General features: G+C 71.7%; 53 protein-coding genes, 4 tRNA genes and 3 pseudogenes (2 of these 60 running past the window's edge). 23 read left to right on the forward strand and 37 right to left on the reverse strand.

Translation table 11 applies throughout. From position 1 onward, the window contains the following. Nucleotides 1–111, reverse strand: the 5' portion of a protein-coding gene (locus E6W39_RS21030; RefSeq protein WP_141634846.1) for a rhodanese-like domain-containing protein. Its footprint begins 1128 nt before the window's first position; 111 of the gene's 1239 nt are visible here — the first part of the coding sequence; the start codon lies at nucleotides 109–111; the stop codon falls past the left edge of the window. A gap of 345 nt (nucleotides 112–456) precedes the next feature. Between E6W39_RS21030 and E6W39_RS21035 the strand changes: the two genes are divergently transcribed. Continuing rightward, entirely contained in the window at nucleotides 457–3114 is a 2658-nt protein-coding gene (locus E6W39_RS21035; protein WP_141634847.1) for a SpoIIE family protein phosphatase, read from the forward strand. Nucleotides 3115–3203: 89 nt separating this feature from the next. Here the strand turns inward: E6W39_RS21035 and E6W39_RS21040 are convergent, their stop codons facing one another. Then, a complete protein-coding gene (locus E6W39_RS21040; RefSeq protein ID WP_228718265.1) occupies nucleotides 3204–3956 on the reverse strand; it encodes a hypothetical protein in 753 nt (250 codons plus the stop codon). 273 nt (nucleotides 3957–4229) lie between these two features. Continuing rightward, nucleotides 4230–6068, reverse strand: a complete 1839-nt coding sequence (locus E6W39_RS21045) for a phosphatidylglycerol lysyltransferase domain-containing protein (protein WP_181799374.1) — start codon at nucleotides 6066–6068, stop codon at nucleotides 4230–4232. Between the two features lie 184 nt (nucleotides 6069–6252). Between E6W39_RS21045 and E6W39_RS21050 the strand changes: the two genes are divergently transcribed. Beyond that, nucleotides 6253–6915 (forward strand): response regulator, encoded by a 663-nt coding sequence (locus E6W39_RS21050; RefSeq protein ID WP_141634848.1) that lies wholly within the window; start codon nucleotides 6253–6255, stop codon nucleotides 6913–6915. A 211-nt stretch (nucleotides 6916–7126) separates the two neighbouring features. Further along, entirely contained in the window at nucleotides 7127–7474 is a 348-nt protein-coding gene (locus E6W39_RS21055; RefSeq protein ID WP_141634849.1) for a chaplin, read from the forward strand. A gap of 36 nt (nucleotides 7475–7510) precedes the next feature. On the opposite strand, the gene E6W39_RS21060 is transcribed toward E6W39_RS21055, so the two are convergent. Then, a complete protein-coding gene (locus E6W39_RS21060; RefSeq protein ID WP_228718266.1) occupies nucleotides 7511–8326 on the reverse strand; it encodes a hypothetical protein in 816 nt (271 codons plus the stop codon). Nucleotides 8327–8599: 273 nt separating this feature from the next. On the opposite strand from E6W39_RS21060, the pseudogene E6W39_RS21065 reads away from it, so the two are divergent. Continuing rightward, nucleotides 8600–9711: pseudogene (locus tag E6W39_RS21065) on the forward strand (MFS transporter). 45 nt (nucleotides 9712–9756) lie between these two features. On the opposite strand, the gene E6W39_RS21070 reads toward E6W39_RS21065, so the two are convergent. Then, nucleotides 9757–10458 carry an alpha/beta fold hydrolase gene (locus E6W39_RS21070; protein ID WP_141634851.1) on the reverse strand — a complete coding sequence of 234 codons (702 nt, stop codon included), beginning with the start codon at nucleotides 10456–10458 and terminating at the stop codon, nucleotides 9757–9759. A gap of 160 nt (nucleotides 10459–10618) precedes the next feature. Between E6W39_RS21070 and E6W39_RS21075 the strand changes: the two genes are divergently transcribed. After that, on the forward strand, nucleotides 10619–10993 hold the full coding sequence (locus E6W39_RS21075) for a hypothetical protein (RefSeq protein WP_101380647.1): 375 nt from the start codon (nucleotides 10619–10621) through the stop codon (nucleotides 10991–10993). A gap of 30 nt (nucleotides 10994–11023) precedes the next feature. On the opposite strand, the gene crcB is transcribed toward E6W39_RS21075, so the two are convergent. Genes crcB through E6W39_RS21095 form a run of 4 tightly spaced genes read right to left on the reverse strand, consistent with a single transcriptional unit; the run spans nucleotide 11024 to nucleotide 12821 of the window. Beyond that, nucleotides 11024–11398, reverse strand: coding sequence for a fluoride efflux transporter CrcB (gene crcB / locus E6W39_RS21080; RefSeq protein WP_141634852.1), 375 nt, complete (start codon nucleotides 11396–11398; stop codon nucleotides 11024–11026). Continuing rightward, on the reverse strand, nucleotides 11395–11736 hold the full coding sequence (locus tag E6W39_RS21085) for a DUF190 domain-containing protein (RefSeq protein ID WP_141634853.1): 342 nt from the start codon (nucleotides 11734–11736) through the stop codon (nucleotides 11395–11397). Before E6W39_RS21085 ends, crcB begins: the two co-directional genes overlap by 4 nt. After that, a complete protein-coding gene (locus E6W39_RS21090; protein ID WP_181799376.1) occupies nucleotides 11733–12158 on the reverse strand; it encodes a fluoride efflux transporter FluC in 426 nt (141 codons plus the stop codon). The genes E6W39_RS21085 and E6W39_RS21090 overlap by 4 nt, the downstream gene beginning before the upstream one ends. A 3-nt stretch (nucleotides 12159–12161) precedes the next feature. Beyond that, nucleotides 12162–12821: an MOSC domain-containing protein gene (locus E6W39_RS21095; RefSeq protein WP_141637868.1), complete on the reverse strand. Its 660-nt coding sequence runs from the start codon at nucleotides 12819–12821 to the stop codon at nucleotides 12162–12164. A gap of 94 nt (nucleotides 12822–12915) precedes the next feature. Between E6W39_RS21095 and E6W39_RS21100 the strand changes: the two genes are divergently transcribed. Next, nucleotides 12916–13452 (forward strand): potassium channel family protein, encoded by a 537-nt coding sequence (locus tag E6W39_RS21100; protein WP_228718267.1) that lies wholly within the window; start codon nucleotides 12916–12918, stop codon nucleotides 13450–13452. Nucleotides 13453–13483: 31 nt separating this feature from the next. Beyond that, a complete protein-coding gene (locus tag E6W39_RS21105) occupies nucleotides 13484–13678 on the forward strand; it encodes a hypothetical protein (protein ID WP_141634854.1) in 195 nt (64 codons plus the stop codon). Nucleotides 13679–13749: 71 nt separating this feature from the next. On the opposite strand, the gene E6W39_RS21110 is transcribed toward E6W39_RS21105, so the two are convergent. Then, nucleotides 13750–13833: transfer RNA gene (locus E6W39_RS21110), tRNA-Leu, on the reverse strand. A gap of 169 nt (nucleotides 13834–14002) precedes the next feature. Beyond that, nucleotides 14003–14086, reverse strand: a tRNA-Leu gene (locus E6W39_RS21115). Between the two features lie 428 nt (nucleotides 14087–14514). On the opposite strand from E6W39_RS21115, the pseudogene E6W39_RS21120 reads away from it, so the two are divergent. The 5 genes and pseudogenes from E6W39_RS21120 (at nucleotide 14515) to pknB (ending at nucleotide 21798) form a co-directional block, all read left to right on the forward strand. Further along, nucleotides 14515–15377: pseudogene (locus tag E6W39_RS21120) on the forward strand (FhaA domain-containing protein). Between the two features lie 11 nt (nucleotides 15378–15388). After that, nucleotides 15389–15940, forward strand: coding sequence for an FHA domain-containing protein FhaB/FipA (locus tag E6W39_RS21125; protein WP_141634855.1), 552 nt, complete (start codon nucleotides 15389–15391; stop codon nucleotides 15938–15940). A gap of 252 nt (nucleotides 15941–16192) precedes the next feature. Then, entirely contained in the window at nucleotides 16193–17875 is a 1683-nt protein-coding gene (locus tag E6W39_RS21130; RefSeq protein WP_141634856.1) for a PP2C family protein-serine/threonine phosphatase, read from the forward strand. Between the two features lie 109 nt (nucleotides 17876–17984). Beyond that, entirely contained in the window at nucleotides 17985–19445 is a 1461-nt protein-coding gene (locus tag E6W39_RS21135) for a peptidoglycan D,D-transpeptidase FtsI family protein (protein ID WP_141634857.1), read from the forward strand. A 274-nt stretch (nucleotides 19446–19719) separates the two neighbouring features. Next, a complete protein-coding gene (gene pknB / locus E6W39_RS21140; protein ID WP_141634858.1) occupies nucleotides 19720–21798 on the forward strand; it encodes a Stk1 family PASTA domain-containing Ser/Thr kinase in 2079 nt (692 codons plus the stop codon). 120 nt (nucleotides 21799–21918) lie between these two features. Here pknB and E6W39_RS40510 read toward each other — a convergent pair whose 3' ends face one another. The 6 genes and pseudogenes from E6W39_RS40510 to E6W39_RS21165 all read right to left on the reverse strand — a co-directional run bounded on the left by E6W39_RS40510 (nucleotide 21919) and on the right by E6W39_RS21165 (nucleotide 26351). Then, the gene (locus E6W39_RS40510; RefSeq protein ID WP_220140246.1) at nucleotides 21919–22569 is read right to left on the reverse strand and encodes a BRO-N domain-containing protein; all 651 of its coding nucleotides are present in this window, start codon (nucleotides 22567–22569) and stop codon (nucleotides 21919–21921) included. A gap of 251 nt (nucleotides 22570–22820) precedes the next feature. Further along, a pseudogene (locus tag E6W39_RS21150) lies at nucleotides 22821–23536 on the reverse strand (class E sortase). A gap of 36 nt (nucleotides 23537–23572) precedes the next feature. Beyond that, entirely contained in the window at nucleotides 23573–24619 is a 1047-nt protein-coding gene (locus E6W39_RS21155) for a class E sortase (protein WP_141634859.1), read from the reverse strand. A gap of 4 nt (nucleotides 24620–24623) precedes the next feature. Beyond that, a complete protein-coding gene (locus E6W39_RS21160) occupies nucleotides 24624–25286 on the reverse strand; it encodes an aminodeoxychorismate/anthranilate synthase component II (protein ID WP_141634860.1) in 663 nt (220 codons plus the stop codon). 79 nt (nucleotides 25287–25365) lie between these two features. Beyond that, on the reverse strand, nucleotides 25366–25539 hold the full coding sequence (locus tag E6W39_RS39550) for a hypothetical protein (protein ID WP_181799377.1): 174 nt from the start codon (nucleotides 25537–25539) through the stop codon (nucleotides 25366–25368). A 98-nt stretch (nucleotides 25540–25637) separates the two neighbouring features. After that, nucleotides 25638–26351, reverse strand: coding sequence for a DUF881 domain-containing protein (locus tag E6W39_RS21165; RefSeq protein ID WP_228718704.1), 714 nt, complete (start codon nucleotides 26349–26351; stop codon nucleotides 25638–25640). Nucleotides 26352–26589: 238 nt separating this feature from the next. Here E6W39_RS21165 and crgA point away from each other — a divergent pair, with 238 nt between their 5' ends. Further along, nucleotides 26590–26841 (forward strand): cell division protein CrgA, encoded by a 252-nt coding sequence (gene crgA, locus E6W39_RS21170; protein WP_101380663.1) that lies wholly within the window; start codon nucleotides 26590–26592, stop codon nucleotides 26839–26841. Nucleotides 26842–27117: 276 nt separating this feature from the next. On the opposite strand, the gene E6W39_RS21175 is transcribed toward crgA, so the two are convergent. Both E6W39_RS21175 and E6W39_RS21180 read right to left on the reverse strand, forming a co-directional pair. Beyond that, nucleotides 27118–28029 carry a rhomboid family intramembrane serine protease gene (locus E6W39_RS21175; protein ID WP_141634861.1) on the reverse strand — a complete coding sequence of 304 codons (912 nt, stop codon included), beginning with the start codon at nucleotides 28027–28029 and terminating at the stop codon, nucleotides 27118–27120. A gap of 102 nt (nucleotides 28030–28131) precedes the next feature. Beyond that, on the reverse strand, nucleotides 28132–28656 hold the full coding sequence (locus tag E6W39_RS21180) for a peptidylprolyl isomerase (RefSeq protein ID WP_141634862.1): 525 nt from the start codon (nucleotides 28654–28656) through the stop codon (nucleotides 28132–28134). A 152-nt stretch (nucleotides 28657–28808) separates the two neighbouring features. On the opposite strand from E6W39_RS21180, the gene E6W39_RS21185 reads away from it, so the two are divergent. Then, nucleotides 28809–29570: a DUF5324 family protein gene (locus E6W39_RS21185; protein ID WP_228718705.1), complete on the forward strand. Its 762-nt coding sequence runs from the start codon at nucleotides 28809–28811 to the stop codon at nucleotides 29568–29570. A 78-nt stretch (nucleotides 29571–29648) separates the two neighbouring features. Here the strand turns inward: E6W39_RS21185 and E6W39_RS21190 are convergent. The 13 genes from E6W39_RS21190 to dnaA all read right to left on the reverse strand — a co-directional run bounded on the left by E6W39_RS21190 (nucleotide 29649) and on the right by dnaA (nucleotide 45435). Next, nucleotides 29649–29721: transfer RNA gene (locus E6W39_RS21190), tRNA-Ala, on the reverse strand. A gap of 171 nt (nucleotides 29722–29892) precedes the next feature. Beyond that, nucleotides 29893–30021, reverse strand: a complete 129-nt coding sequence (locus E6W39_RS40515) for a DLW-39 family protein (RefSeq protein WP_211786189.1) — start codon at nucleotides 30019–30021, stop codon at nucleotides 29893–29895. Nucleotides 30022–30232: 211 nt separating this feature from the next. Beyond that, a complete protein-coding gene (locus tag E6W39_RS21195; RefSeq protein WP_220140247.1) occupies nucleotides 30233–30859 on the reverse strand; it encodes a protein phosphatase 2C domain-containing protein in 627 nt (208 codons plus the stop codon). Between the two features lie 223 nt (nucleotides 30860–31082). After that, nucleotides 31083–31156, reverse strand: a tRNA-Ile gene (locus tag E6W39_RS21200). 16 nt (nucleotides 31157–31172) lie between these two features. Further along, nucleotides 31173–32573 (reverse strand): SAM-dependent methyltransferase, encoded by a 1401-nt coding sequence (locus E6W39_RS21205; RefSeq protein WP_141634864.1) that lies wholly within the window; start codon nucleotides 32571–32573, stop codon nucleotides 31173–31175. Nucleotides 32574–32878: 305 nt separating this feature from the next. Beyond that, the gene (locus E6W39_RS21210; RefSeq protein ID WP_141634865.1) at nucleotides 32879–33505 is read right to left on the reverse strand and encodes a DUF3566 domain-containing protein; all 627 of its coding nucleotides are present in this window, start codon (nucleotides 33503–33505) and stop codon (nucleotides 32879–32881) included. A 247-nt stretch (nucleotides 33506–33752) separates the two neighbouring features. Continuing rightward, nucleotides 33753–36293, reverse strand: coding sequence for a DNA gyrase subunit A (gene gyrA / locus E6W39_RS21215; protein WP_141637871.1), 2541 nt, complete (start codon nucleotides 36291–36293; stop codon nucleotides 33753–33755). Between the two features lie 122 nt (nucleotides 36294–36415). Continuing rightward, nucleotides 36416–38464 carry a DNA topoisomerase (ATP-hydrolyzing) subunit B gene (gene gyrB / locus E6W39_RS21220; RefSeq protein WP_141634866.1) on the reverse strand — a complete coding sequence of 683 codons (2049 nt, stop codon included), beginning with the start codon at nucleotides 38462–38464 and terminating at the stop codon, nucleotides 36416–36418. Nucleotides 38465–38725: 261 nt separating this feature from the next. Next, nucleotides 38726–39238: a DUF721 domain-containing protein gene (locus E6W39_RS21225; RefSeq protein WP_101380670.1), complete on the reverse strand. Its 513-nt coding sequence runs from the start codon at nucleotides 39236–39238 to the stop codon at nucleotides 38726–38728. Between the two features lie 74 nt (nucleotides 39239–39312). Further along, nucleotides 39313–40449 carry a DNA replication/repair protein RecF gene (gene recF, locus E6W39_RS21230; protein ID WP_141634867.1) on the reverse strand — a complete coding sequence of 379 codons (1137 nt, stop codon included), beginning with the start codon at nucleotides 40447–40449 and terminating at the stop codon, nucleotides 39313–39315. A 40-nt stretch (nucleotides 40450–40489) separates the two neighbouring features. Beyond that, a complete protein-coding gene (gnd, locus tag E6W39_RS21235; RefSeq protein WP_141634868.1) occupies nucleotides 40490–41365 on the reverse strand; it encodes a phosphogluconate dehydrogenase (NAD(+)-dependent, decarboxylating) in 876 nt (291 codons plus the stop codon). 132 nt (nucleotides 41366–41497) lie between these two features. Then, nucleotides 41498–42628 (reverse strand): DNA polymerase III subunit beta, encoded by a 1131-nt coding sequence (dnaN, locus tag E6W39_RS21240; protein ID WP_101380673.1) that lies wholly within the window; start codon nucleotides 42626–42628, stop codon nucleotides 41498–41500. Between the two features lie 920 nt (nucleotides 42629–43548). Continuing rightward, nucleotides 43549–45435 carry a chromosomal replication initiator protein DnaA gene (gene dnaA, locus E6W39_RS21245; protein ID WP_141634869.1) on the reverse strand — a complete coding sequence of 629 codons (1887 nt, stop codon included), beginning with the start codon at nucleotides 45433–45435 and terminating at the stop codon, nucleotides 43549–43551. A 375-nt stretch (nucleotides 45436–45810) separates the two neighbouring features. Here dnaA and rpmH point away from each other — a divergent pair, with 375 nt between their 5' ends. From rpmH to E6W39_RS21290, 9 genes are all read left to right on the forward strand, one after another. Beyond that, nucleotides 45811–45948, forward strand: coding sequence for a 50S ribosomal protein L34 (gene rpmH / locus E6W39_RS21250; RefSeq protein WP_006348049.1), 138 nt, complete (start codon nucleotides 45811–45813; stop codon nucleotides 45946–45948). 19 nt (nucleotides 45949–45967) lie between these two features. After that, a complete protein-coding gene (gene rnpA, locus E6W39_RS21255) occupies nucleotides 45968–46399 on the forward strand; it encodes a ribonuclease P protein component (protein ID WP_141634870.1) in 432 nt (143 codons plus the stop codon). Further along, nucleotides 46396–46716, forward strand: a complete 321-nt coding sequence (gene yidD, locus E6W39_RS21260; protein WP_101380676.1) for a membrane protein insertion efficiency factor YidD — start codon at nucleotides 46396–46398, stop codon at nucleotides 46714–46716. The genes rnpA and yidD overlap by 4 nt, the downstream gene beginning before the upstream one ends. A gap of 3 nt (nucleotides 46717–46719) precedes the next feature. Further along, nucleotides 46720–47922: a membrane protein insertase YidC gene (gene yidC / locus E6W39_RS21265; protein ID WP_141634871.1), complete on the forward strand. Its 1203-nt coding sequence runs from the start codon at nucleotides 46720–46722 to the stop codon at nucleotides 47920–47922. 83 nt (nucleotides 47923–48005) lie between these two features. Then, nucleotides 48006–48539: a Jag family protein gene (locus E6W39_RS21270; RefSeq protein ID WP_141634872.1), complete on the forward strand. Its 534-nt coding sequence runs from the start codon at nucleotides 48006–48008 to the stop codon at nucleotides 48537–48539. Nucleotides 48540–48679: 140 nt separating this feature from the next. Then, entirely contained in the window at nucleotides 48680–49450 is a 771-nt protein-coding gene (gene rsmG / locus E6W39_RS21275) for a 16S rRNA (guanine(527)-N(7))-methyltransferase RsmG (protein WP_141634873.1), read from the forward strand. A 286-nt stretch (nucleotides 49451–49736) separates the two neighbouring features. Next, nucleotides 49737–50678, forward strand: coding sequence for a ParA family protein (locus E6W39_RS21280; RefSeq protein ID WP_228718269.1), 942 nt, complete (start codon nucleotides 49737–49739; stop codon nucleotides 50676–50678). Beyond that, a complete protein-coding gene (locus E6W39_RS21285) occupies nucleotides 50675–51757 on the forward strand; it encodes a ParB/RepB/Spo0J family partition protein (protein ID WP_141634875.1) in 1083 nt (360 codons plus the stop codon). The genes E6W39_RS21280 and E6W39_RS21285 overlap by 4 nt, the downstream gene beginning before the upstream one ends. 165 nt (nucleotides 51758–51922) lie before the next feature. Next, entirely contained in the window at nucleotides 51923–52537 is a 615-nt protein-coding gene (locus E6W39_RS21290) for a GNAT family N-acetyltransferase (RefSeq protein WP_141634876.1), read from the forward strand. Between the two features lie 219 nt (nucleotides 52538–52756). Here E6W39_RS21290 and trxA read toward each other — a convergent pair whose 3' ends face one another. From trxA to E6W39_RS21315, 5 genes are all read right to left on the reverse strand, one after another. Beyond that, nucleotides 52757–53083 carry a thioredoxin gene (trxA, locus tag E6W39_RS21295; RefSeq protein ID WP_101380682.1) on the reverse strand — a complete coding sequence of 109 codons (327 nt, stop codon included), beginning with the start codon at nucleotides 53081–53083 and terminating at the stop codon, nucleotides 52757–52759. An 85-nt stretch (nucleotides 53084–53168) separates the two neighbouring features. After that, complete coding sequence (gene trxB, locus E6W39_RS21300) at nucleotides 53169–54143, reverse strand: thioredoxin-disulfide reductase (protein ID WP_141634877.1); 975 nt, start codon at nucleotides 54141–54143, stop codon at nucleotides 53169–53171. Between the two features lie 127 nt (nucleotides 54144–54270). Further along, nucleotides 54271–55146: a cupin domain-containing protein gene (locus tag E6W39_RS21305; RefSeq protein WP_141634878.1), complete on the reverse strand. Its 876-nt coding sequence runs from the start codon at nucleotides 55144–55146 to the stop codon at nucleotides 54271–54273. Then, nucleotides 55143–55937: an RNA polymerase sigma factor SigM gene (gene sigM / locus E6W39_RS21310; protein ID WP_141634879.1), complete on the reverse strand. Its 795-nt coding sequence runs from the start codon at nucleotides 55935–55937 to the stop codon at nucleotides 55143–55145. Before sigM ends, E6W39_RS21305 begins: the two co-directional genes overlap by 4 nt. Nucleotides 55938–55972: 35 nt before the next feature. Further along, nucleotides 55973–56331, reverse strand: the 3' end of a protein-coding gene (locus E6W39_RS21315; RefSeq protein WP_141634880.1) for a protein kinase family protein. 2023 nt of this gene lie beyond the right edge of the window; only the last 359 of its 2382 coding nucleotides appear in the window; its start codon lies beyond the right edge, outside the window — the gene reads right to left on this strand; the stop codon is at nucleotides 55973–55975.

A 56331-nucleotide genomic window follows, 5' to 3' on the forward strand; every position in this document is an offset into this window, starting at 1 on the left:
CCGCAGCGTGGCCACGTCCACGTCCAGGGTCAGCCAGGCCAGCTCGGTGGCCGCGACCCGCTCCTCCAGGAGCGCCAACTCGGGGTCGAACCACTGCACGGGAGTGCTCATGCGCCCACCCCGCAAAGCCCGACGAGGGCAGCCGCCCACGCGCACCCCTCGGCGATTACGTCGCTCTGCTCGCTCACGTCGCCTCGCTCATCCACCCGGCCGAGCCTACCCGGGGGCGCGCGGGGCGCCGAGTACAGCGATTTCAGGTCAGGAATTGATGGACAGACCGTGCGAGACGGCGCACGCTGGGTGACACGCAACTGATACTGAGCAATCTGGCGGTTTCGGTACCGGTCTCCGGTCCGTCCGTGCTTCGCTGGGAGCGGCAACAGCGACGCGGAGACCTGACAGCCGCACAGGTGGCGGCCCCAGCGCGGCCGGACAGGCGGGAGCGATAGCAACCCCATGGCGGATGACCCGAACTCCACAGTGGACACCCCCAGCGAACTCATCGGTGCCGTTGGCGCGTTGACGCCGACCACCGCGGAGCCGAGCGCGGCCGGGCAGCAGCCGGCCGGTGTGGTGGCCATGGTGCGGCTGGCGGCCGTGCTGATCGACCCGGACGGCCGGATCGCGCTCTGGACCCGGGCGGCCGAGGAGCTCTTCGGCCACCGCACCGGGGCGGTGCAGGGCCGGCCGGCCCGCGGCCTGCTGCCGGCCGTGGAGCCACGGATCGCCAGCGGGCCGCCGCTGCCGGCCGCCCGGCGCTGCGACGCCTTCGACACCCTGGACGACCTGACCAGGAGCGGCGCCTGGGCCGGCCTGATGCCGGTGACCGACCGGGAGGACCGGGCCCGCTCGGTGCTCTGGTGGGCCTATCCGCTGGTCGAGCCGGACGGCCGCAGCCTGCTGGTGCTGGCCGCCGACGCCCGGCCGCTGCGGGCCCGCGGGCCACGGATCGCGATCGGCCGGAAACTGATGCCCTACGCCGCCGCCGAGGCCGGGCAGGGCGCCTTCCACTGGATCTCGGCCACCCTGGGCCCGGCCACGCCGGGCGGTGCGGGGCCGCTCGCCCCGCTGCTGCCGCGGATCAGCCCGACCCGGCAGCGGCTGCTGCTGCGCCAGGTGGCCGCCGCCGGGGTGCCGGCCCTCTGGGTGGACGCCGGCACCCGGCTGCCGGTGGTCCCCTACGAGCCGCAGACCGCCGGGGTGGCGGCGCTGGCCGCCGGGCTGGGCCGGCGCTATCCGACCGCCCAGCAGCGGGTCAGCGCGGCGGGCGGCTCGCCTGCCCTGCGGGTGGTCCCGGACCCGGCCGGCGAGCCCTGCCCCGACCCGGCCTCGCCGGTGCCGGCCCCGCGCGGTGGTGCGGCCTCGACCGGCGCCAACGGCCACGCCCGGGACGGCGCCGAGCAGCTGTCCCAGCTGCTGACCAACGGGCAGGCGGGGGAGCAGCTGACCCTGCTGAACGAGGTCGGCTCCAAGGTCGGCACCACCCTGGAGCTGGACACCACCGCCCGCGAGCTCTGCCAGGTGCTGGTGCCCCGGGTCGCCGACTTCGCCTGCGTGGACCTGCTGGACCGGCTGATCTCGGACGCCGAACTGCCCGAGGAGCAGCCGGACGACGACACCATGCTGCGCCGGGTGGCCCGCAGCTTCCACCGGGCCGGCGACGAGTGGGGGCACGTGCTGGACGAGGGCGCGCTGCTGGCGATGCCGCGCTCCACCCCTCCCGGGATGGCGCTGCAGCGCAACCAGGCGGTGCTGGTCCCGGTGGTCGACGCGGACATCGCGGTGGACTACGCGGCGGCGCTGGGCGGCGGCCCCGGCCTGGTCCCGGTGGTCTCCGGGCGCTCGATGCTGGTGCTGCCGCTGTCCGCGCGCGGCACCGTGCTGGGCATCCTCAAGCTGCTGCGGCTGCCGGACCGGGCGCCGTTCGACGAGTCGGACGCCGCCACCCTGCTGGAGCTGGCCGCCCGGGCCGCGCTGTCGCTGGACAACGCCCGGCTGCACCGGGCCGAGTCCAAGGTGGCCACCACCCTGCAGCGCTCGATGATCCCGAGCCGGCCGCCGCAGATCCCCGGCGTGCAGATCGCCCACCGCTACATGCCGGGCGACCGCCGGGCAGAGGTGGGCGGCGACTGGTTCGACGCGATCCAGCTGCCCGGCAGCCGGGTGGCGCTGGTGGTCGGCGACGTGATGGGGCACGGGCTGCACTCGGCCGCCGCGATGGGCCGGTTCCGCACCGCGATGCAGACCCTGGCCGCGCTCGACCTGCCGCCCGGGCAGCTGCTGCGCCACCTGGACAACCTGGCCCAGAAGATCGGCGACGACCACCTGGCCACCTGCCTCTACGCGGTCTACGACCCGATCAACCGCACCTGCGAGCTGGCCAGCGCCGGCCATGTGCCGCCGGTGCTGGTGCACCCGGACGGCACCGGTGAGCTGCTGGAGATCCCGGCCGGCGCGCCGATCGGGGTCGGCGGGGTGCCGTTCGTGGCCAAGAAGATCGACGTCAGCGACGGCTCGATGCTGGTGATGTGCACCGACGGGCTGGTCGAGGTGCGCGGTGGCGACATAGGAGCCGGGCTGGCCGCGCTCTGCGGCAACCTGATCGATCCGCGGCGCAGTCCGGAGGAGGCCTGCGACACCGTGCTGGACCGGCTGCACAGCGACGACCGCAAGGACGACGTGGCGCTGCTGGTGGCCCGGTTCGACGGGGTGGCGGAGACCGAGGTGGCGACCTGGACGCTGGCCGTGGACACCGCCGAGGTGGGCCGGGCCCGCCTGCTGGTCCGCGAGCGGCTCGCCGCCTGGGGGCTGAGCGCGCTCGGCGACACCACCGAGCTGCTGGTCAGCGAGCTGGTGACGAACGCGGTCCGGGTGGCCAGGGACTATGTGCAGCTGCAGCTGATCCGGGTGGACAAGCTGCTGGTGGAGGTCAGCGACGACAACTACAACCTGCCCTCGCTGGTGCCGGCCGAGTCGATGGACGAGAACGGGCGCGGCCTCAACCTGGTGAGCCAGCTGGCCGAGCGCTGGGGCACGGCCCGCAAGGCGGTGGGCAAGGTGGTCTGGTTCGAGCAGTCGCTGCCGCGCGGCTACCAGGCGCTGCCGCGCGACTGACCGGCCGGCGGCCGGTCCGGTTCAGCGGGGCGCCGGCCGAGCGGGTCACTGCCGCCGGCCGGCGATCGGTCGGCCGGCGGCGGCCGAGTTCAGGCGGTCCGCTGCTTGGCGAACAGGTGGGCCGCACCCACCCCGTCCAGCACCCGGGACCAGTAGCCGCCGAACAGCTTGCCGACGGCGAGCAGCAGCACCGCGGTGCAGAGCGCCACGATGTGCTCCATCCCGGCCAGGTTGGGGATCGCGATCACCTCGACGGCCATCACCACGAACACCCCGACCGCGGTGACCCGGGCCCGGGTCTTCCACGCCACGCAGAGGATGAGCGCCACCACGGCGGCCGACGGGCCGGTGTCCCGCACGTGCGCGAGCGCGGGCGACAGGCCCGGCAGGTGGTCGCGGCCGAGCGCGACCCCGATCCGGGCGAACAGGGTGCCGGCCAGCGTGCAGGCGTAGGCGATCACCAGGGTGGCCCGGCGGCCCAGCACGATCTCGGCGATCCCGAAGACCACCAGCACCTGGACCAGCGCGCCCCAGACCGGCAGATCGAGCGCCGGCACGAAGAGCGACAGCGGAGTGCGCAGCAGCGAGAGGTCCAGTGGCTGCCCGGCCTTGACCCCGCCGAGCTGGTTCACCACCCGCTGGCCGTGCGGCAGCTGCTGGGCGATGTCGAACAGCAGGATGAGCAGCGTCGCACCGACCGCCAGTGGCACGGCGGCGAGCCGCTTGGTGCGCACCGACTCCCAGACGGTGCCGAAGAGGGTTCCCCACTCGGCAACAACGGCGCGTCGGATCAGCCCCGACCGCCCCTGCCGCACGTCCCCCGCGTGGGCCTTCTGATTCACGACAGCCTCTCTGTTCCGTTCACGAATTGCGGTTCCCGATCAAGCCCGATCCCGAGCCAGTTCCGCTCACTTGGAGTCGTTCTCAAGCCTAGGCAGTTCCAACAACGACCGAATCGCCCTCCATACCGATTCGAGCGTCATCCTCAGGTGGGATGGCACACATTCAAAGGTCGGGGGCTGCCCTAATCGGGGACGCACCAAACCACGGGCTCCCCTAAGGGCTCCCCCTCAGGGACCACTCGTCGCGGTCCCCCTCCGCCCCCCGGCGGAGGGCTACCCCTTCCCGTCGCCTTCCGCCGCGGGCGCCGGCGGCGGCGCCGACGGGACGGCGGGCCGCCGATGCCGGCGACGGAAGAGCGCTGGGAGGCTCGGTGCGGTGATGAAGCCCTCCGCACGGGCGTTGGCGATGCCGATCCGGGGCAGCTCGCTGCTCTTCTCGAAGAGCAGATAGCGCGGCTCCCAGATCGGCCGGTACTTGGCATTCGCCCGGTACAGCGACTCGATCTGCCACCAGCGGGAGAAGAAGCCGAGAATCGAGCGCCACAACCGCAGCACCGGACCCGCACCGAGTCGGGAGCCGCGCTCGAATACCGAGCGGAACATCGCGAAGTTCAGCGAAACCCGCTCCAGCTGGAGTTCCTTGCGGCCCTTCTCCAGCAGTTCGATCACCATGAACTCGACCAGGCCGTTCTCGGACTCCCGGTCCCGGCGCATCAGGTCGAGCGACAGGCCCTTCTCGCCCCACGGCACGAAGCTCAGCAGGGCCCGCAGCTCCCCGTCCCCGTCATGGCACTCCAGCATCACGCAGCGCCCGTCGGCCGGATCGCCGAGCCGGCCCAGCGCCATCGAGAAGCCGCGCTCGGTCTGGCCGTCCCGCCAGTGGTCGGCCCGGTTCAGCAACTCGACCATCTCCTGCTCGGGGATGTCCTCGTGCCGCCGGATCCGCACCGTGTAGCCGGCCCGCTTGACCCGGTTGTAAGCCTGGCGGACCACCCGCATCGCGCGGCCCTCCATGGAGAACTCGTCGAGCTCCACGATCGCCTCGTCGCCCAGCTCCAGGGCGTCCAGGCCGTGCCGGGCGTAGATCATCCCGGCCTCCTCGGAGGCACCGGTGACGGCCGGCGCCCAGGCGTGCTCCCGGGCCTCGGCCAGCCAGAGCTCGATCGCGCCCGGCCAGGCCTCCGGGTCGCCGATCGGATCGCCGGAGGCCAGCGAGACCCCGCCGACCACCCGGTAGGTGACCGCGGCCTTGCCGGACGGCGAGAAGATCACCGCCTTGTCGCGCCGGGTGGCGAAGTACCCCAGCGAGTCCCGCTCGCCCTGCTTGGCCAGCAGCTCGCGCAGCCGGGTCTCGTCCTCCGGGGTGAGCAGCTCCTTGCCGCGCGGGCTGCGGAACGCCACGTAGAGCACCAGCAGGAAGAGCACCGCGCCCATCGCGTTGATGAAGGTGTTGACCCAGTTCGGCACGTCGATCACGTCCATCACCCGGTCCGACGGGGTCACCGTGATCATGCGGGCGATCGCATAGCCGAACCGGTCGCCGAAGCCGGCGCCGGAGAGCGAGTTGTTGGCGTCCACCAGCAGCGAGCCGACCAGCCCGCCGAGCAGCAGGCCGGCGACGAAGGTGGCGGCCGCCATCCACGGGTTGGACCGGTCGCCCTTGGAGGTGAACTCCTTGCGCCCGACCACCAGGCAGAGCATGAACAGGCCGGTCAGCACGGCGGAGAAGTAGTTGAAGACGTGCCGGTTGTAGTGGTCCGCGCCGGGCACGCCCAGCGCCAGCGCATAGGTCAGGAAGGTCAGCCCGCCGAGCCCGAAGTTGAAGATCCAGGCGGCCCGCTTGCGCCGCCGCATCGCCACCGCCAGGAACAGCGACAGCACGGCGGCGGCCAGGCCGGCGGTCATCAGGTACGGGGTGAAGAACTGCCCCTCGGAGTGGTGCCGCACGGTCTGGCGGAACGGCACGGCGACCACCGCCACCAGGTTGAGCAGCGCGATCAGCCGCAGGTACCAGACGGTGCCGGCGGCGGCGAGCGGCCGCAGCCGGGCCGACAGACTCCGGCGGGGCGCGGCCGAAGCAGCCGGGGCCGGCTGCTTGGTGGGGGAGGACACGGGATCAATTCCAAACGATCAGGTCCAGGGGCGCATCCGCACCTGGTGGCACGTCATCAATCGTGGCTCAACCGCCCTACCGAGCGCGTGCTGCGGCCAGTGGATTCGCCCCCCGCCGATCGGCGGGGGTGGCAACCGCCATTGGCCCTAGGCTCGTCCCCGTGGGAAGGACAGAGGAGGAGCAGTGGAACCGATCCGCGTGCTGATCGTCGACGACGAGCTGCTGGTCCGCTCGGGCCTTGGCATGATCGTCGGTTCGGCGCCCGACCTGGAGCTGGTCGGCACCTGCTCCGGCGGCGAGGCCGAGGAGTGCGCACGCCGGCTGAAGCCACAGGTGGTGCTGCTGGACGTCCGGATGCCCGATCTGGACGGCCTCGCGGTGCTGCGGCTGCTGCGCGCCCTGCCCGACCCGCCGGCCGTCTCGATGCTCACCACCTTCGACACCGACGAGTACATCGGCACCGCGCTGCGCGGCGGAGCGGCCGGCTTCCTGCTCAAGGACACCGCGCCCGACCAGCTGGTGCACGCCGTCCGGGTGCTGGCGGCCGGCGGCTCGATGCTGTCGCCCGCGGTGACCCGCACGGTGATCGGCGGCTACGTGGAGGGCGGCGGGCCGGACGCCGATGCGCTCGCCCTGGTCCGCACCCTGACCGGGCGCGAGCTGGACGTGCTGGCACTGCTCGGCGAGGGGCTGGCCAACGCCGAGATCGCCGACCGGCTGCTGCTGGGCACCGGCACCGTCAAGGACCACATCAGCGCGATCCTCGGCAAGCTCGGGGCCGCGAACCGGGTGCAGGCCGCCGTGATCGCCCACCGCGCCGGACTGGTCCGCCCGGCCCGGCCCTGACCGGCCACCGGGCCCGTGCCACCGGTCGGCGCCTTCGCCGGCCGGTGGCGCGGCTGCGCCGTGCGGGTGACTTGGATGCCCCTAGTGGGCGGTGTGGCGCGCCAAACAGGACTCCAAGACGAAGAGTGACCAGGGGAACACTTTCGGCCAACTCCGGTCGCTGGTGCTCTACCTATGACTCGTTCGATCCGCAAGGAATTGGAGAACACCCATGAAGGACTTCCGCAGGGCTCTGGTGCTGAGCTGCGCCGCAGGCGCGCTCGTGCTCGGTGGCGCCGGAGCCGCCGCGGCCGACGCTGGCGCGGAGGGCGCCGCGATCGGATCGCCCGGCGTGCTGTCCGGCAACAACGTCCAGATCCCGATCCACATCCCGATCAACATCTGTGGCAACTCGATCGGCGTGATCAGCCTGCTCAGCCCGTCGTTCGGGAACACCTGCATCAACGGGGACATCGGGCGCGACCACGACGAGCACGGTCGCGACCACGACCACGGGCGTGACCACGACCACGACCACGACCACGACCACGACCACGGTCACGGCGACGACGACGACTGACCGACCCCGTGCGCAGGCATCGGCCGGTCCCGCCACTCAGGCGGGGCCGGCCGTTCGCCGTCCGCGCCGCAGCTGGCCCAGCGTCCACCCCCGGCCCGCCGGATCCAGCTCCCGGGTGGCTGCCGTGAACAGTTCGGCGGCCCGCCGGTAGGAGAGCCGCCCGCGCCCGGTCAGCGGGCAGCGGTCGGCCGCCGGCACCGTCGCAGGGGCCCGGCGGTCCGTCAGCAGCAGCGGCCCGCCGGCCCGGCTGACCAGCAGCAGCGGCAGCAGCCGGGCGGTGCCGGCACCCCAGCTCAGATCGGCCGCCCGACCCCGGCCGCGCCGCCCGGACCGGTCGATGTCGTCCACGTCCAGCGCCAGGATCCGCCCCAGCGGCACCCCCGACTCATGGACCAGATGCCAGCAGACCTGGTCCCGCAACGGCGCCGGCAGCGCCAGCACCGCCCGCACCTGCGCCTCGGTGAGCGGGGCCCTCTCCACCGCCCGCTCGACCGCCGCCTGGCCGGCCAGCGGGTCGGTGGCCAGCCAGCCCTGGGCCCGCCACCAGCCGATCGCGCCGCGCAGCGCCGACAGCTCCCGGTTCACGGTGCGCGGCTCGGCGGCGCGCGCCGCCACCGCCGACCGCAGCCGCCGCGCCGCCCGGGGATCGTCCAGCAGGGCCAGCGGCAGCACGGGCGGGGCCGCCCGGCGCCGCCCCTCGCCGACCGGCGGGGTGCGGCCGGCCAGTGCCCAGGCCCAGGTCGCCAGCGCGATCCGGTACACCCGCCGGGAGCCCTCGGAGAGCCGAGCAGCCGTCAGATAGTGCTCCACCGCAACCGAGTACTCCACCGGTTCCCGCAGTAAATCATTCACTGGAAATCCCCTCTTCTCCCAGCTCAGCGCCGATTTACTGCGCCATTTGAAGCATAGTCAGAAATTGATGCCGAATAACTCAGTTTTCGGTCGCGAAACCCTTGTGCGCCGGCATTTGCGCGCGGCACGCTGCTGCCCATGACCACCGCGCTGAAGGAGCGCCGCGGGCCCGGACGGGCCCGCGGGGTGCGCTCCGCCATGTCCTTATTGAGGCGGGAACGGAACTTCCGCTGGTTCCTGCCCGGCTATGCCACCTCGCTGTTCGGCTCGGCGATGGCCCCGGTCGCGCTGGCCTTCGCGCTGCTGCCGGGCCCCGGCGGGGCCGACACCCTCGGCTGGGTGCTGACCGCCCGGATCGTGCCGGTGGTGCTGATGCTGCTGGTCGGCGGCGCGGCGGCGGACCGGCTGGGCAGCCGCCGGGTGATGCTGGTCGCCGACGCGGTGCGCGTCGTCTCGCAGAGCGCCTTCGCCACCGCCCTGATCACCGGGTACCGACCGCTCGGGCTGCTGCTCGCGCTGGCCGCGCTGGGCGGGGTCGGCGAGGCGGTGTTCACCCCGCGCTGAACGCCCTGATCCCGCGGATCGCCGCCGACGAGCACCTGCCCCAGGCCAACGCACTGATCACGCTGGCCCGTTCCACCAGCAACGTGGCCGGCCCGGCCCTGGCCGGTGTGCTGACCGCCTGGGCTGGTCCGGGCGTGGTTCTGGCGGCGGACGCGGGCAGCTTCGCGGTCAGCCTGCTGGCGCTCAGCCGGGTAGCGGTCACCGTGCCGCCAGCCCGGCGGCGGCCCAGTCTGCTCGCCGAACTGCGCGAGGGTTGGAGCGAGTTCCGCTCACGCAGCTGGATGTGGGTGACCTGTCTGCAGGCCTGCTTCTTCAATCTGCTGCTCTGGGCGCCGTTCCTGGTGCTCGGGCCGGCCAGCGCCGATCAGCACCTGGGCGGGGCCCGGGCCTGGGGGCTGGTGATGGCCTGCTTCGGCGGCGGGTCGGTGGCCGGGTCACTGCTGCTGCTCGGCCGCGACCCGCGCCACCCGGTGCGGACCTCCAGCATCGTGACGGTCGGCTATGCGCTGCCCGTGGCCGCGCTAGCGTTCCGGAGCGGCCTGCCCTGGGTCTGCGCGGCCGCCCTGCTGGGCGGGCTGGCCTCGGCGGTCTCCAGCAGCCTCATGGCACTGGCCTGGCAGCGGCTGATCCCGGACCACCTGCAGGCCCGGGTGAGCGCTTACGGCTACCTGGGTGCCTTCGCGCTCGGCCCGGTGGGGCTGGCGCTGGCCGGGCCGGCCGCCGGGCTGCTGGGCACCGGCACGGTGCTGGCGGTGGGCGCGGGCAGCCAGCTGGTGGGGACCGTGGCGGCCCTGAGCGTGCGTTCGGTCCGCGCCAACTAGCCGCACGGCCGAGGGCTGGTTGGCAGCAGGCTCCGCCGGGCGGGCCTAGGGGCGGCTGCGCGGCAGCGGGATGGCCAGCCCCGTCTGGTCCGCCCCGCGCGCCGCCAGCGCCTCGGCCACCGGCCCGGGCAGCGGCCGCAACCCGAGCAGCGCGGCCACCAGGCCGGCCGCGCCGCGGTGCCAGTCCCGGTGGCGGCGCAGCATCGCGTGGTCGCCGCCGGCCACCCCGATCCCGGCCACCGCCGCCCCGGCCGCCCGGGCCCGCGCGGCGAAGGCCAGGGTGGCGGCCGGGTCGGTCACCCGGTCCAGGTCGCCGTGCAGGGTGACCAGGGTGCGGCCGGCCAGCTGCTCGCAGGGGTCGTCCGGCGGGCACCACGGGGCCAGCGCGACCACCCCGGTGACCGCCCGGTGCCCGGCCGCCCGCAGCGCGGCCCGACCGCCCATCGAATGCCCGAGCAGCACCACCGGCACCGGCCCGCACTCGGCGGCCACCGCGTCCAGTGCGGCCAGCACGTCCTGGGCGGCGTCGGCCCGGTCCCCGTTCCAGCCCCGGTGGCGGTAGCGCACCAGGCCGACCGCCACCGCTCCGCCCGCGGTGGCCCGGCGCAGCGGACGCAGGAACGGCGCCATCCGCACCGCCGCCGGCTGCCAGGGACGGGCCGGCGCCAGATCGGCCTCCCGACCGCCGTGCAGCACCAGCACCACCGCGCGCGCCCCGGCCGACCGGACCTTCCACCGCAGCCTCATCACCCGGCTCCTCCTGCCATCAGTCGACCCTGCACGGACGATCTCCGGCAGGCCCGGACAACTATCAGTCAATACCGATCAGTCGCCCGGCATGCACCCGCCATCTCCCTACCCTCGTGATCAACAGCACGATCACCTCACCCGCACCTGGAGGTACCCGATGGCCGGAGTCGAGACGGCGCTCAAGGAGGCCCTGACCATCGACGGCGCCCTGGGCGCGGCCCTGGTCGACATGGGCAGCGGCATGGCCCTGGGCACCCTGGGCCACTCCGCCGACCTGGACCTCACCCTGGCCGCGGCCGGCAGCACCGACCTGGTCCGGGCCACCCTGCGGGCCAACGAGCTGCAGGGCCGCACCGGCGAGGCGATGGAGGACATCCTCACCACGCTGACCCACCAGTACCACCTGATCCGCCCGCTCACCGGAGCGGGCGGCGAGGGCCTCTTCCTCTACCTGGTGCTGGACCGCTCCCGCGCCAACCTGGCGATGGCACGCCATCACATCCGGCGCGTGGAGAGCGGGCTGACCGTCTGACCGAACCAGTCGAGTGGACCGGGCGGGCCGTCAGAACAGCAGCCCGGCCAGCCCGGCGCCCGCGTACACCGCCGCCATCCCCACCACCAGCGAGACCGCGACATTGGCCGCCGCCCAACCCCGGGCGCCGGTCTCCAGCAGCCGCAGCGTCTCGTAGCTGAACGTCGAGTAGGTGGTCAGCGCCCCGCAGAACCCGGTGCCGACCAGCAGCTGCAGCTGCCCGGACGCCGCCCCGGAAGCCACCGCCCCGGTCACCAGCCCCAGCACCAGGGAGCCGAGCGCGTTCACCGCCAGGGTGCCCCACGGAAAGTCCGAGCCGTACCGCGCCTGCACCGCGCGGTCCGTCAGGAACCGCAGCGGCGCGCCCACCACGGCACCCACCGCCACCAGTACCGCCCCGTTCACCCGTCGGCCTCCGGCCCGCCGTACACGTCCACCTCTTCCACCGTCACCAGCCCCCGGCCGCCCAGCAGTTCGTCCAGCTGGGGCAGGAACGCCCGGACCCGTTCGGCCCGGTCCACGATCACCACCGCCACCGGCAGCCCGTCACTGATCGAGAGCAGCCCGGCCGAGTGCACCGCCCGCCCGGCGCCGTAGCCCTCCACCCCGTGGAAGACCGAGGCGCCGGCCAGCCCGGCCGCGCGGGCCCGCCGCACGATCTCACCGGCCAGCGGCCGATGGTGCCAGAGGTCGGTGTCCCCGACCAGTGCGGTCAGCCGCAGTGCCGGCCCGCCCCACCTCATCGCGCACCCCCGCGCCGGGCCAGCCACCAGCGGGTGCCGGCCGCGCCCGCCGCCACCGCCGCCATCGCGGCCAGCAGGGTGCCCGTCAGATAGCCGACCGCGAGCAGCGGATGATGGCCGACCAGCAGCCGGCGCACGTCCACGCAGTAGGTGGAGAAGGTGGTGAAGCCGCCCAGCACGCCGGTGCCGAAGAACGGCCGGACCAGCCGGTGGGCCGGCCGCCCCTCGGTGATCGCCACCAGGAAGACCCCGATCACCAGGCAGCCCACCACGTTGATCAGCAGCGTGGTCCAGGGGAAGGCCGCACCCGGCGTCGGCCACAGCAGCCCCAGTCCGTACCGCGCCTCGGCGCCGAGCACACCGCCGACCGCGACCACCGCCACCGCCTGGTACTGCGCCACCGCCGCGATTCGCTCCGCCATCGCTCAGTCCGCCTTCGCCCCGGCCCGCCGCCGGGCCTTGTCCCGCAGCTTCTCCGGCAGCTCGGCCACCGGGAGCAGCCGGGACAGCAGCGCGGGCTCCAGGGTCACCGCCCGGAAGACGGTGGCCACGTCCAGCCCGTGCTGCGGCCGGCGCACCACCCGCACCGCGTCCCCGGCGGCCACCGGCCCTGCCTCGACCACCCGCAGATAGGCACCCGGCCGGGCCCGCTCGGAGAACCGCTTCACCCAGCCCTGCTCGCCCAGCCAGCCCTGGAAGGTGCGGCACGGGATCCGCGGCGCCGAGACCTCCAGCAGCAGCGCGTCCCCGATCCTCCAGCGCTCGCCGATCAGCGCGCCGCTGACGTCCAGGCCCTCGGTGGTCAGGTTCTCGCCGAACACCCCGGGCGGCAGCTCCCGCTCCAGCTCCAGCGCCCAGTCGGCCAGGTCCTCGGCCGCATAGGCGTACACCGCCTGATCGGGGCCGCCGTGATGGCGCGGATCACAGATCGTGTCACCGGTCACACCGCTGCCCTGCGCCGGTGCCGCGACCGCCACCGGACCGGTCACCGGGCGCTTGTCGATCCCGGTCACCCCGGGCGCGGAGAACTCGGTCGGCCGCGCGGTCCCGATGTTGACGGAGCGGATGACGGGCTGCGGTTCCATACCCCTCACGCTACCCGGCCGACCGGAACCGTCCCAGGCCCGGACGGCGCAGCAGACCGGGCCGCCGGACCCGACTCGGACCAAGGTGGAGAGCATGGCCCCGCCGCACCGCCGCTCCCCGTTGCTGGCCTTCCTGGTCCTGGTGGTCTGCCCCACCGCCCTGCTGACCGTCTACTTCACGGTGCCCCTGGGCTCCTTCGGCCCGGAGCACCCGGTGCTGAGCTGGACCGTCTTCCTGGTGTTCCTGACCGCCCTGGCCGCCCTGCTGGTCCACCAGATCGCCCTCATCATGCGGGAGAGCGACCAGGGCCTGCCGGGCCTGGCCATCCTGGCCGTCTCCATCCTGACCCTGGTGGCCTTCTCCGCCGCCTACTTCGTGCTGGCCCGCCGGCCCGGGGAGTTCTCCGGGCTGCAGACCCGGCTGGACGCGCTCTACTTCACTGTGGTCACCATGGCGACCGTCGGCTACGGCGACATCGTCGCAACCGGTCAGTCGTCCCGGGTGGTGGTGGTCGTGCAGATCGTCTACACGCTGGTCTTCCTGGCGGCCGGCTTCACCGCGCTCGGCCAGCGGGCCCGCCGCCGGATCGGCAGCGGCCGCCATGCCGACGACAGATCCGGCCACGGTTGAGGAATCCGCACCCCCGGCACATGCTGGTCAGGTGACCGCGATGTTCGAAGAGGAGCTCCGCGCGCAGCTGGCCGCGGCCCGCGAGGATCTGGCCAAGGCCGCCGACGACGGCGACCTCGACGGTGTGCAGGCCTGCGAGGGCCGGATCGCCGGGCTGCTCCGACTGGCCGCCAGCCACGGGATCAGCCTGCCGCACACCCCGTCCGAGGAACGCGGCAATTCCTGATCCTTTCCCGCACCGCCCCGCACACGCAGGCAGGCCCGGTTCGGATTTCTCCGAACCGAGCCTGCCGGTTGTGCGCGAGGGGGGAGTTGAACCCCCACGCCCTTTCGGGCACTGGAACCTGAATCCAGCGCGTCTGCCTATTCCGCCACCCGCGCATCTGGGTGTTGTGGAAGATGCTAGCCGATTCGCCGGGGTGCAGTCGACGCCGGCCCGGCCGGCGAGGCCGGATCGCCCCGGCGGGCCGCCGACACGGGATCAAGCTGCCGCCGCCCGGACATACAAGAAGCCCCGGTTCGGATTTCTCCGAACCGGGGCTTCCGGTTGTGCGCGAGGGGGGAGTTGAACCCCCACGCCCTTTCGGGCACTGGAACCTGAATCCAGCGCGTCTGCCTATTCCGCCACCCGCGCATCTGGGTGTTGTCGAAGATGCTAGCCGATCGCCCGGGTGAGGTCGAATCGGTTTGGACCCGCTTCTTTCCCACTCGGCCGGTTTCAGCTCCCTCTCGGGCGCCCCTTCCGACGTGGAAAACATTAGCACGGCCCCGGCCGAACCTACGAATCCATCCCTGGGCCCCCGCCTGCACAGCTCCGCGGACCCCGCCACCGGAGCGGCCGCGGGGCGCCGGAGACGAACGGGTGAGCCGCGGATGACCACCCCCGGCCAGGGGTACCTGTCCCTGCACGCCCCATGGCCGATGTGGGTCATCCCACGCCCCGCCACCACATGGCCGGGGAACCGTACAGATGGCCGCGGCGTGGATACGATCAGTACGGAAGTACCGCAATCGGGCCCCGGGCCCGAAGGAAGCCCGAGAGCCCTTGGAAGGGGGTGCCCCGTGGGAGTGATGAAGAAGTTCGAGCAGCGACTTGAGGGTCTCGTGAACGGCACCTTCGCCAAGGTGTTCAAGTCCGAGGTCCAGCCCGTGGAGATCGCCGGTGCGCTGCAGCGCGAGTGCGACAACAACGCCACCATCTGGAACCGGGAACGCACGGTCGTGCCCAACGACTTCATCGTCGAGCTCAGCCCGCACGACCACGAGCGGCTCAGCCCGTACGCGGGGCAGCTCGGGCAGGAGCTCGCCGGGATGGTGCTGGAGTACGCCGAGGCGCAGCGCTACAGCTTCCTCGGCCCGCTGCAGGTGAACCTGGAGCGCGCCGACGACCTCGACACCGGCCTCTACCGGGTGCGCAGCCGCACCCTCGCCAGCGATGCCCCGGAGCCGCCGGCCGCCGCCTACCAGCCCCCGCCCCGCAGCCCGGCTACGGCTCGCCGGAGCCGGCCGGCGCGGGCTGGGCGCAGAGCAGCCAGCCGACGTACGCGGGCTCGGCGCCGCTGGCCCCGAGCGCTCCCCCCGCCGCGCCGGCCGCGCCCGCGGGTGGCAACGTCCGCCCGTTCCCCGGCTCGGGCACCGGCGTCGGCACCCGGCGCTGGATCGAGATCAACGGCACCCGGCACCAGATCACCGGCAACGCCTGCGTGCTCGGCCGCTCCACCGAGGCGGACGTGCGGATCGACGACCCCGGAGTCTCCCGCAAGCACGCCGAGATCCGCCCCGGAAACCCGGCCATGGTCCTCGACCTCGGGTCGACCAACGGCATCGTGGTGGACGGGCAGCACACCCAGCGCGCTACGCTCCGCGACGGCTCGCGGATCGTCGTGGGCTCCACGACGATCATCTACCGACAGGTCGAAGGGTAGGGCGAGCAGCGGTGTCCGAACTCACTCTGACAGTCATGCGGCTGGGTTTCCTGGCTGTGCTGTGGCTGTTCGTGATCGTTGCGGTGCAGGTGATCCGCAGCGATCTGTTCGGCGCCAAGGGCACCAGCCGGATCGGCCGCCGCACCGCCGGCGCGGCCGCACCCGCGGTCGCCGCGAGCAGTGCACCGGCCCGCCCGCAGCCCGGCCCCCGCGAGAGCGCCGGCCCGGCCGCCGGGCCGCAGTCCGGTGGCCGCCGGGCCGCCCGGGTCGCCCCCACCCAGCTGGTGGTGGTCGAGGGCGGGCTGGCCGGAACCACCGTCGCGCTCCAGGGCCAGGTCATCACGCTCGGTCGCGCCCACGACTCCACCATCGTCCTCGATGACGACTACGCCTCCTCGCGTCATGCCAGGATCTACCCGGACCAGACTGGGCAGTGGACCGTGGAGGATCTAGGCTCCACCAACGGCACGTATCTGGACCGTCAGCGGCTGACACAGCCGATGCCGCTGCAGATCGGCGTGCCGATCCGTATCGGCAGGACCGTCATCGAACTGCGGAAGTAGTAGCGCATGAGGGACAGCACCCCGTCCATGAGCAGCCGGGAAGGCAGCGCGGCCGCTGCCGCTGCCCTGTGCGAGGAACAGAGGGGAGCGGGCGCCGCATGAGCGAGCGGAGCGAGCTCATCGTTGAACGGCGCGCGTGGGCGAATGCCTCCACCGAGCTTTGCGAGGTGGGCGCATGAGCGAGCGGAGCGAGCTCATCGTTGAACGGCGCGCGTGGGCGAATGCCTCCACCGAGCTTTGCGAGGTGGGCGCATGAGCCTGGTGCTGAGGTTCGCCGCCGGGTCCCACAAGGGACTGATCCGGGAGGGGAACGAGGACTCCGGCTACGCCGGACCCCGACTGCTGGCAGTGGCGGACGGGATGGGCGGTGCGGCGGCCGGCGAAGTCGCCTCCTCCGAGGTGCTGAGCTCGATCATCACGCTGGACGAGGCCGACCCCCAGGCCGACCTGCTGACCCTGCTGAACGACGCGGTGCAGAACGCCAACGACCGGCTGCGCCTGATGGTCGAGCAGGACCCGCAGCTCGAAGGCATGGGCTGCACCCTGACCGCGCTGCTGTGGACCGGCGAGCGGATGGGCCTGGTGCACGTCGGCGACTCCCGCGCCTACCTGCTGCGGGACGGCTCACTGACCCAGATCACCCAGGACCACACCTGGGTGCAGCGGCTGGTGGACGAGGGCCGGATCACCGCCGAGGAGGCCGAGACGCATCCGCAGCGCTCGCTGCTGATGCGCGCGCTGGACGGCCGCGGCCAGGTCGAGCCCGACCTGGCGATCCGCGAGGTCCGGGCCGGCGACCGCTACCTGATCTGCTCCGACGGCCTGTCCGGCCCGGTCAGCCACCAGACCCTGGAAGAGACGCTGGGGAGCTTCTACGCCCCCGAGCCGACCATCCAGGAGCTGATCCAGCTGGCGCTGCGCGGCGGCGGCCCCGACAACATCACCTGCATCGTGGCCGACGTCCTCGACGTGGGCCCGAACGACACCCACAGCGGCCAGTTCACCACCACCCCCGTGGTGGTCGGCGCGGTCGCCGAGGGCCCGCACGGCACCGCCGTGGACAACCAGATCATCGACACCCCGGCCGGCCGCGCCGCCGGGCTGGGCCGCCAGCAGGCGCCGCAGGGCACCTTCGGCCCGGCCGACGGCTACGAGCAGGCGCAGGGCGGCTTCGGCCCCGCCGAGGGCTACGACGGCGAGGGCTACGGCCCGGCCGACCCCTCGGGTGCGCAGGGCGGCTACCCGGGCGCCCCCGACGGCGGCTACGGCCAGGGCTACCCCCAGGAGCCGCAGCCCGCCGACGCCGAGCAGCCGCCGCGCAAGCGCCGCTGGTTCCGCCGCTCGGCGGTCACCGTGGTGGCGCTCGCCCTCGTCGGCGGTGCCGCCTACGGCGGCTACTCCTGGACCCAGGACAAGTACTACCTGGGCATCAGCGACGGCCACGTCACGGTCTACCAGGGCATCAACGAGAACATCGCCGGCATCAGCCTGTCCAAGGTCCACAACACCACGGACGTCCAGACCCGGCTGCTCCCGGTCCAGACGCAGGACGCGCTCAAGAAGACCATCACGGCCGGCAGCCTCGACGACGCCAACGCCAGGGTGAGCGCCTACGCCCACCAGGCCGACGTCTGCTCCAAGGCGGCCCAGCACCCGCAGCAGCCCACCGGCAGCAGCCAGGGCCAGCCGGTCACGGCGGCCTCCTACGGGACGGCGCCCAGGGTCGGCGCCTCCCCGGCCGCGCCCGACCCGAGCGCCGCAGCCGGCCAAGGGGGCAGCGGCGCCGGCCAGCCGACCGCCTCGCCGAGCACGACGGCCGCCCCGAGCAGCCCGGCACCCAGCGCCCCGGCCGGCGCCTCGAGCAGCCCGAGCAGCCAGCAGTCGCCGAGCACGGACGACGCGCAGCTGGCCGGCCAGTGCCCGCAGCCGTCCTGACCCACCGCTGACCGGCAGGCCCGGGCCTGCCGGTCAGCACCCGTGCGTCCGTGCGGTTGAATGGCATGCGCCGCCTGCCCAGGTGTCGTCGAAGGAGGGGACCCGTCTCATGAACAAGCCCATCCGACGGGTTGCCGTCTTCTGCATGGTGCTGGTCTTCGCGCTGCTGCTGCGCGCCAACTGGATCCAGGCCGTGGTCGCCGACAGCTACGCCACCAACCCCCACAACGAGCGCAACCTGTACGACCAGTACGCCCACCCGCGCGGCAACATCATCGTGGGCGGCCCGGGCGGCCAGCCGATCACCACGTCCAACTTCGTCAACGGCTACCGGTACAAGTACCAGACCGGTTTCACCGACGGCCCGCTCTACGCGCCGATCACCGGCTACTCCGTGATCGGCGACTCCAGCGGCCTGGAGAACCTGGAGAACGGGATCCTCGGCGGCACCGACGACCGGCTGGCCCTCGGCAACGCGATGGACGCGCTCACCGGCAAGCAGCAGCAGGGCGGCAACGTGATCACCACGATCAACCCGACCGTGCAGAAGGCCGCCTTCCAGGCGATGGGCGACAAGAAGGGCGCCGCCGTCGCGATCGACCCGCGCACCGGCGCCATCCTGGCCATGGTGAGCACGCCGTCCTACGACCCCAACAGCCTCATCAGCGACACCACCAGCAAGACCTGGAACGCGCTCAACAGCGACCCCAACCAGCCGATGCTCAACCGGGCGCTGAGGGAGACCTATCCGCCCGGCTCCACCTTCAAGCTGGTGACCGCCGCCACCGCCTTCGAGACCGGCAAGTACAACAGCCCGGACGACCAGACCGACACCCCGGACGTCTACACCCTGCCGGGCACCAACACGGTGCTGCGCAACGACAGCGACAGCGAAGCCTGCGGCCAGGCGACCCTCAAGTACGCCCTCGAGATCTCCTGCAACACCGTCTACGGCAAGCTCGGCGCCGACCTCGGTGAGGAGAAGCTGCTCGCCCAGGCCCAGAAGTTCGGCTTCAACAACACCGTGGACACCCCGATCCGGTCGGTGGCCAGCAACTTCCCGACCGACTCCACCCCGGACGGCACCGCCCAGGACGCGATCGGCCAGCACAACACCGCCGCCACCCCGCTGCAGATGGCCATGGTCGCCTCCGCGATCGCCGACAACGGCAAGCTGATGCAGCCCTACCTGGTCGACGAGGAGCGCTCGGCGAGCGGCACCACCGTCTCCAAGCACACCGAGAAGGAGATGGACCAGGCGGTCAGCCCGGCCACCGCCCAGAAGCTGCAGCAGATGATGGTCGACGTGGTGCAGAACGGCACCGGCAAGAACGCCCAGATCCCCGGCGTCGAGGTCGGCGGCAAGACCGGCACCGCCCAGCACGGCGTGGACAACAAGGGCAAGCCGTTCGCCTGGTTCGTCTCCTACGCCAAGGTCGGCAACGACATCCCGGTCGCGGTCGCGGTGGTCGTCGAGGACGGCGCCGCGCAGAGCGACGAGATCAGCGGCGGCAGCCTGGCCGCCCCGATCGCCAAGCAGATCATGCAGGCGGCCATCGGCAAGCAGTGAGGGATCGGCCTCACCTCGGGGCGATTCGCCTCCGACACCAGTAGGCTCCGATACCGGTCTGGTCTCAGCTGGCGGGCGTGTCGAGTTGTCACCACGGCGACCGGTAGCGTATCCGCCAGCAGCGGGTCTGCCCGCTGCTCGATCGCGGCCTCGCCGCGGCGGTTGGGACCGGCGTCACAGAACCACGTGTGACGAGGGCAGCGTCACTACAGAAACACGTGCGGGGACACCTACGTCATATCCTCACCGGACGGTGAGGGAGAGGGTCGGAACTATGGAAGAGCCTCGTCGCCTCGGCGGCAGGTACGAGCTCGGCGGCGTCCTCGGACGCGGCGGCATGGCCGAGGTCTACCTCGCCCATGACACCCGGCTCGGCCGCTCCGTCGCAGTGAAGACGCTCCGGGCCGACATGGCGCGGGACCCCTCGTTCCAGGCCCGCTTCCGCCGCGAAGCCCAGTCCGCCGCCTCCCTCAACCACCCCGCCATCGTCGCCGTCTACGACACCGGCGAGGACTACATCGACGGCATCTCCATCCCGTACATCGTGATGGAGTACGTCGAGGGCTCCACGCTGCGCGAACTGCTGCACTCCGGGCGCCGGTTGCTGCCGGAGCGCGCGCTGGAGATGACCATCGGCATCCTGCAGGCGCTGGAGTACTCGCACCGCGCCGGCATCGTGCACCGGGACATCAAGCCGGCCAACGTGATGCTCACCCGCCAGGGCAACGTCAAGGTGATGGACTTCGGCATCGCCCGTGCGATGGGTGACGCCGGCATGACCATGACCCAGACCTCGGCCGTGATCGGCACCGCCCAGTACCTCTCGCCCGAGCAGGCCAAGGGCGAGACCGTGGACGCCCGCTCCGACCTCTACTCCACCGGCTGCCTGCTCTACGAGCTGCTCACGCTGCGCCCGCCGTTCGTCGGCGACTCCCCGGTGGCGGTCGCCTACCAGCACGTCCGGGAGGAGGCCGCGCCGCCGTCCAGCTACGACCCCGAGGTCCGGTCGGAGATCGACGCGATCGTGCTCAAGGCGCTCGCCAAGGAGCGCGACTACCGGTACCAGAGCGCCGACGAGATGCGCGACGACATCGAGCGCTTCCTCGACGGCCTCCCGGTCGCGGCCGCCCAGCAGGCCGCCGCGTACGGCATGGGCGGCTACGGCTACGACCAGAACGGCTACCCGGCGCAGCACGACCCGTACGGCCAGACCAGCATGATGCCGCAGGCCGGCGGCGGCGCCGCGCCCACCACCATGCTCCCGCCGGTCGGCCAGGGCGGCTACGACCAGAACGGCTACCCCGAGGAGGGGTACGGCGACGGCAGCGACGACGCTCCGCGCAGCCGGCGCCGCGACGACCAGCCGAAGAAGAGCAACACCTCCTGGATCATCCTGGCGGTCGCCGCCGTGCTGGTCCTGGTCGGCTCGTTCTTCGTCGCCTCGGCCATGTTCAAGGGCAACGGCGGCAACAAGCAGGTCAACGCGCCGACCCTGACCGGCAAGGGCTTCGACGCCGCCGTCACCGCCGCGCACAACGTCAGCGACAAGATCACCGTCACCAAGGGCGACCCGATGGCCTGCCCCGGCGGTGTGCCCAAGGACCAGATCTGCCAGCAGAGCCCGGCGGCCGGCACCCAGATGCCCGAGAACGGGACCATCACCGTCCAGCTCTCCACCGGCCCCACCCAGACCGCGGTCCCCAACGAGGTGAACCAGCCCTCGACCGCCGCCACCCAGGCGCTGCAGACCGCCGGCTTCCAGGTCGGCCAGCCGGTCTACCAGAACAGCGACACCGTCGCGCAGGACACGGTGATCTCGCAGGACCCGCCGGCCGGCACCCAGGCGGCCCCGGGCGCCACGGTCACCCTGACCATCTCGCAGGGCACCGGCAAGTCCGCCGTGCCCAACGTGGTCGGCCAGCCGGTCGACCAGGCGACCGCCGCACTGGTGGCCGCGGGCTTCCAGGCGGACTCCAGCAAGACCACCCCGAGCACCAACGCCAGCCAGGTGGTCGGCACGGTGGCCTCGCAGAGCCCCGCCAAGGCGGCCAAGGGCGCGACCATCACGCTGACCCTCTACGGGGCACCGGCCAAGGTCACCGTGCCGATCCTGGTCGGCAAGACCTACAAGGACGCGTTCGCGGCGCTCGGCCAGCTGCACCTGGCGTCGACGGTGGTCAACGGCCCGGCGGACGACAATGCGATCATCACCTCCGCCAACCCCGGCTCCGGCTCACAGGTCGACCCGTCCCAGGTCATCCAGCTCACCACCAGGCCGGGCGACACGACGCCGCCCGGCAAAGGGGGCGCCACCACCGGGATCCCCGGGCTCCCCGGCATCGGGGGCAACTAAGCGCCCGAGGTAGTAGCGCCTGACAACGCAAGTGGGGCTGTGGACAACTCGTCAGTTGTCCACAGCCCCACGGCTTTTCCCCAGCGAACCGCCCCTGTCGCGTTATCCACAGACGGACCGTCAGAACCGGCGCCGGCGACCGTGCCCCGGCGCGCCGGACAGGGTGCAGAGCAGCTCCACCCGCCCGCCCAGCGTCCACATCGCCCCCGACACCTCGGACAGCCGCACACTCATCGCCGCCAGCAGCTCCGCATCCCGGCGCACCCGCAGGGAGAGCTCGGCATGGCGCTGCTCCAGAGCGGCGACCTGGTCGAGGAGGGTCTCCCGCACGGCCAGCAGTTCCTGGATGCGCTGCTCGAGCACCTTCGTGGTCCGCTCGGCGATGTCGGCGACCATGGCCTCAACCCACTGCGGCTGAGGGGCCGCCTCGGCCTCGGGCGCATAGCGGCCGGTGCGGCGGATCGCGGGGATGACCTCATGGGTGAGCCAGCGCCTGAAGGCACGGGCCTGCGGCTTGCGGGAGCGCAGGACCAACGAGTAGAGGCCGGGCTCGTTGATGATGGAGAGACGCTGGGGGCCGCCGCTGGTGTAGATGGTTTCTACACCAGTCTCGTCGTCATCGAGGTTCTTCAGGGCGTCGCGCGAGTTCCGGATCTCCAGCACCGCGCAGACATCTGCCGCAACCCACCAGGGCTCACCGTCGACCTTCACCACCCGGACTTCCTGGCCCTCGAAGTCGAACGGGATGACCGGGTTTTCCATGTTCGTCATACCAAGCCAAACGATTCGCCCAAACGGCTGGTATCGCGCTCCCCAGGCGCACCACCCCGGCGCACGGGAGCGCGCCAACGGGTCCTCACACTATGAGGACCCGTTGCCGTCGGCCTCTCCAGCCTGTGGACAACCCAACTGGCAAGGGTGTAACCAATAGTTACACCCTTTGACCGCCCCTCACCGCAGCTCCGACGGTGTCCACTCCGCCGAAAAGGGTGTCGGTTTAACCGACACCCTTTGACCGCCCCTCACCGCAGCTCCCCCGGCGGCGTCCGGTTCGCGTCCACCGCGTCCACCCGGACCAAACTCCCCCACACCGCCATCCGGTACTCCGAGGTGTACACCGGGGTGCAGGTGGTCAGGGTGATGTACCGCCCGGGCTTGGTGTAGCCCGCCTTCGCCGGGACCGGGGCGACGATGTCGATGTCGTCCTTGGTGGTCCGGCCGAGCACCGCGTCCACCCGGTAGACGTACCAGCGGTCGCGGGTCTCCACCACGATCGGGTCGCCCTTGGAGACCGCGTCCAGGTCGTGGAACTCGGCGCCGTGGCCGTCGCGGTGGGCGGCCAGTGCGAAGTTGCCGGAGGGGGCCCAGGGCATCGCCGCGGCGAAGGGCTGGGTGTAGACACCGGCGACGCCCTGGTTGAGCACCGGGGGTCGGTGCCGAGCCTGATCAGCGCCGAGTAGCCGTGGCCCATCGCGGGCACGTGCAGGAACCCGATGCCCCGGGGGTCGAGGGCGGGTGGCACCGCGTCACCCGGTGCCGCCCAGGACTTCCGCAACTCCTGGCCGGCCTGGTCGGCCTGACGCTCCGCCAGTACGTCGGTCCACCAGAGCGAGTCGGCGACGAACAGCGCCAGCACCAGCCCGAAGGTGGCCAGCAGCTCGCCGGTGGCTCCGAGGACCCGGGCGGCCGGGGAGTGGCGGCGCGGCAGCCTCGTGCTTCCGTTCGGCTGCTGCGCCATGCGGCCTCCGCTCCCAGCGGGTGGGAAAGCCTCGGGTCAGGGGTTGGTGAGGGCCGGCGGCTCTCCCTGACTCCTCGGTCGGTCATCGACCATCTTGCCAAAGACGATCAGCCGACCCCTGGCACTGAACTCGGGTGTACAGGTGGTCATCGTGATGTACCGCCCCGATTGGGTGAACGGCGAGCCCTTGGGGATCGGCTGCAGCACCGAGACGTTGGTCGGCGAGGTCTCCGGGAGGCCGCCCTGGACCTCGTAGGTGTAGTAGTCGGTGCCGGTCTCCACCACGATCTTGTCGCCGGGGGAGAGCTCGGCGAGCTTGCGGAACGGCTGGCCGTGCGTGGTGCGGTGGCCGGCCACGGCGAAGTTGCCGCTCTGGTCCCAGGGCATCGAGGTGCCGGTGTAGTGGCCGACCAGGCCGTGGTCGAGCACCTTGGTGGTGTCGGTGCCCTCGGCGATCGGATCGGTGAGGCCGATCTTGGGCACGTGGATGATCGCGAAGCCCTTGCCCGGGGCGAAGGCCGGGGCCGGCGCGGCGGACTGGCCGGGGCTGGGCGGCGGCGCGGTGGGGTGGTTGAACTGCTGTTCGAGCTGATTGCGGGTGCCGTCGGCGATCGCGTTGGCCTGCACGTTGGTCCACCACAGCTGGTAGGCGACGAAGAGCAGCATCACCAGCCCCGCGGTGATGAACAGCTCGCCGACCAGCCGGGCCGCGATCACCCGTTTGCGCTCCTTGGGCCGGGCCACCGGACCGCTCCGCCCGGTGGCCCGCCGCCGCCCGGTGCCCGAGCTCATCCCCACCCGGCCCTGGGCGCGCCGCCCCTCGTTCCGGGTGCCCTGCTGCGCCGCCCGGTCGGCCGGCTGGCCGGGCACGGTGACGGCCCGCAGTTGCAGCGTCTGGTCGGCCAGCCACGGGTACTCCGGTGCCGGGTAGTCCGGCTGCTCGACCACTGGGGCGGCCACCGGTTCGGCGGGCTGGTAGACCCCCCAGCCGTCGGACTCGCCCTGGTACGCCTCGGTCGGCGGATCCTGCTGCCGACCGCCGTGCCACTCGTCTTGACGCCCCCCCGGGCGCACGGCCGTCATCGCCTCAGCCCCGGCCGATCACCGGGGCGAGTCCGACCGAGCGGCCGACCGCGTCCGGGTCGCCGCATTCGGCCAGCCAGTTGGCCAGCATTCGATGTCCCCCCTCGGTGAGCACCGACTCGGGGTGGAACTGCACCCCCTCCACGAGCAGTTCCCGGTGCCTCAGCCCCATGATGACACCGCTCCCGGTCCGCGCGGTGACCACCAGCTCGGCCGGCACCGTGGCCGGCTCGACGGCCAGCGAGTGGTAGCGGGTGGCGGTCATCGGCGAGGGCAGGCCGGCGAAGACGCCGCCGTCCTCGTGCTCGACCAGCGAGGTCTTGCCGTGCAGCAGCTCGGGTGCCCGGTCGACCACCGCGCCGTAGGCCACCGCGATCGACTGCAGGCCCAGGCAGACGCCGAACAGCGGCAGCCCGGTGGCCGCGCAGTGCCGCACCATCTCGATGCAGACCCCGGCCTCCTCGGGCGCGCCGGGGCCGGGGGAGAGCAGCACCCCGTCGTAGCCCTGATCGCCGTCGCGGCGCACCGCCCGAGCCACCGTCAGTTCGTCGTTGCGCACCACCTCGCAGGTGGCGCCCAGCTGGTAGAGGTACTGGACCAGGTTGAAGACGAAGCTGTCGTAGTTGTCCACGACGAGGATGCGCGGGGCGGTGACGGTCGAGGCCATGGCTGCTGACTCCGATGAGGTGCGGGCGGGAACTGCTGGCGGAGGGGCGGGGTGCCCGGCCCGGGAGGCCGGGGGACGGTCAGCCTTGGCCACCGCCGTTGTTCACCGTGACGTCGTTGAAGGGGAGCAGCGGTTCCGCCCACGGGAAGACGTACTGGAAGAGCAGGTAGACCACGCCGAGGACGAGCAGCAGCGAGATGACCGTGCGGACCAGGGTGTTCCCCGGCAGGTGCCGCCAGATCCAGCCGTACATGGTGCTCCCTACAGTCGGGCCGTGGGGACCAGAGTAGACCGCGGGCCACGGCCGCCGGCCGGACACGGAGCTTTTCCCACGGCCCGCCCCGGCGCGTGCTACTGCCCGCCGGCGGCGTGCAGGTCGGTGCTGCCGGTGTAGCCGGGCAGGGTGAGGTCGCCGCCCTCCTGCACCTTCCAGCCCAGGCCGTAGGCCGCGACGTACTGCAGGTAGTTGCGGATCGAGGGGTCGGCGTCGACCGCGGCGCGCAGGTCGGCGGTCCTGCCGACCGCCCGGATGACGTACGGCGGCGAGTAGACCCGGCCCTGCAGCAGCAGCGTGTTGCCGACGCAGCGGACCGCGCTGGTGGCGATCAACCGCTGGTCCATCACCTGCACTCCTTCGGCGCCGCCCCGCCACAGCGCGTTGACCACGGCCTGGATGTCCTGCTGATGGATCACCAGGTCGTTGACGCCGGGCTCGGGGACGCCGGGGATCCGGGCGGTGGCGTTCGGCGGGGCGTCGTTCAGGGTGACGGTGAGGCCGGGGCCCTGCAGCTGGTCGAGGCCGGCCAGCCGGCGCTGCTGGGCGAGCTGGTCGGCGTCGGCCGGGTTGGTGACCTGCTGCCTGGTCAGCGCGTCGGCGCGCTGCTGGAGCTCGGACAGGTCGGCCTGGGTCTGCCGGTTCTGGTCGCTGCGCTGCTGTATCAGATCGCCCAGGCGCAGCAGCGAGTTGTCCGAGCGCAGGTCGATGCCGTGGGCGGCGTGCGCGCTCACGTAGAACAGGACACCCGCGAGGGCGAAGACGCCGCAGGTCAGGGCACGACCGACAATTCGGGTGGAGTTTCGGCGGCCGAGGCCCTCCGTCGGGTCCTGCTCCCCGGAATTCTCGGAATTCGGCACCGTACCCTTATCTCCTTCTGACCCGGCGAGCCACTACGCTAACGGACGCCGGTGGCATCTGCGGAGTACCTCTCGGACTCCTCTCGTACCGACCCGGCCCCCGCATTCGCCGCCCCGCCCCCCGCTGCACCCTGCGCGGTCTCACAGCGCATCGACAGGAGAGCCCCTCGTGCCGAAGTCTCGACTCCGCAAGAAGTCCGACTACACCCCGCCGACCACGGCGACCGCCGTCAAGATCAGCTCGGGTCGCACCTGGGTGGCGCCGGTGATGCTGGCGCTGTTCCTCATCGGGCTGGCCTGGATCGTCACTTACTACGTGACCAGTGCGAGCTACCCGGTGCGGGCTTGGGGCAACTGGAACATCCTGGTGGGCTTCGGCTTCATCGCCGGGGGCTTCGGCGTCTCCACCCAGTGGAAGTAACGCCCGCGTCCTGACCCCCGCCCGCTGATCAACGGGCCGTGGACCGCTTCGCCGCCGTCTGGTGGAGCGGTCCCTCGTGCTGTCCGCGTCCGGCGGCCCGTCGGTCATACCGTCCGCTTGTCCACACGGTTATCCACAGTGGGGAAAAGTCGACCGGTCCTGTGGATAACTCTGTGCGATTCCCAGGGCGCCTGACAATGCCGCAGCGGGACGCGCGTAGATCCGACCGGCACACACCGTGCGCGAATCACTGCGCACTGTGGACAACTGTGCGGGTCAGCCGTTGAGCCGGGCCGTCTCCACCAGGACCGCGGCGACGATCGCGGCCAGCATCAGCACCACGGTGGCGGCCTGCACCAGGTTGCGGTTGGCCCGCGGCGCGTGCATCAGGCCGATCCCGGTGATCAGGCCGGCGACCAGCCCGCCGATGTGCGCCCGCCAGTCGATGCCGGGCACCGAGAAGGTGATCACCAGGTTGAAGACGATCAGCGCCACCACCGGGCCGATCGGCTGGCGAGCCGCCCGAAACAGCACCGCGGTGGCGCCGAACAGCCCGAAGATCGCTCCGGAGGCGCCCAGCGAGGCGGCGTTGCCCCCGGCCACCAGGTAGACCAGGGCGCTGCCGGCCAGCCCGCTGACCAGGTAGAGCGCCAGGAACCGCAGCCGGCCCAGCACCCGCTCCAGATTGGGTCCGACCCACCACAGCGCCAGCATGTTGGAGGCCACGTGCAGCGGCTGCTGGTGCAGGAAGGTGGCGGTCAGCAGCCGGTACCACTCATGGGGCCCGGCGGCCACGCCGTACTTGGCACCGCCCGGCGCCACGTAGCTGACCAGGTCCCACTGGTTGACCAGCGACTTGTCGAGGTAGGCGGCGACCACGAAGACCGCCAGGTTGATCCCGATCAGGATCTTGGTGACCAGCCTGCCGTCCCCGGTGAGCTTGCCGCCGAACCGGGTGGTGGGCACCCGCTGGGGGTGCTGCGCCTGCGGGTGGGACGAGGTGCCGTTCACGCAGTCCGGGCAGTGGAAGCCGACCGACGCGTCGATCATGCACTGCGGGCAGATCGGCCGACCGCAGCGCGAGCAGCTGACCCCGGTCTCCTGATCGGGGTGCCGGTAGCAGCGCGGCAGCTGGTGCCCGCCGACTCCGGTGGGTGCGGCCGGACCGGTCGGGTCGCCCTGGGTCATCGCGTCTCTCTCTGCCTGGCATGACGAGTCCCGGCGCCCACCACCGCGTGGTGACCACCGGGACCGTCAAGGCTACTGCCGCACCGGCGACGCCGACAGGCGTCAGCGGCGGGTGATCTCCACCGACTCGATCACCACGTCCTGGGCCGGACGGTCGTTGCGGCCGGTCTTCACACCGGCGATCGCGGCGACGACCTTCTGGCTGGCCTCGTCCTCGACCTCGCCGAAGATGGTGTGCTTGCCGGTCAGCCAGGTGGTGGGAGCCACCGTGATGAAGAACTGCGAGCCGTTGGTGCCCGGGCCGGCGTTGGCCATGGCCAGCAGGAACGGCTTGGTGAAGGCCAGGTCGGGGTGGAACTCGTCACCGAACTTGTAGCCCGGGCCGCCGATGCCCTGACCCAGCGGGTCGCCGCCCTGGATCATGAAGCCTTCGATGATCCGGTGGAACACCGTGCCGTCGTAGAGCTTGGCGTTGGTCTTCTGGCCGGTGCGCGGGTCGGTCCACTCGCGCGTGCCCTCGGCCAGCTCGACGAAGTTCGCCACGGTCTTGGGGGCGTGGTTCGGGAAGAGCTTGACCACGATGTCGCCGTGGTTCGTCTTGAGGGTCGCGAACAGTTCCTCGGCCACGAGGATGCCTTCCTTCTCTTGGTCACTGACCTCTGCATCATGGCAGACGGCCCAGCCCGCCATGCAAAGGGGCAAAAGGGGATGCATGATCTCGAATCAGGTGGATAAGTGCCTGGTACGACGCCCTAGGAGGTGGATCTTCCGTGACCCGAATGCCCGCCCTGCCCTGCTTCGACGGCGCACGTGAGACGGCTGGCCGAACCCTCGAAACGCTGGCGCCCTATGCGGCGACCGCCCGGGATACCGCGGCCCACTACACGGACGGAGCGCGGCAGCGGCTGGGCCCGGCTCTGGAGGCGCTGGGGCCACGACTGGAGGCGGCCGTCGGCCAGGCCAAGGCGGGTGGGCTGCAGGCGGCCCAGTCGGCCCGGGCCGGCCTCGCCCCGCGAGTCGAGCAGGCCTTCGCCGCGCTGCCCCCCAAGACCCAGGAGAACGCCGTCAAGGCCGTCCACCGGGCCCAGGAGGCCGCGCTGCACGCCCGGCACTCGGCCGAGCACGCCCGGGCCGCCGCGCTGCCCGTGGTGCAGGAGGCCCAGGCCCGCGGCGCGGCCGCACTGACCGCCCTGCAGGGCAACGCCGTGCCGGCGCGGCACTGCGGCCCTGGCCGCCGCCGAGCGGCCGCCAGGGCCCGGCGGGCCGCCGACCGGGCCGACCGCGGCCGCGGGGCGCTGGCCGCGGTGGGGCTCCTGGCGATCGGCAGCGGCGTGCTGCTCTGGGTCTGGTACCGCCGGCGCAGCGAGCCGGAGTGGCTGATCGAGCCGCCCGAGGTGCAGCACCCGCTGAACCCGGTGCACCCGGCCTCGGGCGCCACCGCCACCGGCCGGGGCGGCTCGGAGAGCCGCGAGCGGCCCGGTGAGCGGCCCGACGAGGAGAACGAGGAGAACGACCAGCAGGACGGCAACGAACCCCTCTGACGGGCCGTCGGACGGCACCCGGCCCGCAGAACGCCGATGGCCGACCTGGTGGAACCAGGTCGGCCATCGGCGTGACTGTGGAGCTTAGGAGACTCGAACTCCTGACATCTGCCTTGCAAAGGCAGCGCTCTACCAACTGAGCTAAAGCCCCAGGACGGCGCCTGTGGCGCCATCGGAGAACAGCGTACCGGGTCAGCCGGACTGGAGGCACCTCCCAGCGGCTGGGCTGGGGCCGTGCACGGGTGTCCGGTTCCCGGGTGGGCAGGGCAGCGGCGGGGAGGTCCTGGGTGGACCTCCCGCGTTCCGCCGCGGCGGCCTGAGGTCAGCGACCGGCCGGGATCGGGTCGGTGGCCTCGGTCCACAGGTCCTGCTCGGCACGGTCGGCCTGGACCTGACGGTAGACAAAGAAGCCGCCGAGGGCGACCAGGGCGACCAGGAGGAGCTTCTTCACCGCGGGACCTCGTCCTTCTCAGCAGTTGGGGGCTCGCCCGCCAAGGCCCCGGCCGGGCGACCGAGGCGGCAAGCCTCTGATGTGCGGGTGTGGTTGGCGACCGAAATCGACCGAACCGCCCTGCGGCCGATGATACACACCCGTGTCCTGTTCGAGACCGGCTATCGGTCGCCCAACCTGGGGCGGTGCCCATGGTTTGACGTCGCGGTGCTCAGGACGGCCGGTCGCCCGGTCCGGGCCGGCCGAAGACCACGGTGGCGTCGTCGTGCCGCTTGCCCGGGAACCGGCCCGGCGGGTCGGCCTGCTCGGCGGCCCGCACGGCCGCCAGCACTGCGTTCGGGCCCTGCGTGTCCAGGGTCTCCAGCAGCGTGTCCCAGCCCCAGCCGTACCGCTCCACCAGCCGCGACACGCCGTCGGTGAGCACCGCGAAACGCCGCAGCCCGGCCAGCGGGCGGGAGCCGGTGAGCGCTTGGTCGGCGGCCTCGGGGCGGGTGCTCGCCACCCAGAAGCCGCCGGCCGCGTTGCGCAGCCGGGAGACGCTGGCCCGGTCGTAGGCCGGCAGCCGCTCCACCCGGTCGTCCAGCACCACCTGCGGCTCGCCGCCGATCGGCTGCAGCACGACCGGGGAGTCGGCCAGCACCAGATGGTCGAACCGCCCGCTCCCCCAGCGCACCATCGCCACGGTGGCCGACGGGCTGTCCGGGTTGCCCAGCTCACAGGTGCCGGCGTGCAGGGCGCAGACGGCCTCGATCCCGGCCCGCAGCACCTCGCGCAGCTCCGCATCCGGCCGCTCCACCAGGAGCCGGGCCAGCTGGGCCCCAGCCGCCCGGTCAGCCACGCCACGTCATGCCGGCACCCGGTGGGCGCCCCGCTCGCGGTGGCCCCGTCCAGCACCACCACGAAATGGGATCCGACGAGTACGAAGTCTTCATTGGCCCGATCATCACCCGGGGCCGCCTCGCACAGGCTGCTGAGCCGCATTGCCACTCCCGTTCGCCGGGTAGCTGCGCCAAAAACGAAACGCCCGCTCACCGAGATCGGTAAGCGGGCGTTTCCGCAGGTGGGCCTAACAGGACTTGAACCTGTGGCCTCTTCCTTATCAGGGAAGCGCTCTAACCGTCTGAGCTATAGGCCCTTGCCGCACTGAAAGATTAGCGGACCGATGGCCGATCTCCCAAATCGATGCCCTGACCCTCCTTCGGTCCCCCGATCGCAGGCCCCGGCTCGGGGATGCCGGCCTCGGTCGACTGGCGGCGCAGCCACTGCTCGCGGGTGGCCGGGAGGCCGCTGGCACCGCTGACGGCGGTGCGCACGGCCAGGACCTGGTTGATCCCGATCCGGTTCTCCTCGAAGGCCAGCGCGGACGCCGCCATGTAGAGCCGCCAGACCCGGGCCCGGCCGCGGCCGGCCAGCCGGACCGCCTGCGCCCAGTCGGCCTCCAGGTTGGCCACCCACTCGCGCAGCGTCAGGGCGTAGTGCTCGCGCAGCGATTCGACGTCGCGCACCTCGAAGCCGGCCTCCTCCAGCGCCGAGACGGTGCTGCCGACCGGGGAGAGCTCGCCGTCCGGGAAGACGTAGCGGTTGATGAAGGGGCTGGTGGTGTGCGGCACCCCGGGGCGGTCGGGGCGGCGGGCGATCTGGTGGTTGAGCAGCCGGCCGCCGGGGACCAGCAGGTCGTACAGGCCCTCCGCGTAGACCCGGTACTGGGCGCTGCCGACGTGCTCGGCCATGCCGACCGAGGAGATCGCGTCGTAGGGGCCGTCGGGGATCTCGCGGTAGTCCTGCAGCCGGATCTCCACCCGGTCCGCCAGCCCGGCCGCGGCCACCCGCTCCCGGGCCAGCGCCACCTGCTCGGCGGAGATGGAGACGCCGACCGCGCTGACCCCGTAGTGCTCGGCCGCGTGCAGCACCAGGGAGCCCCAGCCGCAGCCGACGTCGAGCAGCCGCATGCCGGGCCGCAGGCCGAGCTTGCGGCAGATCAGGTCGAGCTTGGCGAACTGGGCGTCCTCCAGGCTCTTGCCCTCCGGGGTCCAGTAGGCGCACGAGTAGACCATCGACGGGCCGAGCACCAGGCGGTAGAACTCGTTGCCCACGTCGTAGTGGTGGCTGATCGCGGCCCGGTCCCGGGTGCGGCTGTGCAGCCGGCCCTGCTGGCGGGCCTCCTCGGGGGGCAGCGCGGGATTCGGGCCGAGCGCGCCCGCCTTGGCCAGCACGGCCAGCGCCCGGCGCCCGGCCGGGCCGGTCAGGTCGCCCCCGCCCAGGTGCAGATCGCGCACCTCGGGCCGCTCGGTGAAGTGCGCCGCCTCGGCCAGCACCGCGTAGATGTCCTCGCCGGGGCCGAGCTCCAGGTCGCCGGAGACGTAGGCCCGGGCCAGGCCGAGCTCGCCGGGGGACCAGAGCAGCCGGCGCAGTGCCCGCCGGTTGCGCAGCACCAGCAGCGGGGCGTCGGCCGCCCCTGCGGTGCTGCCGTCCCAGGCCTGCAGTCGGAACGGCAGCCGGGACCCGAGCAGGCCCTCCACTGCCTCGACGAGCTGCGATGCGATCTGAGCCATCGTGTGGAACCTCCGCGCAACCGTGGGGACAGCTGAACGCCGAGCAGTTGCCCCCGAACCCGTACCGGTAGCCGTGCAGGCAGCCGCACCAGCCAACCCGGAGCGACACCGAGGAGTCCCGGCGGCACGCCGGGCCCCGGACGGCTGTCACCCGAATGGCGAAGCGGGCCCCTTCGATAAAACCGCCGAAGGGGCCCGCCTATGCCGGATTTCGCGAAACTCGTTCGTGAACCGGTGCGTACTGAGTGAGGTTGTGACGATATGTCAGGCTGACGTCAGGTCAGCCCGGCTCTGCCGGGTTCGGGTCACTCCTCCTCGGCCAGCGTCAGCTCGACGCCGCCGGTGAAGCCGGCCGCCGAGTTGTAGATGAACGCGGCGAGGGTGGAGAGCGCGGTCAGCAGCACCACGTCGATCACGGCGATCAGCACGGTCCAGGTGAGCACCTGGCCGAAGCCGACGTAGTCCATGATGTTGACGCCGCCGGTGCCGGTGCTGCCCGAGCCGGTGACCTCCTTGAGGGTCTTGCCGATCGAGTCGAAGACGCCCAGGGTGTCCAGCGTGGTCCAGAGCACGATGGCGGCCACGATCATGATGATGCCGAGCGCCAGCGACAGCAGGAAGCTGACCTTCATCACCGACCAGGGGTCGGCCTTGAGCACCCGCAGCCGCGCCTTGCGGACCCGGCCGGAGCCGGCCGGAGCCGGTGCCGCGGCGGCCGGACGGCGGGCCGCCTGGCCCGACTGGCCACCGCCGGAGCCACCCGAGCCACCCGGGGCGCGGTTGCCGCGCGCCGAGGCCGGCTCCCCCTTGGTGTAGGTGGTCGGCTGGGAGTACCCGCCGGCGCCGGGAGCCGGCTGGGCCGGCGGTGCGGGCACCGTCGGCTTGCCGGAGGCACCACCGCTGTAGCCGCCGGTGGAGCCCACCGCGGACATCACAGAGGTGGACGGCGTCGGTTGCTCGGCCGACGGCTGCGGAACACCTCCGTACGGCGCACCGCCCGGCACGGCACCTCCCGCAGCACCCGTGGTCCCACTCACTCTGGTTCCTCCCGCAGTTCCTGCCCGGGACGCGGCCACGTCCCGGTCGACACTCCACTGTGCGGCATCAAGCTGAGAAGCCCGAAACCGGGGCAGCCGGTACCCCCGTCGAACGGCGGGGGTACCGGCTGCCCCACCACCGTCAGGCCTGGTCAGCCGCCTCGGACGAGGCGGCTGCGGCGTCCGCCACACTGTCGGTGTCCGCGCCGTCGATCGGCTCGGCCGTACCGTCGGCGACCTCGTCGTCCTCGGCCTCCGCGTTGCGGGCCATGCCCACCACCGCGTCGCGCTTTCCGAGGTTGATCAGTTGGACGCCCATGGTGTCACGTCCGGTTTCACGAACGCCCGAAACCCTGGTCCGGATCACACCGCCGGAGAGGGTGATCGCCATGATCTCGTCGGTCTCCTCGACCACCAGCGCGCCGACCAGCGAGCCGCGGCCCTCGACGATCTTCGCCGCCTTGGTGCCGAAGCCGCCGCGGCCCTGGATCCGGTACTCGTCCACCGAGGTCCGCTTGGCGTAGCCGCCGTCGGTCGCGGTGAAAACGAAGGTGCCGGGGCGGACCACGTTCATCGACAGCAGCTCGTCGTCCTCGCGGAACGCCATGCCCTTGACGCCGGAGGTGGCCCGGCTCATCGGGCGCAGCGCCTCGTCGGTGGCGGTGAACCGGATCGACTGGGCCTTCTTGGAGACCAGCAGCAGGTCGTCCTCGGCGGAGACCAGCTCGGCGCCGATCAGCTCGTCGTCCCGGCCGTTCTCGTCGGTGCGCAGGTTGATCGCGATCAGACCGCCGGAGCGCGGCGAGTCGTAGTCCTTCAGCGCGGACTTCTTGACCAGGCCCTCGCGGGTGGCCAGCACCAGGTAGGGCTTGTCCTCGTAGGTGCGGATCGCCATCACCTGGGTGATGTGCTCCTCCGGCTGGAAGGCCAGCAGGTTGGCCACGTGCTGGCCGCGGGCGTCCCGGCCGGCGTCCGGCAGCTCGTAGCCCTTGGCCCGGTAGACCCGGCCCTTGTTGGTGAAGAACAGGATCCAGTTGTGGGTCGTGGTCACGAAGAAGTGGTCCACGATGTCGTCCTGCTTCAGCTGGGCACCGCGCACGCCCTTGCCGCCGCGCTTCTGCGAGCGGTACAGGTCGGAGCGGGTCCGCTTGACGTAGCCGCCACGGGTGATCGTGACGACGATGTCCTCCTCCGCGATCAGGTCCTCGATCGACAGGTCGCCGTCCGAGGGGATCAGGGTGGAGCGCCGCTCGTCGCCGTACTTCTCGACGATCGCGGTCAGCTCATCGGAGATGATCTCCCGCTGCCGGGCGGGGGAGGCCAGGATCGCGTTGTACTCGTCGATCTTGCGCTGCAGCTCGTCGTGCTCGTCGGTGATCCGCTGCCGCTCCAGGGCGGCCAGGCGGCGCAGCTGCATCTCCAGGATCGCGTTGGCCTGCAGCTCGTCGATGGTGAGCAGGTTCATCAGGCCGCTGCGGGCGGCGTCCGCCGACTCCGAGGCGCGGATCAGCGCGATGACCTCGTCGATCATGTCCAGCGCCTTGAGCAGCGCGCGCAGGATGTGCGCCCGCTCCTCGGCCTTGCGCAGCCGGAACCGGGTGCGCCGGACGATCACGTCGACCTGGTGGTTGACCCAGTGCCGGATGAAGGCGTCCAGCGAGAGGGTGCGCGGCACCCCGTCGACCAGGGCCAGCATGTTGGCGCCGAAGTTGGTCTGCAGGTCGGTGTGCTTGTAGAGGTTGTTCAGCACGACCTTGGCGACCGCGTCGCGCTTGAGCACGATCACCAGGCGCTGGCCGGTCCGCGAGGAGGACTCGTCGCGGACGTCCGCGATGCCGGCGATCCGGCCGTCCTTCACCAGGTCGGCGATCTTCAGCGCCAGGTTGTCCGGGTTCACCTGGAACGGCAGCTCGGTGATCACCAGGCACTGGCGGCCCTGGATCTCCTCGACCTCGACCACGGCACGCATGGTGATCGAGCCGCGTCCGGTGCGGTACGCCTCCTCGATCCCGCGGCGGCCGACGATCAGCGCACCGGTCGGGAAGTCCGGCGCCTTGATCCGCTCGATCAGCGCCTCGAGCAGCTCCTCGTTGGAGGCCTCGGGGTGCTCCAGCGCCCAGAGCGCACCGGAGGCGACCTCGCGCAGGTTGTGCGGCGGGATGTTGGTGGCCATGCCGACCGCGATGCCGGTGGCACCGTTGACCAGCAGGTTGGGGAAGCGCGAGGGCAGGACGGTCGGCTCCTGCGAGCGGCCGTCGTAGTTGGCGGCGAAGTCGACGGTCTCCTCGTCGATGTCGCGCATCATCTCCATCGACAGCGGCGCCATCTTGCACTCGGTGTAGCGCATCGCCGCGGCCGGGTCGTTGCCCGGCGAGCCGAAGTTGCCGTTGCCGTCCACCAGCGGCATCCGCAGCGACCACGGCTGCGCCAGGCGCACCACGGTGTCGTAGATGGAGGTGTCGCCGTGCGGGTGGTAGTTGCCCATCACGTCGCCGACCACGCGGGCGCACTTGTAGTAGCCCTTCTCGGGCCGGTAGCCGCCGTCGTACATCGCGTACAGCACCCGGCGGTGCACCGGCTTGAGGCCGTCGCGGACCTCGGGCAGCGCACGGGAGACGATCACGCTCATCGCGTAGTCGAGGTAGGAGCGCTGCATCTCGGTCTCGAGCTCGATCGGCTCGATCCGGCTGACGAAGGTGTCGGTGGAGCCGGTCTGCGGCTGCTCGCCGTCGGGACGGTTGTCGTCGACCACTGGTGGTCAGTTTCCTTTCACGCGTGACTGGGGTGTGCGGAGCAGACTGCTCGTCACACGTCCAGGAAGCGGACGTCCTTGGCGTTGCGCTGGATGAACGAGCGGCGGGCCTCGACGTCCTCACCCATCAGGACCGAGAAGAGGTCGTCGGCGCGGGCCGCGTCCTCCAGGGTGACCTGCATCAGCAGGCGGTGCGCGGCGTCCATGGTGGTGACCCGCAGCTCCTCGGCGTTCATCTCGCCCAGACCCTTGAAGCGCTGGATCGCGTCGTCCTTGGGGAGCCGGCGGCCGGCCGCCACGCCCGCCTCGATCACGGCGTCGCGCTCGCGGTCGGAGTAGACGTACTCGAAGTCGTCCTTGCCCCACTTGATCTTGTACAGCGGCGGCATCGCCAGGTAGACGTAGCCGGCCTCGACCAGCGGCCGCATGAAGCGGAACAGCAGGGTCAGCAGCAGGGTCCGGATGTGCTGTCCGTCGACGTCGGCGTCGGCCATCAGGACGATCTTGTGATAGCGCAGCTTGGACTCGTCGTAGTCCTCCTGGATGCCGCAGCCGAAGGCCGAGATCAGCGCCTGGACCTCGGTGTTCTGCAGCACCTTGTCGATCCGGGCCTTCTCGACGTTCAGGATCTTGCCGCGGATCGGCAGGATGGCCTGCACCCGCGGGTCGCGGCCCTGCTTGGCCGAGCCGCCGGCCGAGTCACCCTCGACGATGAAGATCTCGCACTCGGCCGGGTCCTTGGACTGGCAGTCGCTCAGCTTGCCGGGCAGCGAGGCGCTCTCCAGCAGGCCCTTGCGGCGGGTCAGGTCGCGCGCCTTGCGGGCCGCCATCCGGGCCGTGGCCGCGGTGATCGACTTGCGGATGATGTCCGCGGCCTCGTTCGGGTTGCGGTCCAGCCAGTCGTTGAGCTGCTCGTGCACCACCCGCTGGACGAAGGTCTTCGCCTCGGTGTTGCCCAGCTTGTCCTTGGTCTGGCCCTCGAACTGCGGCTCGCCGAGCTTGACCGAGATGACCGCGGTCAGGCCCTCGCGGATGTCCTCGCCGGAGAGGTTCTCGTCCTTCTCGCGGAGCAGCTTCTTCTCCCGCGCGTAGCGGTTGACCAGGCCGGTCAGCGCCGCCCGGAAGCCCTCCTCGTGGGTACCGCCGCCGTGCGTGTGGATGGTGTTGACGAAGGAGTAGACGCCCTCGGTGTAGGAGGCGTTCCACTGCATGGCGACCTCGACCGAGATCGTCTTGTCCTTGTCCTCCGCCTCGAAGTCGATCACCGAGGGGTGCACGACGTCGCCCTTGCGGGAGTTGAGGTCCTTCACGAAGTCGGCGATGCCGCCCTCGTAGTGGTAGGTCACCGCGACCGGGTTGCCCTCGTCGTCGATGTGCTCCGGGCGCTCGTCGGTCAGCCGGATGGTCAGGCCCTTGTTGAGGAAGGCCATCTCCTTGAACCGGCGCGACAGCGTCTCGAAGGAGTAGACGGTGGTCTCGAAGATGTCGCCGTCGGCCCAGAAGGTGACGCTGGTGCCGGTCCGGTCGGTGGCCTCGTGCTTGACCAGCGCCGCGGTCGGGGCGCCCATCTTGTAGTCCTGGGTCCACCGGTGGCCGTCGGTGTGGATCTCCACCGCGAGGCGGGTGGAGAGCGCGTTGACCACCGAGACGCCGACGCCGTGCAGACCGCCGGAGACGGCGTAGCCGCCGCCGCCGAACTTGCCGCCGGCGTGCAGCACGGTGAGCACCACCTCGACGGCCGGCTTGTCCTGGCCGGGCACGATGCCGACCGGGATGCCGCGGCCGTTGTCGACGACCCGGATGCCGCCGTCGGCCAGGATGGTCACGTCGATGGTGTCGGCGTGGCCGGCCATGGCCTCGTCGACGGCGTTGTCCACGACCTCCTGGACCAGGTGGTGGAGGCCGCGCTCACCGGTCGAACCGATGTACATACCGGGCCGCTTGCGGACCGCGTCGAGGCCCTCCAGCACCTGGATCGCGCTGGCGTCGTACGACGACCCCTTTTCGGCAGGGGTGGTCGCCGGGTCGGTGGGGACGGGGGACTGGCTGGACTCGCCGGAATCGGCCACGAAGCGCCCTCTCTGGCACAGCGCGGGCCGCATCCCCGACCCGGTTCGGGCGGGCGTGCGACCACGGCGTTTCGACTCAGTTACCGCAAGATGCAGTGTTTGGGCTTCAGTCTACCGGTACGACTGACATAGATGGGCGTTTGGCAGGCCTTGAAGGCGGATTTGGCGCCCCGAATCCCCTCCGCACATGTCCCGATACTCGCCCGGGGGCTGAGCGGCTTCACACGGGCCGCCAGCGGTTCCGGAAGTGTGCGCTCCGTCAAGATCCGCCTCCGCGGCACCGCGCCGGACGACTCAGCCCCAGGTGTCGCGCGGACCGGTGCTGCCCGGCGCGCGCAGCCGGCCGTACCGCCGCTGCGGCACCGACGGACCCAGCACCCGGATCACCCGGACCGTGCCGTGCCCCAGCTCGTGGTTCAGCCGCGCCACCAACTGCCGTGCCAGCAAACGCAACTGAGTGGCCCACGCGGTGGAGTCACAACGCACCGTCAGCACCGCGTCGGCCTCGTCGAAGTGCTCGGGGGCGCAGTGCGCGGCGATGTCCGGGCCGACGATCTGCGGCCAGCGGCCCATCACCCCGGCCACCGCGGCCGGCGCCTCCCAGCCACGCTCCGTGATCAAACGATTGAGCGCGGCCCCCAGCGGCACCGGGTCGCGGCCGTCCGCCCGGGCCCCGCTGCGCAGCCCGTGCCGCTTCGCCTCGCGCTTCTCGCGCACCTGCTCGCCGCGCTGCCTGGCCTGCTCCTTGGCCGCCCGCAACGCGACCCGGGCCAGGTCGACACCGGAGAGCTCTGGTTCGTCGCTCATCGGCGGTGCGCTCCTTCTTCCCCAGGCTGTGGACAGACCAGGGTACGGCTTCGCGCCCCTCGCCGGTGGATCCGTCAGGGGTGGATCCGGCTGACCTCGCCGCCCGACACCGCGTACCGCGCGCCGGCCAGCGCCTTGGGCACGTCCTCCGGCACCGCCGCGGTGACCAGCACCTGCTCGCCGCCGGCCACCAGCTCGGCCAGCTGGTCGCGTCGTCTGGCGTCCAGCTCGGCGAAGACGTCGTCCAGGATCAGCACCGGCTCGCCGCCGTCGGCCCGCAGCAGCTCGTAGGAGGCCAGCCGCAGCGCCAGCGCGAACGACCAGGACTCGCCGTGGCTGGCGTAGCCCTTGGCCGGCAGGGTGCCGAGCAGCAGGCCCAGCTCGTCCCGGTGCGGCCCGACCAGGGTCAGCCCGCGCTCGGTCTCCTGCTTGCGCGCCGCCCGCAGCGCCTCCAGCAGCCGCTGCTCCGCCTCCTCGCGGCTGCCCGGCAGGGCGCCCTCGAAGGCCGAGGCCCGGTACTCCAGCGCGGTCGGCCCGCCGCCCGGCGCCAGCCGGTCGTAGGCCTGCGCCACCAGCGGCTGCAGGGCGGCCACCAGCTGCAGCCGAAAGGCCGTCAGCTCGGCCCCGGCGCGGGCCAGATGGCCGTCCCAGACCTCCAGGGTGGACAGGTCGGCGCCCTTGCCGCCGCCGGCCCGGCGGGCCATCGCGGCGGTCTTCAGCAGCGCGTTGCGCTGCTTGAGCACCCGCTCGTAGTCGGACCGCACGCCGGCCAGCCGGGGCGCCCGGGCGGTCAGCAGCTCGTCCAGGAACCGCCGCCGCTCCCCCGGGTCGCCCTTGACCAGCGCCAGGTCCTCGGGGGCGAACAGCACGGTGCGCAGCAGGCCCAGCACATCGCGCGGGCGGACGTTGTCGGAGCGGTTGATCCGGGCCCGGTTGGCCTTGCCCGGGGTGATCTCCAGTTCGATCAGGGTGGTCCGGCCGCGGTCCTCGACCGAGCCGCGCACCACCGCCCGCTCGGCGCCCTGGCGGACCAGCGGGGCGTCGGTCGCCACTCGGTGGCTGCCCAGCGTCGCCAGGTAGCCGATCGCCTCCACCAGGTTGGTCTTGCCCTGGCCGTTGGGCCCCACGAACGCGGTCACGCCCGGGTCGAGGGGCACCTCGGCCCGGGCGTAGGAGCGGAAATCGGCGAGCGACAGATGCGCGACATGCATGGGGAGGTACTGCGCCCGCCTTCTGTCTACAGCCTGTGGATTACTTGCTCTCGACCGCGTGGCCGCCGAACTCGTTGCGCAGCGCGGCGATCATCTTCATCTGCGGGGAGTCGTCCTGGCGGGAGGCGAACCGGGCGAACAGCGAGGCGGTGATCGCCGGCAGCGGCACGGCGTGGTCGATCGCGGCCTCCACCGTCCAGCGGCCCTCGCCGGAGTCGGCCGCGTAGCCGCGCAGCTTGTCCAGGTGCTCGTCCTTGTCCAGGGCGTCGACCGCCAGGTCGAGCAGCCAGGAGCGGATCACCGTGCCCTCCTTCCAGGAGCGGAAGATCTCCCGGACGTCGGTCACGCTGTCCACGGCCTCCAGCAGCTCCCAGCCCTCGGCGTAGGCCTGCATCATGGCGTACTCGATGCCGTTGTGGACCATCTTGGCGAAGTGGCCGGCGCCCGCCTTGCCGGCGTGCACCGCACCGTACTCGCCCTCGGGCTTGAGCGCGTCGAAGATCGGCTGGACCCGAGCGATGTGCTCGGCCTCGCCGCCGTACATCAGCGCGTAGCCGTTCTGCAGGCCCCAAACGCCGCCGGAGACGCCGCAGTCGACGAAGCCGATGCCCTTCTCGGCCAGCAGCGCGGCGTGCTTCTCGTCATCGGTCCAGCGCGAGTTGCCGCCGTCCACCACGATGTCGCCCGGCGAGAGCAGCTCCGAAAGCTCCTCGATGGTCTGCTGGGTCGGCGCGCCGGCCGGCACCATCACCCAGACCACACGCGGGCCCTGGAGCTTGGTGACCAGCTCCGGGAGGCTGGCGACGTCGGCGAGGTCGGGGTTGCGGTCGTAGCCGATGACGGTGTGGCCGGCGCGGCGGATGCGCTCGCGCATGTTGCCGCCCATCTTGCCGAGACCGATGAGGCCGAGCTCCATGACTTGTCCTTACCTGAAGTTCGTGCAATCCGGCGGCGCCGTTGCCGCGCCTCAGAGCCTACGCCGCGCCGGTGTCCACAGGAGTTCGGGCCGATTGTGGACACCGGCGCTTCGTCACATCGGACGGAGGGATCAGCCGGACAGCCGGACCGGCATGATCAGGTACTGGTAGGCCTCGTCGGCCTCCGCGTCCACGGCGGGCTTGCCGGAGAGCAGGGCCGGCTTGGTGGAGGTGGTGAAGGAGAGCTGGGCGTAGGCCGCGTCGACCGCCTTGAGGCCCTCCTCCAGGTAGCCCGGGTTGAAGGCGATCGAGATGTCGTCGCCCTCCAGGTCCGCCTCGATCCGCTCGGTGGCCTGGGCGTCGTCGCCGGAGCCGGCCTCCAGGGTCAGCACGCCCTGCTCGAAGTTGAGGCGCACCGGGGTGTTGCGCTCGGCGACCAGCGAGACGCGCTTGAGCGCCTCCAGGAACGGCTGGGTCTGCACCGCGGCGATCGCGTTGAACTCGGTCGGGAAGAGGCTGCGGAACTTGGGGAACTCGCCCTCCAGCAGCCGGGTGGTGGTCCGGCGGCCGGCGCCCTCGAAGCCGATCAGGCCCTCGCCGGCGCCGCCCGAGGAGAGCGCGATCGAGACGCTGTCGCCGCTGCCCAGCGACTTGGCGATGTCCTGCAGAGTGCGGGCCGGCACCAGGGCGACCGCGGAGATGTCCGGCTGCTCGGGCTTCCACAGCAGCTCGCGGACGGCGAACCGGTAGCGGTCGGTGGCAGCCAGGGTGATCTTGTCGCCCTCGATCTCGACCCGGACACCGGTGAGCACCGGCAGGGTGTCGTCCCGGCCGGCGGCGACGGCGGCCTGGCTGACGGCGGTGGCGAACACGTCGCCGGAGACCGTGCCGGTCGCGGTGGGCATCTGGGGCAGCGCCGGGTACTCGTCGACCGGCAGGGTCGGCAGGGTGAAGCGCGAGCTGCCGCAGACCACGCTGACCCGCATGCCGTCGGTGGAGATCTCCACCGGCCGGTTGGGCAGGTTGCGGGAGATGTCGTTGAGCAGCCGGCCGGAGACCAGCACGGTGCCGGACTCCTCGACGTCGGCTTCCAGCTCGACCCGGGCCGAGACCTCGTAGTCGAAGCCCGACAGTGCCAGGGTGCCGTCCTGCGCGGTCAGCAGCAGGCCGGCCAGCACCGGCACCGGCGGCCGTGCCGGGAGGCTGCGGGCCGCCCAGGCCACTGCCTCCGCGAGGACGTCACGCTCCACCCGGAACTTCACCGGTAACCGCCTCCTGGATCCTGCTGTCGCTTGCTGATCTTGGTCTTGCTCTGTTGTTGCCGAAGACAGTCTGACGTACTCGGCGGACAGTCGATGCCGACCGGCGCAAGTCGGGCGAACACCCGTCCGGACGGCTTGTCCACAGATTTCGGCCCACCCCGCTGTTTCGCGATTCCGGGGCTCTCTAGGTGTAGCCGTAGTAGTAGGGCCTGTGGATACCGTGGATAACCCCGTTTCCGCAGGTCAGCACCGCTTTTTTGTCCACAGTGGCTGTGGAGGGCGCCGGTGGATAACCGGGCGCCGCTGTGGACGGCGGAGCGTTACTCACAGGGCACGCTGAGTATCCACAGCTTTTCCCCAGCTCCTTCCCCAGGTTCGGCCCGGGTTATCCACGGCCGTCGGGTCAACATCGCGTGACGGCTTTCACACCGGCCGATGAACCGGGCCCGACGGCTGTCGAACAGTGGACATCGCTGTGGAGAAGCTGGGGATAACCGCCCTGGGCCTGTGGATTGACGGTGGACAACTTTCCGGCGCTCTGACGAGCCGCCAACTGTCCACAGGCTGTGGATAACTGTTGTGCACAAGTCCACAGGCAGTTGACCTGCGGCGACGAGCGTAGCGGCGGGCGCCCTGTGGAGGAATTCTGGATAACTCCGGGTTCCCCACCCTGTGGACCGGGGAAAACCCCGGCTCCTGTGGAGAACGGCTCGACGGGTCGGCACTGTTCGAATTGATGCTCAGTTGTGCGAAGCGGCCCGGAGCTTGGTGGAGCGTCAACTTGATCCCTTCCCCAGGCTGCGGGCGGCTACACCCGGCTTTTCGCGAGAATCGAAAGGGGCGCCGGCGGACGCCGAAAAGGGCCGGTGGACGGCCGAGAACGGCTGTCCACCGGCCCTGGAGACCGGGTGGCGGGGTCGCTAACTCTTGATGCGGTTGGTGAGTTCGGTGACCTGGTTGTAGAGCGAGCGGCGCTCGGCCATCAGCGAGCGGATCTTGCGGTCCGCGTGCATCACGGTGGTGTGGTCGCGGCCGCCGAACTGCGCGCCGATCTTCGGCAGCGACAGGTCGGTGAGCTCCCGGCAGAGGTACATGGCGATCTGACGGGCCGTCGCCAGCACCCGGCTGCGCGAGGAACCGCACAGGTCCTCCACGGTGAGCCCGAAGTAGGCCGCCGTCTGCTGCATGATCACCTGGGCGGTGATCTCCGGCCCGGCGTCCTCGTCGCCACCCGGGATCAGGTCCTTGAGGACGATCCCGGCCAGCTCCAGGTCGACCGGCGAGCGGTTCAGGTTGGCGAACGCGGTCACCCGGATCAGCGCGCCCTCCAACTCGCGGATGTTGCGGGTGATCCGGGAGGCGATGAACTCCAGCACGTCCGCTGGGGCGTTGAGCCGCTCCTGGATCGCCTTCTTGCGAAGGATCGCGATCCGGGTCTCCAGCTCCGGCGGGGTCACATCGGTGATCAGGCCCCACTCGAAGCGGTTGCGCAGCCGGTCCTCCAGGGTGGTCAGCAGCTTGGGCGGCCGGTCCGAGGAGAGCACGATCTGCTTGTTGGCGTTGTGGAGCGTGTTGAAGGTGTGGAAGAACTCCTCCTGGGTCGACTCCTTCTGCGCGAGGAACTGGATGTCGTCGACCAGCAGGATGTCCATGTCCCGGTAGCGCTTGCGGAACGCGTCCGCCTTGCCGTCCCGGATGGAGTTGATGAACTCGTTGGTGAACTCCTCCGAGCTCACGTACCGCACCCGGGTGCCGGGGAAGAGGCTGCGTGAGTAGTGCCCGATCGCGTGCAGCAGATGGGTCTTGCCGAGGCCGGACTCGCCGTAGATGAACAGCGGGTTGTAGGCCTTGGCCGGGGCCTCGGCGACCGCCACCGCGGCCGCGTGCGCGAACCGGTTGCTGGCGCCGATCACGAAGGTGTCGAAGAGGTACTTGGGGTTCAGCCGTGCGGCCGGCTCGTCCTTGCGCCCGAGCTCGCCGGAGGAACCACCGGGCGGCGCGGGGACGCCGCGGTCGCCGACCCGCTCGGGCAGGCCGGCGGGGCCCGGTCGGTCGGCGGGCTCGGGCCGCTCCGGCTCGGGGCGCTCGGTGCCGCCGGCTGCGGTCGGCTCCTCGCCGGGCCGGCCGGGCGGCTGGCGCAGCGCGGCCGGCGGCAGGTCGCGGCGGATCGGCGGCAGCCCGCGGCCAGAGCCGCGGCCGCCGCGGCCCTGGTGCTCGGTGGAGTCGTAGGCACCGCCGAACAGGTCGCCCTGGGCCGGCCCGCCGGGCTGGGCGCCGGTGGCGCCATGGGCGTTCTCGGCCTCCCAGTCGCGGTACTGGTACGGCTGCTGCTCCTGGTAGCCGGGGGGCTGCTGGTAGGCCGGTCCGCCGTAGGGCTGCTCCTGGTACGGCGGGTAGTCGCCGTAGGGCTGCTGCTGGGGGTAGCCGGGAGTGCGGCGCTCCTCGTAGGAGTAGTCCTGGTAGGGCTGCGGCTCGCGGTAGCCCGGCTCGGGCTCGGCCGGGCGCGGCGGCGCGGGTGCGGGGGCCGGTGTGGGCGGCGCGGCGTTGGCGTCGACCATCACGGCGATCCGCACCGGGCGGCCGAACAGCCGGCTGAGCTCCTCGGTCAGCTGCGGCAGCAGCCGGCCCTCGAGCACCTGCTTCGCCCACTCGTTGGGGGCGGCCAGCAGGGCGGTGTCGTGCATCATCCACATCGGCTGGGTGCGCTGCACCCAGACCTTGTCCTTGTCGCCCACCGAGGTGTCGTTGACCAGCCGCTCGACGACCTCCGCCCAGGCGGGGACGAGGTCGCTGTTGACATCAGCCACTGGTGCACGCTTTCTCGTTCCCCCATCGGGGGGATGAACAAAACCAGACAAGTCCTGCAACGGTAGTCAGCGGACAGAGCTGATTCAAGTTGTTGTCCACAGGCTGTGGGTGAGCGCGGGACGAGTGGCCGGTTTGACCCTCGGGCGTCCCGCCGCGTACCGTAACGAGGTCGAGTTGTCGATGGCCGCTGCCGCATGCCCGCGGGTCCACCCCGCTTCCAGAAGGCGCGCAGCACGGGCGCCGTGGATTGTCCGAAACCCAGCGGACCTGGGGATTCGGGCCGGATTTCCCAGAAGTGAGGGGAGATCGCGCGGACGCACGGTGACGGCCATGCCGCAACTCGTCACCCTACGATTCACCCCAGGAGCCCCCGAGTGAGCAAGCGCACCTTCCAGCCGAACAACCGTCGTCGCGCCAAGACCCACGGCTTCCGGCTGCGGATGCGTACCCGCGCCGGCCGCGCCATCCTGGCGTCCCGCCGTTCCAAGGGCCGCGCCAGCCTCTCCGCCTGATCCGCGCCAAGAGTCTTCAGTGCTGCCCTCCGAGAATCGGCTGCGGCGGCGCCAGGACTTCTCGACCGCGGTGAAACGCGGCCGCCGGGCCGGTCGGCCCCTGCTGGTGGTCCATCTCAGACGAGAGGACGGACCGGCGGGGGACGGGTACAGCGACTCCCACCCGCACGCCGCCGAGGGACCTCCCTCGGTGCGTGCGGGTTTCGTCGTGAGCAAGGCGGTCGGTCCCGCGGTCGTGCGGAACCTGGTGAAGCGTCGTCTACGTCACCTGGTACGGGACCGTCTGGGCGCTCTGCCCGCAGGTAGCCTGATAGTGGTACGGGCGTTGCCTCCGGCGGGGTCAGCGTCCTACACGGATCTAGCACACGACCTGGATGCCGCTCTCAAGCGGTTGCTCCGGACGGATCCGGCCACAGCGACCGGATCAGGGCCGACAGGATCAGGGCGATGAAGTACCTGCTGATGGGGCTGATCAGGGTCTATCAGTGGACGATCAGTCCGCTGCTCGGTCAGGTCTGCCGCTACTACCCCTCGTGCTCGCACTACGGCTATGAGGCCGTGCGGGTGCACGGGGCGGTGAAGGGCAGTGTGCTCACCGCATGGCGCATTCTGCGCTGCAACCCATGGTCCCCGGGTGGAGTGGACCACGTACCGCCGCGCAAGCGTCCCGTCTGGCACCAGCGATTGCGAAACCTGGTGCACCCCAGGACGACCGGTAGCGCCGCGCTCCCGGAGCCGACGACCAAGCCCAATGCTCAAGGAGTCTGACCGGTGACCTGGTCCTTCCTGAACCCTCTCTACACAGCGGTCTCCTGGATCATCGTCCAGTTCCACTCGCTGTACAGCCACGTCTTCCCGGCCGACAGCGGTTGGGCCTGGGGGCTGGCGATCGCCTCGATGGTGGTCGTGATCCGGATCTGCCTGATCCCGCTCTTCGTGAAGCAGATCAAGTCGACCCGGGCCATGCAGGCGATCCAGCCGAAGATGAAGGCCATCCAGGAGCGCTACAAGAACGACCGGCAGCGCCAGTCGGAAGAAATGATGAAGCTCTACAAGGAGGCGGGTACCAACCCCTTCTCGAGCTGCCTTCCGATCCTGGTGCAGATGCCGTTCTTCACCGCCCTCTACGGGGTGCTGAGCTCGATCGCGCACAACAAGCCGATCGGTGTGATCAGCGGCGTGACGCTGGCGAGCGCGCAGAAGGCGCACATCTTCGGCGCCCCGCTGTCGGCGACCTTCGTTGGCAGCCACTCGACCAACGTCAAGATCGTCACCGCGATCATGATCGTGCTGATGTCGCTGTCGCAGTTCATCACCCAGCGCCAGCTGATGACCAAGAACGTGGACCTCTCGGTCAAGACGCCGTTCATGCAGCAGCAGAAGATGCTGATGTACGTCTTCCCGGTGATGTTCGCCGTGATGGGCATCAACTTCCCGGTCGGTGTGCTGGTCTACTGGCTCACCACCAACGTCTGGTCGATGGCCCAGCAGCTGGTCGTCATCCGGAACAACCCGACGCCGGGCTCCACGGCCTGGGACGAGCGGCAGGCGCGGCTGAAGGCGGCCGGCCGGCTGAACCCGGACGGCACCGTGATCAAGGGCAGCGGTCCGCTGAGCAAGCTGTTCGGCGGCAAGGCCGCTGCCCCGGCGCCGCAGCAGGCCGCCGCGCTGGTGCAGGAGTCGGTGCAGGTGCGCCGCCAGCAGCCGCGCAAGCAGACCAAGGCGCAGCGTCAGCAGCACAGCGGTTCCGCCGGTTCCGCCGGTGGTGCCAAGCCGGACGCGGCTGCTGCCAAGTCGGAGACGGCCACGGAGCCCCAGGAGTCGGCCGCGCCGGTCGAGGACGCGGTTCCCAGCGGCCAGGGCGCCGGCCGGACGCAGGGCGGCGGCGGCAAGCGCCCGGCCGCCAAGCAGGGCGGTGGGGCCAAGCGCGGTCCGCAGCAGGGCGGCGGCCAGCGGCCCAAGAAGAAGTCCTGAGCCGCACCGGTCGGCCCACCACGCTCGCATCCGAACGTCGTTCCTGGCCCGCTCCGGGCCCGTATCACTAAGGAGCCCATCCCGTGACGGAAGGCACCACCTCCGCTGCCCTCAACGGCTCGGACGCCGCGGCCGACGCGGACACCCTGGTCGCTCGCCTGGAGCAGGAGGGTGAGATCGCGGCCGACTACCTCGAAGGCCTGCTGGACATCGCCGACCTGGACGGCGACATCGACATGGACGTCGAGGGCGACCGGGCCCTGGTCTCCATTGTGAGCGAGGGCAACGACCGCACCCTGCAGCGGCTGGTGGGCCAGGACGGCGAGGTGCTGGAGGCGCTCCAGGAGCTGACCCGGTTGGCCGTGCACCGGGAGACCGGTGAGCGCAGCCGACTGATGCTGGACATCGCGGGCTTCCGGGCCCGCAAGCGGGCCGAGCTGGCGGAGCTGGGTGCGAAGGCGGCGGAGCAGGCCAAGCAGACCGGCGAGCCGGTGAAGCTGCGGCCGATGACGCCGTTCGAGCGCAAGGTGGTGCACGACGCGGTGGCGGCAGCCGGGCTGCGCAGCGAGTCGGAGGGCGAGGAGCCGCAGCGCTGCGTCGTGGTGCTGGCGAGCTGATCGCTCGGGACGACCGGCCAAGGACCCCGCTCGCACGTCGGTGCGGGCGGGGTCTTCGTACGTAGCGCATGCGGGGGTCCGGAGAATGGCGTGGGATTGTTTCACGTGAAACGGCAGGGGCAGTGAGCGGAGAGACTGAGATGGCGACGGAGAGTGCGGCGGGCGAGGGCGGTGCCCCGGGCCTGCCCGAGGCCCCGCCGGCGGCGCGGGAGATCTTCGGTGAGAACTTTCCGGCGGCGCAGCGCTACACGGAGCTGCTGGCTTCGTCGGGAGTGCAGCGCGGGCTGATCGGTCCTCGGGAGGTGCCGCGGCTGTGGGACCGGCATGTGCTCAACTGCGCGGTGCTGGCCGAGCTGCTGCCGAGCGGGGCGTCGCTGTGCGACGTGGGGTCGGGCGCCGGGCTGCCGGGGATCCCGGTGGCGCTGGCCCGGCCGGACCTGTCGGTGACGCTGCTGGAGCCGCTGCTGCGCCGCACCACCTTCCTGGAGGAGGTGGTGCGTGAGCTCGGCCTGCAGAACGTCACGGTGCTGCGCGGGCGGGCCGAGGAGATGGTCGGCAAGATCTCGGTGGAGATCGTCACGGCGCGGGCGGTGGCGCCGCTGGACCGGTTGGCCGGCTGGGGCATGCCGCTGCTGCGGCCGTACGGTCAGATGCTGGCGCTCAAGGGGGACACCGCCGAGCAGGAGCTGGCGGACTCGCGGGCGGCGCTGGTCAAGCTGGGCGCGGTGGAGTGGGCGGTGCTGCCGGTCGGGGAGCAGGTGCTCGGCGCCTCGACCCGGGTGGTCCAGGTGAAGGCCGGCGAAAGCCCGGGCGGCGTGAAGGCGGCGACGCGGCGCGCCAAGGCGGCCCGGGCCGGCCGGGCGAGCGGTCGGCCGGCCGAGCCGCGTGGCGGTGGTCGCCGCCGGCGCTGACCGCCCTGCGGAGAAAGCCCCTGGTCGCCGAGGTGCGGCCGGGGGCTCTTTGCTGCCCCTGGTGCCTCGCCCTTGCTGCTCCCGGAGTGTCGTGCCGTCAGAATTCCGACATAGCGGGCATGGTGTTTCACGTGAAACGTCGTTCTCTGCTCTTCGGCATCCTCGGGCGCGGCCGGGCGGCGACTGTCGCCGCTCCGGTTTCACGTGAAACACTGACCCCCATGCAGGAGTCGGAGACCATCGATCAGATCGATGACACCCCATCGCGCGGGCGGCGCAGGCCGCCGTGCAGGCGCTGGGGCGCGCGGGCGAGGGCCTGCCGCGACCGCCGGCGACCCGGGTGATCGTGGTGGCCAACCAGAAGGGCGGGGTGGGGAAGACCACCAGCACCGTCAACATGGCCGCCGGGCTGGCCATGCACGGGCTTCGGGTGCTGGTGATCGACCTGGACCCGCAGGGCAATGCCTCCACCGCGCTGGGCATCGACCACCACGCGGAGGTGCCGTCGATCTACGACGTGCTGGTGGAGGGCAAGCCGCTGGCCGATGTGGTGCAGCCGGTCCTTGAGGTGGAGGGGCTGTTCTGCGTGCCCGCCACCATCGACCTGGCGGGCGCGGAGATCGAGCTGGTGTCGCTGGTGGCCCGGGAGAGCCGGCTGGCACGGGCGATCGCGGCCTATGAACAGCCGCTGGACTACATCCTGATCGACTGTCCGCCCTCGCTGGGGCTGCTGACGGTCAATGCCCTGGTGGCGGGTCAGGAAGTGATGATCCCGATCCAGTGCGAGTACTACGCGCTGGAGGGGCTGGGACAGCTGCTGCGCAATGTGGACCTGGTGCGCGCGCACCTCAACCCGGCGCTGCACGTCTCCACCATCCTGCTCACCATGTACGACGCGCGGACCAGGCTGGCCGCGCAGGTGGCGGAGGAGGTGCGCAACCACTTCGCCACCGAGGTGCTGCGCACCGCGATCCCCCGCTCGGTGCGGATCTCCGAGGCCCCGAGCTACGGGCAGACGGTGCTCACCTATGACCCGGGGTCCACCGGAGCGCTCTCCTACCTGGAGGCGGCGCGGGAGTTGGCGCTGCGGGCGGTGGCGCCGGAGACGGGAGCGCCGACGGCAGTGGAGCAGGCGGCGGCCGAGGCGCTCGGCGCGGTGGGGCGGCACACGATCGGGGCGCAGGCGGTGCCGATGACGGAGCAGAGCACGATGGAGGGTAATCGGTGAGTGGTCGCAGGGGTCTGGGTAAGGGGCTGGGCGCGCTGATTCCGGCGGCGGCCTCACCGGCGCCCGCGGGTGCGGCTGCCGCGCCGGCGCGTCCGGCGGTGGGTCGGCCGGCGGGGTCGGCGCCCGGGGCCGCTGCGGTCTCGCCGAGCGCGGTGCCGCTGCTGCCGCCGCCCGGGCGGGGCACGGTGGCGGAGAAGGCGGCCGAGCAGGCGCTGACGGAGCTGGCGCCGGTGGCCGGTGCTCGGTTCGCGGAGCTGCCGCTGGACGCGATCACCCCGAACCCGCGGCAGCCGCGTGAGGTCTTCGACGAGCAGAAGCTCGAGGAGCTGGTCGCCTCCATCAAGGAGGTGGGGCTGCTGCAGCCGGTGGTTGTCCGTCAGACCGGGCCGGACCGCTATGAGTTGGTCATGGGTGAGCGGCGCTGGCGGGCCTCGCGGGAGGCCGGTCTGGAGCGGATCCCGGCGATCGTGCGGGCCACCGAGGACGACAAGCTGCTGCTGGACGCGCTGCTGGAGAACCTGCACCGGGCGGAGCTGAATCCGCTGGAGGAGGCGGCCGCCTATGACCAGTTGCTGAAGGACTTCGGCTGCACCCATGACGAGCTGGCCGACCGGATCGGTCGCTCCCGTTCGCATGTCTCCAACACCCTGCGGCTGCTGAAGCTGCCGTCCGCGGTGCAGCTGCGGGTGGCTGCCGGGGTGCTGACGGCCGGGCACGCCCGTGCCCTGCTGGGGGTGCCGGACGCCGAGCGGCAGGAGGTGCTGGCCACCCGGATCATCGCGGAGGGCCTCTCGGTGCGCACCGTCGAGGAGATCGTCGCGCTGATGGACGGGGAGGCCGAGGAGCCCAAGCGGGCCGCCGGACCGAAGGCGGGCAAGCTGCTGTCGCCGGCCTTCAACGATCTGGCGGGTCGGCTTTCGGACCGCTTCGAGACCCGGGTCAAGGTCGAGGTGTCGCAGCGCAACGGGAAGCTGGGCAAGGGCAAGGTGGTGCTGGAGTTCGCCTCGGTGGAGGACCTCAACCGGATCCTGGACAGCCTGGCTCCGGGCGAGGACGGGCTGCGGCTCTCGGGGAGCTGAGCACGGCCGGCAGCAGTGCCGGATGTGGGGCCACCTGTGGGTGCATGTTTCACGTGAAACATGCACCCACAGGCGTTGTAGGTGCTGGCGGCCCGGTCGGGTGACTGCCCGAATCGTGTTGGACGGGGCCGCCAGGGGGAGGAACCGAAAGAGGAGGTGTGCTGCATGGGTCGCAGGATCGTCCCGTTGACGTTGGACAATCTGGCGGACCTGCCCGGACCCTGCCGCTCCTGTGTCTTCTGGGAGCTTGATCCGGTGCGGGGGCGCGAGGCGGTGGAAGCTGGCAAGGCGGAGGCGGAGAAGGAGGGATGGATCTCCGCGGTGCTGCTGGAGTGGGGGTCCTGCGGGCGGATCGCCTATGTGGACCAGCGGCCGGCCGGCTTCGCCTTGTACGCCCCGCCGGCCTATGTGCCGGGCTCGCAGTCGTTTCCGACCAGTCCGGTGTCGCCGGATGCCGTTCAGCTGATGATCAGTCGGGTGCTGCCGCCGTTCCAGGGGCAGGGGCTCGGCCGGGCGCTGGTGCAGACGGTGGCCAAGGATCTGGTGCGGCGCAACATCAGGGCGGTCGAGGCCATCGGGGTGATCGGCAAGGAGCGGCCCAGCTGCCTGCTGCCGGCCGACCATCTGCTGGCGGTGGGCTTCAAGACGGTGCGGCCGCACCACCGCTATCCGCGGCTGCGGCTGGAGGCCAGGACGACGCTCTCCTGGCGCCGGCCGGCCGCGCTGGAGCGGCTGCTCGGCGGCGCCGCCCCCAAGGAGCCCGCGCTGCGGCCGTTCTGACGGCTGCTCCGATGACGGTTGCCCCGACCGCAGCTGCTCTGACGACGGCTTCCCCGACGACGGCTTCCCCGACGGCAGCTGCTCTGACGACGGCTTCCCCGACGACGGCTGCTCTGACGACGGCTTCCCCGACGGCAGCTGCTCTGACGACGGCTGGTCCGGCGAACGGCGAAGGGGCGGACCAGACGGTCCGCCCCTTCGCCGCGCAGTCGCGGAGGATCAGATGATGCCCGCCAGGTCGCGCAGCAGCGCGGCCTTCGGCTTGGCGCCGACGATGCTCTTGACCAGCTCGCCCTTGACGTAGACGTTCAGGGTCGGGATGGAGACCACGCCGTACCGGGCGGCGATGGCCGGGTTGTTGTCCACGTCGACCTTGGCGACGGTCAGCTTCTCGCCGTGCTCCTCGGCGATGGCCTCCAGGACCGGGGCCACCTGGCGGCACGGGCCGCACCAGGTCGCCCAGAAGTCCACCAGAACGGGCTTCTCGCTCTTGAGGACCTCGTCGTCGAAGGTCGCGTCAGTCACGTTGATGGTGGAGCCGGCCACGGGATCTCCTAGGGTCTGTTCGGGGTGTTCTGTGGGGGTCAACAACGGCGGGCACCGATCTGTTTCGGCGCCCGCCCGGTGGGGCTCAGACGGCGACGGCGGCCGCGGCCTTCTCCTGCTCGGCGGCGTGCGCCAGGTGGGCGAGGTACCGCTCGGCGTCCAGTGCGGCGGAGCAGCCGGTGCCGGCGGCGGTGATCGCCTGGCGGTAGGTGTGGTCCACCACGTCGCCGGCGGCGAAGACACCGGTCAGGTTGGTGAGCGTCGACGGGGCGGCGACCTTGAGGTAGCCCTCGGCGTCCAGGTCCAGCTGGCCCTTGAAGAGCTCGGTGCGCGGGTCGTGGCCGATCGCGATGAACAGGCCGGTGACCGGCAGCTCGCGCAGCTCGCCGGTGGTGGTGTCGCGCAGGGTGAGGCCGGTCAGCTTGGGGTCGCCGTGGATCGCCTCGACCGCGCTGTCCCAGGCGAAGGTGATCTTCGGGTCGGCGAAGGCGCGCTCCTGCATCGCCTTGGAGGCGCGCAGCTCGTTGCGGCGGTGGACCACGGTGACGCTCTTGGCGAACCGGGAGAGGAAGGTGGCCTCCTCCAGGGCGGTGTCGCCGCCGCCGACCACGGCGATGTCCTGGTCCTTGAAGAAGAAGCCGTCGCAGGTGGCGCACCAGGAGACGCCGCGGCCGGAGAGCGCGTCCTCGCGGGGCAGACCCAGCTTGCGGTGCTGCGAACCGGTGGTGACGATGACCGCCTTGGCCCGGTGCACGGTGCCCTCGGAGTCGGTGACGGTCTTGATGTCACCGGTGAGGTCGACGGCCACGATGTCGTCCGGGATCAGCTCGGCGCCGAACCGCTCGGCCTGGGCCCGCATGTTGTCCATCAGCTCGGGGCCCATGATGCCGTCACGGAAGCCGGGGAAGTTCTCCACCTCGGTGGTGTTCATCAGGGCACCGCCGGCCGTCACCGCACCCTCGAAGACGAGGGGCTTGAGGGACGCCCGAGCGGTGTAGAGAGCTGCCGTGTAGCCGGCGGGGCCGGAACCGATGATGATCACATTACGGACGTCGCTCACTGCATCTCCTGGTTGGCATCGCGACCCGCGCCAGCGGGGGGAGGGCGGCGGTCGTGCTCCGCCGCCCCTGGTCAACGACTGACCAGTCTCCCGCATTCCCGGCGCCCGGGACACCAGGTGGCCCCGGTCAGCGTGCCGGGATCTGCTGCTCCAGCTGGACGGCGGCCGGGGTGGTGGTGCAGCCGGGGGTGAGCAGGAAGACGTCCAGCCGGCCGGGGTCGTCGGCGAGCCGGAACACGTAGACGTCCACCGGGGCACCCCGGTAGCCGCCATGGGTGATCAGCAGCGGCGTCTCGCCCTGGTGGCCGGTGACGGACTGCTGCACGCAGTCGGGCAGGCCGCCGCCGCTCTGCTGGGCGCTGGCGTGCGGCTGGCCGCCGCTGCCGGACGGCAGCAGGCGGTCGATCTGCTCGGACAGTCCGGCGGCGGTGAACTCCGGGCCGGCGACGGACAGCGGGTGTTGCTGCTCGGGGTTGGGGCCGACGGCGCTGGCGGCGGTGGGCTGTGAGCCGCCCTGCTGGCTCAGCACCAGCCCGGTGGCGCCAAGGCCGAGCGCGGCCAGGCAGCCGGCCACGGCCAGTACCAGTCGGCGCCGCCGGGAGCGGGCCCCGCCCGGGCGGCTGCTGCGGTCGCTGCGGGCGGGCGGCCCGGCGGTGCCACGACCCGCCGTGGCCGCCGGGGGCGGGGCACTGGGGGTGCTCGGGGTATTCGGGGTATTCGGGGTATTCGGCGCGCTCGGCGGCTGGGCGGCGGCCAGCGCGGCGTCGATCCGCAGGGCGATCTCGGCGGGCATCGGCTCCACCGGCTCGGCCGCCAGTAGCGCGGCGACCTCGGTCAGGGCGGCCAGGGTGTCCGCGCACTCCGGGCAGGCCGCCAGATGGGTGCGCAGCGCCGCGGCCTCGGCCGGCGCGAGCAGGTCCTCCGAGAGGTCCGCCAGGGTCTCGACGTCGGGGTGGGAGGCGTCGGCGGCCGGCTCGACTGGGTCGGGAGTCTGGTTCGTCATCGGCTCGTCGCATCTCCTCTCAGCGTCGGCTTTTGGGCGGGGACGGCCGGGCCCGCAGATGGGACGGAGCCGCGGGGCATCGGGTTCCCCGGTGGCGACGTTTCACGTGAAACGGCCGGTGCTCTGCCGCGCATCGACGGTGTTTCACGTGAAACACCGTCCTCGGCCCCGGTGCGCAGATGGCGGACCAGTGGCAGCAGCTTGGCCCGGCCCCGGGCGCAGCGGCTCTTCACGGTGCCGACCGGCACCCCCAGCAGCTCGGCGGCCTCCGCGACCGGATAGCCCTGCATGTCCACCAGGACCAGCGCGGCCCGCTGATCGGCCGGCAGCTCGGCCAGCGCGGCACCCAGTTCGCGGCGCAGCTCGTGACGGAGTACCAGGGACTCGGTGGCCTCGGCCGCCGGCACCAGCGAGTCCAGCGGCGGCCGGTCGTCGGGTGCCTCCATGGCGTCCAGCGAGTTGGTGCGGCGGGCGGCGGCGCGGCGGGCCCGGTCCAGGCAGGCGTTGACCACGATCCGGTGCAGCCAGGTGGTGACGGCGGACCGGCCCTGGAAGGTGTGCGCCGAGCGGAGTGCGGACACCAGGGCGTCCTGCAGCGCGTCGGCGGCCTCCTCGCGGTCGCCCAGGGTGCGCAGCGCGATCGCCCACAGCCGGTCCCGGTGCCGGGTCACCAGCACGCCGAAGGCCGCCTGGTCCCCCGCGACGTGCCGGGCCAGCAGCTCGGCGTCACCAAGCTCGGCGGACGGCGGGAGGTCAGCCTCCTCGCGCTCGGGTCGCGCCGGTCCTGCCATCCGCCCCACACCTTCCCGGGCCGGTCCGGCCTCTCTCAGCCGGCCACCTTGATCTCGGCCACCTGGCCGCGGTAACTGCCGTCCCCATCCTTGGGGAGGCTGGTGAGCCAGATCAAGAGGTAGCGGGTGTGGACCGGGCCGGCGAGCGGAAACTTGGCGTCGGTGGCGGTGGTCGCCGCCAGCGGTGCGGCGAAATCCTCGTGCCGGGTGGGCGCGGTGCTCGGGGTGCCGTTCGGCACCTGCAGCTGGACGCCGGTGGCACCGCCGAGGAACTGCACCTCGACCGAGCTGACCGACTTCACGGCGCCCAGGTCGACCAGCAGCCCGACGCCGTGGCGCAGGGTCGGCAGGTCGTCCAGGTAGCCCTCGGTCGTCCAGGCGGTGGTGGGGTCGC

Origin of the sequence: Kitasatospora acidiphila (assembly GCF_006636205.1) — a bacterium.
Classification (GTDB): domain Bacteria; phylum Actinomycetota; class Actinomycetes; order Streptomycetales; family Streptomycetaceae; genus Kitasatospora; species Kitasatospora acidiphila.

Coding starts and splice junctions, on each gene's coding strand:
- E6W39_RS21305 (WP_141634878.1), bottom strand. CDS start 55,146: ATGACGAACCAGACTCCCGACCCAGTCGAGCCGGCCGCCGACGCCTCC.
- rsmG (WP_141634873.1), top strand. CDS start 48,680: ATGGCGACGGAGAGTGCGGCGGGCGAGGGCGGTGCCCCGGGCCTGCCC.
- E6W39_RS21135 (WP_141634857.1), top strand. CDS start 17,985: ATGAACAAGCCCATCCGACGGGTTGCCGTCTTCTGCATGGTGCTGGTC.
- E6W39_RS21175 (WP_141634861.1), bottom strand. CDS start 28,029: ATGACCCAGGGCGACCCGACCGGTCCGGCCGCACCCACCGGAGTCGGC.
- yidD (WP_101380676.1), top strand. CDS start 46,396: ATGAAGTACCTGCTGATGGGGCTGATCAGGGTCTATCAGTGGACGATC.
- E6W39_RS21155 (WP_141634859.1), bottom strand. CDS start 24,619: ATGACGGCCGTGCGCCCGGGGGGGCGTCAAGACGAGTGGCACGGCGGT.
- gyrB (WP_141634866.1), bottom strand. CDS start 38,464: ATGCGGCCCGCGCTGTGCCAGAGAGGGCGCTTCGTGGCCGATTCCGGC.
- E6W39_RS21225 (WP_101380670.1), bottom strand. CDS start 39,238: ATGAGCGACGAACCAGAGCTCTCCGGTGTCGACCTGGCCCGGGTCGCG.
- E6W39_RS21185 (WP_228718705.1), top strand. CDS start 28,809: ATGCCCGCCCTGCCCTGCTTCGACGGCGCACGTGAGACGGCTGGCCGA.
- E6W39_RS21290 (WP_141634876.1), top strand. CDS start 51,923: ATGGGTCGCAGGATCGTCCCGTTGACGTTGGACAATCTGGCGGACCTG.
- E6W39_RS21210 (WP_141634865.1), bottom strand. CDS start 33,505: ATGTCCGCGGTGGGCTCCACCGGCGGCTACAGCGGTGGTGCCTCCGGC.
- E6W39_RS21055 (WP_141634849.1), top strand. CDS start 7,127: ATGAAGGACTTCCGCAGGGCTCTGGTGCTGAGCTGCGCCGCAGGCGCG.
- sigM (WP_141634879.1), bottom strand. CDS start 55,937: ATGGCAGGACCGGCGCGACCCGAGCGCGAGGAGGCTGACCTCCCGCCG.
- gnd (WP_141634868.1), bottom strand. CDS start 41,365: ATGGAGCTCGGCCTCATCGGTCTCGGCAAGATGGGCGGCAACATGCGC.
- pknB (WP_141634858.1), top strand. CDS start 19,720: ATGGAAGAGCCTCGTCGCCTCGGCGGCAGGTACGAGCTCGGCGGCGTC.
- E6W39_RS21205 (WP_141634864.1), bottom strand. CDS start 32,573: ATGGCTCAGATCGCATCGCAGCTCGTCGAGGCAGTGGAGGGCCTGCTC.
- E6W39_RS21070 (WP_141634851.1), bottom strand. CDS start 10,458: ATGAGGCTGCGGTGGAAGGTCCGGTCGGCCGGGGCGCGCGCGGTGGTG.
- E6W39_RS21075 (WP_101380647.1), top strand. CDS start 10,619: ATGGCCGGAGTCGAGACGGCGCTCAAGGAGGCCCTGACCATCGACGGC.
- E6W39_RS21100 (WP_228718267.1), top strand. CDS start 12,916: ATGGCCCCGCCGCACCGCCGCTCCCCGTTGCTGGCCTTCCTGGTCCTG.
- E6W39_RS21090 (WP_181799376.1), bottom strand. CDS start 12,158: ATGGCGGAGCGAATCGCGGCGGTGGCGCAGTACCAGGCGGTGGCGGTG.
- E6W39_RS21085 (WP_141634853.1), bottom strand. CDS start 11,736: ATGAGGTGGGGCGGGCCGGCACTGCGGCTGACCGCACTGGTCGGGGAC.
- E6W39_RS21035 (WP_141634847.1), top strand. CDS start 457: ATGGCGGATGACCCGAACTCCACAGTGGACACCCCCAGCGAACTCATC.
- recF (WP_141634867.1), bottom strand. CDS start 40,449: ATGCATGTCGCGCATCTGTCGCTCGCCGATTTCCGCTCCTACGCCCGG.
- E6W39_RS40510 (WP_220140246.1), bottom strand. CDS start 22,569: ATGACGAACATGGAAAACCCGGTCATCCCGTTCGACTTCGAGGGCCAG.
- E6W39_RS21095 (WP_141637868.1), bottom strand. CDS start 12,821: ATGGAACCGCAGCCCGTCATCCGCTCCGTCAACATCGGGACCGCGCGG.
- E6W39_RS21160 (WP_141634860.1), bottom strand. CDS start 25,286: ATGGCCTCGACCGTCACCGCCCCGCGCATCCTCGTCGTGGACAACTAC.
- E6W39_RS21130 (WP_141634856.1), top strand. CDS start 16,193: ATGAGCCTGGTGCTGAGGTTCGCCGCCGGGTCCCACAAGGGACTGATC.
- E6W39_RS39550 (WP_181799377.1), bottom strand. CDS start 25,539: ATGTACGGCTGGATCTGGCGGCACCTGCCGGGGAACACCCTGGTCCGC.